Source organism: Liquorilactobacillus satsumensis DSM 16230 = JCM 12392 (assembly GCF_001435195.1).
Classification (GTDB): Bacteria; Bacillota; Bacilli; order Lactobacillales; family Lactobacillaceae; genus Liquorilactobacillus; species Liquorilactobacillus satsumensis.
Genome location: NZ_AZFQ01000055.1, coordinates 62126 through 108035 on the forward strand (window position 1 = coordinate 62126; position 45910 = coordinate 108035).

41 protein-coding genes and 2 tRNA genes are annotated in these 45910 nt (G+C 39.9%); 15 read left to right on the forward strand and 28 right to left on the reverse strand.

The genetic code is table 11. The annotated features are described in order from the left end of the window. Positions 1-146: 146 nt before the first annotated feature. From FD50_RS12760 to FD50_RS11790, 3 genes are all read right to left on the reverse strand, one after another. Positions 147-284: a hypothetical protein gene (locus tag FD50_RS12760; RefSeq protein ID WP_156653551.1), complete on the reverse strand. Its 138-nt coding sequence runs from the start codon at positions 282-284 to the stop codon at positions 147-149. Positions 285-304: 20 nt separating this feature from the next. Then, on the reverse strand, positions 305-973 hold the full coding sequence (locus tag FD50_RS11785) for a metal-dependent transcriptional regulator (RefSeq protein ID WP_056961955.1): 669 nt from the start codon (positions 971-973) through the stop codon (positions 305-307). Positions 974-1379: 406 nt separating this feature from the next. Further along, complete coding sequence (locus tag FD50_RS11790) at positions 1380-2321, reverse strand: hypothetical protein (protein ID WP_056961957.1); 942 nt, start codon at positions 2319-2321, stop codon at positions 1380-1382. Positions 2322-2790: 469 nt separating this feature from the next. Between FD50_RS11790 and FD50_RS11795 the strand changes: the two genes are divergently transcribed. From FD50_RS11795 to FD50_RS11815, 5 genes are all read left to right on the forward strand, one after another. Next, positions 2791-4026: an L-lactate MFS transporter gene (locus FD50_RS11795; protein WP_056961959.1), complete on the forward strand. Its 1236-nt coding sequence runs from the start codon at positions 2791-2793 to the stop codon at positions 4024-4026. A 609-nt stretch (positions 4027-4635) separates the two neighbouring features. Beyond that, on the forward strand, positions 4636-5757 hold the full coding sequence (locus tag FD50_RS11800) for a helix-turn-helix domain-containing protein (protein WP_056961961.1): 1122 nt from the start codon (positions 4636-4638) through the stop codon (positions 5755-5757). Continuing rightward, on the forward strand, positions 5750-5962 hold the full coding sequence (locus FD50_RS11805; protein WP_054757356.1) for a PLDc N-terminal domain-containing protein: 213 nt from the start codon (positions 5750-5752) through the stop codon (positions 5960-5962). Before FD50_RS11800 ends, FD50_RS11805 begins: the two co-directional genes overlap by 8 nt. Continuing rightward, entirely contained in the window at positions 5962-6888 is a 927-nt protein-coding gene (locus FD50_RS11810; protein ID WP_056961963.1) for an ABC transporter ATP-binding protein, read from the forward strand. The genes FD50_RS11805 and FD50_RS11810 overlap by 1 nt, the downstream gene beginning before the upstream one ends. After that, a complete protein-coding gene (locus tag FD50_RS11815) occupies positions 6863-7630 on the forward strand; it encodes an ABC transporter permease (RefSeq protein ID WP_056961965.1) in 768 nt (255 codons plus the stop codon). The genes FD50_RS11810 and FD50_RS11815 overlap by 26 nt, the downstream gene beginning before the upstream one ends. Before the next feature lie 90 nt (positions 7631-7720). On the opposite strand, the gene FD50_RS11820 is transcribed toward FD50_RS11815, so the two are convergent. Beyond that, positions 7721-8773: a baeRF6 domain-containing protein gene (locus FD50_RS11820; RefSeq protein ID WP_056961966.1), complete on the reverse strand. Its 1053-nt coding sequence runs from the start codon at positions 8771-8773 to the stop codon at positions 7721-7723. 461 nt (positions 8774-9234) lie between these two features. Between FD50_RS11820 and FD50_RS11825 the strand changes: the two genes are divergently transcribed. Then, on the forward strand, positions 9235-10242 hold the full coding sequence (locus FD50_RS11825; protein WP_056961968.1) for an NAD(P)-dependent oxidoreductase: 1008 nt from the start codon (positions 9235-9237) through the stop codon (positions 10240-10242). Positions 10243-10532: 290 nt separating this feature from the next. Here the strand turns inward: FD50_RS11825 and rlmH are convergent, their stop codons facing one another. The 7 genes from rlmH to yycF all read right to left on the reverse strand — a co-directional run bounded on the left by rlmH (position 10533) and on the right by yycF (position 18581). Further along, positions 10533-11012 (reverse strand): 23S rRNA (pseudouridine(1915)-N(3))-methyltransferase RlmH, encoded by a 480-nt coding sequence (gene rlmH, locus FD50_RS11830; RefSeq protein WP_054757351.1) that lies wholly within the window; start codon positions 11010-11012, stop codon positions 10533-10535. Positions 11013-11471: 459 nt separating this feature from the next. Then, the gene (locus tag FD50_RS11835; RefSeq protein WP_054757350.1) at positions 11472-12803 is read right to left on the reverse strand and encodes a S1C family serine protease; all 1332 of its coding nucleotides are present in this window, start codon (positions 12801-12803) and stop codon (positions 11472-11474) included. Between the two features lie 162 nt (positions 12804-12965). Further along, positions 12966-13784: an MBL fold metallo-hydrolase gene (locus tag FD50_RS11840; protein WP_056961970.1), complete on the reverse strand. Its 819-nt coding sequence runs from the start codon at positions 13782-13784 to the stop codon at positions 12966-12968. Positions 13785-13824: 40 nt separating this feature from the next. Next, positions 13825-14622: a two-component system regulatory protein YycI gene (locus tag FD50_RS11845; RefSeq protein WP_056961972.1), complete on the reverse strand. Its 798-nt coding sequence runs from the start codon at positions 14620-14622 to the stop codon at positions 13825-13827. A 17-nt stretch (positions 14623-14639) separates the two neighbouring features. After that, positions 14640-15986, reverse strand: coding sequence for a YycH family regulatory protein (locus tag FD50_RS11850; RefSeq protein ID WP_056961974.1), 1347 nt, complete (start codon positions 15984-15986; stop codon positions 14640-14642). Continuing rightward, positions 15976-17835: a cell wall metabolism sensor histidine kinase WalK gene (gene walK, locus FD50_RS11855; RefSeq protein WP_056961976.1), complete on the reverse strand. Its 1860-nt coding sequence runs from the start codon at positions 17833-17835 to the stop codon at positions 15976-15978. The genes FD50_RS11850 and walK overlap by 11 nt, the downstream gene beginning before the upstream one ends. 35 nt (positions 17836-17870) lie before the next feature. Then, positions 17871-18581 carry a response regulator YycF gene (gene yycF, locus FD50_RS11860; protein WP_056961978.1) on the reverse strand — a complete coding sequence of 237 codons (711 nt, stop codon included), beginning with the start codon at positions 18579-18581 and terminating at the stop codon, positions 17871-17873. 236 nt (positions 18582-18817) lie between these two features. Here yycF and FD50_RS11865 point away from each other — a divergent pair, with 236 nt between their 5' ends. From FD50_RS11865 to FD50_RS11875, 3 genes are all read left to right on the forward strand, one after another. Then, complete coding sequence (locus FD50_RS11865; RefSeq protein ID WP_056961979.1) at positions 18818-19660, forward strand: pyridoxamine kinase; 843 nt, start codon at positions 18818-18820, stop codon at positions 19658-19660. 15 nt (positions 19661-19675) lie between these two features. Further along, positions 19676-20233, forward strand: a complete 558-nt coding sequence (locus tag FD50_RS11870) for an ECF transporter S component (protein ID WP_056961982.1) — start codon at positions 19676-19678, stop codon at positions 20231-20233. A 92-nt stretch (positions 20234-20325) separates the two neighbouring features. Further along, positions 20326-20398, forward strand: a tRNA-Lys gene (locus tag FD50_RS11875). Between the two features lie 618 nt (positions 20399-21016). Here the strand turns inward: FD50_RS11875 and FD50_RS11885 are convergent. Beyond that, positions 21017-21466 carry a hypothetical protein gene (locus tag FD50_RS11885; protein ID WP_056961986.1) on the reverse strand — a complete coding sequence of 150 codons (450 nt, stop codon included), beginning with the start codon at positions 21464-21466 and terminating at the stop codon, positions 21017-21019. Positions 21467-21780: 314 nt separating this feature from the next. Here FD50_RS11885 and FD50_RS11890 point away from each other — a divergent pair, with 314 nt between their 5' ends. Continuing rightward, a complete protein-coding gene (locus FD50_RS11890) occupies positions 21781-22620 on the forward strand; it encodes an aldo/keto reductase (RefSeq protein WP_056961988.1) in 840 nt (279 codons plus the stop codon). A gap of 163 nt (positions 22621-22783) precedes the next feature. After that, positions 22784-22855 (forward strand) — tRNA-Asn (locus FD50_RS11895). Positions 22856-23122: 267 nt separating this feature from the next. Here FD50_RS11895 and FD50_RS11900 read toward each other — a convergent pair. Then, the gene (locus tag FD50_RS11900; RefSeq protein WP_056961989.1) at positions 23123-24682 is read right to left on the reverse strand and encodes a bifunctional metallophosphatase/5'-nucleotidase; all 1560 of its coding nucleotides are present in this window, start codon (positions 24680-24682) and stop codon (positions 23123-23125) included. 300 nt (positions 24683-24982) lie between these two features. Between FD50_RS11900 and FD50_RS11905 the strand changes: the two genes are divergently transcribed. After that, complete coding sequence (locus FD50_RS11905) at positions 24983-25480, forward strand: acyl-CoA thioesterase (RefSeq protein WP_056961991.1); 498 nt, start codon at positions 24983-24985, stop codon at positions 25478-25480. Positions 25481-25503: 23 nt separating this feature from the next. Here FD50_RS11905 and FD50_RS12765 read toward each other — a convergent pair whose 3' ends face one another. The 15 genes from FD50_RS12765 to dnaA all read right to left on the reverse strand — a co-directional run bounded on the left by FD50_RS12765 (position 25504) and on the right by dnaA (position 43774). Further along, the gene (locus FD50_RS12765) at positions 25504-25644 is read right to left on the reverse strand and encodes a hypothetical protein (RefSeq protein WP_156653552.1); all 141 of its coding nucleotides are present in this window, start codon (positions 25642-25644) and stop codon (positions 25504-25506) included. A gap of 733 nt (positions 25645-26377) precedes the next feature. After that, positions 26378-27670, reverse strand: a complete 1293-nt coding sequence (locus FD50_RS11910) for an adenylosuccinate synthase (RefSeq protein ID WP_056961993.1) — start codon at positions 27668-27670, stop codon at positions 26378-26380. A 345-nt stretch (positions 27671-28015) separates the two neighbouring features. Next, positions 28016-29410 (reverse strand): replicative DNA helicase, encoded by a 1395-nt coding sequence (gene dnaB / locus FD50_RS11915; RefSeq protein WP_056961995.1) that lies wholly within the window; start codon positions 29408-29410, stop codon positions 28016-28018. A gap of 51 nt (positions 29411-29461) precedes the next feature. Beyond that, positions 29462-29911 carry a 50S ribosomal protein L9 gene (gene rplI, locus FD50_RS11920; RefSeq protein WP_054757341.1) on the reverse strand — a complete coding sequence of 150 codons (450 nt, stop codon included), beginning with the start codon at positions 29909-29911 and terminating at the stop codon, positions 29462-29464. A gap of 24 nt (positions 29912-29935) precedes the next feature. Further along, on the reverse strand, positions 29936-31942 hold the full coding sequence (locus tag FD50_RS11925) for a DHH family phosphoesterase (RefSeq protein WP_056961997.1): 2007 nt from the start codon (positions 31940-31942) through the stop codon (positions 29936-29938). Between the two features lie 507 nt (positions 31943-32449). Further along, entirely contained in the window at positions 32450-33214 is a 765-nt protein-coding gene (gene pnuC / locus FD50_RS11930) for a nicotinamide riboside transporter PnuC (RefSeq protein ID WP_056961999.1), read from the reverse strand. A 298-nt stretch (positions 33215-33512) separates the two neighbouring features. Beyond that, a complete protein-coding gene (rpsR, locus tag FD50_RS11935; RefSeq protein WP_056962000.1) occupies positions 33513-33749 on the reverse strand; it encodes a 30S ribosomal protein S18 in 237 nt (78 codons plus the stop codon). 32 nt (positions 33750-33781) lie between these two features. Continuing rightward, positions 33782-34321, reverse strand: coding sequence for a single-stranded DNA-binding protein (gene ssb, locus FD50_RS11940; RefSeq protein ID WP_054757338.1), 540 nt, complete (start codon positions 34319-34321; stop codon positions 33782-33784). A gap of 23 nt (positions 34322-34344) precedes the next feature. Then, a complete protein-coding gene (gene rpsF, locus FD50_RS11945) occupies positions 34345-34632 on the reverse strand; it encodes a 30S ribosomal protein S6 (protein ID WP_054757337.1) in 288 nt (95 codons plus the stop codon). Positions 34633-34818: 186 nt separating this feature from the next. After that, positions 34819-37293 carry a DNA gyrase subunit A gene (gene gyrA / locus FD50_RS11950; RefSeq protein WP_056962002.1) on the reverse strand — a complete coding sequence of 825 codons (2475 nt, stop codon included), beginning with the start codon at positions 37291-37293 and terminating at the stop codon, positions 34819-34821. A 52-nt stretch (positions 37294-37345) separates the two neighbouring features. Next, positions 37346-39295: a DNA topoisomerase (ATP-hydrolyzing) subunit B gene (gene gyrB / locus FD50_RS11955; protein ID WP_056962003.1), complete on the reverse strand. Its 1950-nt coding sequence runs from the start codon at positions 39293-39295 to the stop codon at positions 37346-37348. Continuing rightward, positions 39285-40454 carry a DNA replication/repair protein RecF gene (recF, locus tag FD50_RS11960; protein WP_056962005.1) on the reverse strand — a complete coding sequence of 390 codons (1170 nt, stop codon included), beginning with the start codon at positions 40452-40454 and terminating at the stop codon, positions 39285-39287. Before recF ends, gyrB begins: the two co-directional genes overlap by 11 nt. Continuing rightward, a complete protein-coding gene (gene yaaA / locus FD50_RS11965) occupies positions 40455-40682 on the reverse strand; it encodes a S4 domain-containing protein YaaA (protein WP_056962006.1) in 228 nt (75 codons plus the stop codon). 433 nt (positions 40683-41115) lie between these two features. Then, positions 41116-42255, reverse strand: coding sequence for a DNA polymerase III subunit beta (gene dnaN / locus FD50_RS11970; RefSeq protein ID WP_054757336.1), 1140 nt, complete (start codon positions 42253-42255; stop codon positions 41116-41118). A gap of 163 nt (positions 42256-42418) precedes the next feature. Continuing rightward, the gene (dnaA, locus tag FD50_RS11975; protein ID WP_056962007.1) at positions 42419-43774 is read right to left on the reverse strand and encodes a chromosomal replication initiator protein DnaA; all 1356 of its coding nucleotides are present in this window, start codon (positions 43772-43774) and stop codon (positions 42419-42421) included. Between the two features lie 529 nt (positions 43775-44303). Between dnaA and rpmH the strand changes: the two genes are divergently transcribed. From rpmH to yidC, 3 genes are all read left to right on the forward strand, one after another. Continuing rightward, positions 44304-44438, forward strand: coding sequence for a 50S ribosomal protein L34 (rpmH, locus tag FD50_RS12595; RefSeq protein ID WP_057895598.1), 135 nt, complete (start codon positions 44304-44306; stop codon positions 44436-44438). A 66-nt stretch (positions 44439-44504) separates the two neighbouring features. After that, complete coding sequence (rnpA, locus tag FD50_RS11980) at positions 44505-44840, forward strand: ribonuclease P protein component (protein WP_054757335.1); 336 nt, start codon at positions 44505-44507, stop codon at positions 44838-44840. A 29-nt stretch (positions 44841-44869) separates the two neighbouring features. Beyond that, positions 44870-45703 carry a membrane protein insertase YidC gene (yidC, locus tag FD50_RS11985; RefSeq protein ID WP_054757334.1) on the forward strand — a complete coding sequence of 278 codons (834 nt, stop codon included), beginning with the start codon at positions 44870-44872 and terminating at the stop codon, positions 45701-45703. Positions 45704-45910: the final 207 nt, after the last annotated feature.

Genomic DNA, 45910 nt, shown 5'->3' on the forward strand with positions numbered 1-45910 from the left:
TTGTGACAAAATTTAACTTTTGTCACAACCCCTTAACTTTACGCTGCTGTACTTAACAAGCTTAACGAAAATTTCAAAATCGATAAATTAATGTTTCTTTGCACGACTGCGTACATATTAATATTAATTTATCCACTTTGCTGCGTTTAAATAGTACTGATATCCTGTTTTAACGCATTTAAAATATTAACAAAAGTTGCTGGCGATAAGGTTGCCTTCTCACCAACAACAACTTTAACATCGTCGATCCGTGTGCAAATAAGTTCTTTTTCCGCGGTTGTCATTTTGCCACCTCCTTTCACATCTAATCAACAACAATTGTATTTTTTACAAGAGAGACATAGATGTACTCTCCAATTTTTTCACTAATTTTCAGCGTTCTTGCATTCCGATCAGTTACTGCGATCGTTTGTTTTTGCGGATTATACTCACCAACCGTTAACGTCTGTTGGAGACTTAATCCTATATTTTGAAAATAGTTAATAGTATTTTCGGATTCAAGGTAGCTGCAAAGTCTGACCGTTTGTCCTGCTTCAAAATTAATTAACGGCTGACTTCCATCATTAACTATCTGATCGACATTTTGGATAGCCCCACCAAAAGGACTCACCTTTGGATAATCCAGATACTGATTCAACTGTTGGACCAGCTGCGCATCATCAAAATCTGCAATTTCCCATGCTTGGTGCGGAATCGTTGTTAACGGCAGCTCAAAGTCATGCACTAACCACGCCTCGCAAAGCCGATAGCGTTGCATCAGCACTAACGCCCGCTGCATCCCCTTAGTACTCAGCATAATCGGGCCATACGGTCTCTGATATGCCAAACCATGCTGCTCCATTTTTTTAACTATTCCATTGACCGATGCTGGTGCAATTTTTAAATAACAAGCCACCTGCTTATTGGTAGTCCTTTTAGTTGACAAGCTGCATTCAAAAATTGCTTTAAGGTAATTATCTATAGCTGTTCTCATAATATGGCCCCTTGTTTTTATGGTATCCCTAAGTTATTATTTTAGACTATAAAACTTTAAGATACAAGTTACGTTGCCGTTAAAATGCGACGGCTTTGAGTAATTTTAAAAAAAGCTTCCCAAAATCAGAAAATGTGCTAACACAAAAAAAGAAAGTGTGCTAACAGGCGTTTAGTTGGCGAAAATTAACAGCATAAGGCGCATAATAATTCCGCGATTGGCTTGTCTGACTTACGGGGGTAAGTGTAACCAACTGTTTTTTGGTACACGTTTCAGCACTAGTTGTTTGGAAACAAGGACGCAAAAAAAGAGTTCGCGACTTTTTGGTCCCGAACTCTTTTTGGTTTATAACATGTAAGTTGTTTCGTGGCTCAGCGTAAGGCGCCCACCACAACCGATGCGTTTGCTAATTTACATTTTTACGGTATGCTTCACCAGTCAACTGCTCGACAGGCTTGAAAGTTTTATGAAAAGCAGTTTCAAGCAACTGCGCATTTTTGTTTTGTTCATAAAACCTTGCTAAAATCAGTTGGAAAAGCGGCAGATAGAAACATACCCCTAGGACACTGAGCAACGGGCCGCCATAGATCATAATTGGTTCCCAGATATAAAAGCCAAAGTACATTACAACTCCCCAGATTGCAATCCACACTACCAAAGGAAGCGCAGCTAACAATAATTGCCCTAACAAACGCAATTTAGCCTTCTTCATAAAACGGCGACTAGCTGTTAATGCATGCCTTTGCGACTGTCCCAGAAATTGCGGTTGCTTTTCTCGGTATAAAAAGAGACTTTGCGAATATTCCAGTCTCTTCCATACAAGCACTCCAAAAGCCACGAGTTGTAACAGATAAGCTACAATTTGAATTCCACCAAATAAAGACTTCAAAATCAGCACTGGCAACAACCATAAGAAAATAAACAGCGAATTATAACAGAACAAGCGTAAAAGTTGGTTCTTATTCATCTGTTTAATTCTGCGCCATGTATCTTGAAAGCTTACTCTGGTCTGCACTCCGCGATTAACATCTTGGATGCTAAATTGAATTGCAACTGCGATATAAAAACTGAAAATTTCTAATACTACTAAGAAAAATAAGCCTAAAATAAATGCAGCAACCCCGATTAACAATGAACCATAGTTTGCACCATAAAGTAAAAGTGTAACTGCCGATGCTAAAGTGGATAAACCAAACTTCAACAAAATGCCATCAAATAGCACTAACACACACATCGTTACTGTGACAACAACATACAATAGTCCCGCAGTCAACCAATTATTTTTTATCTGTGGACCAAGTTCGCCTAGATAGCTCTTGATTGAGCCCTTTAAACTTCCCTTCACCATGAACAACCCCGATTTCGTTAATTCTTGCTCAAAACTTCAAGCAGCATCTTCATCTTAGCACAAAAGACTCTTCAATAACGTGACTGCCCAGAATGTTCAAGAAGTTGTTACATTCGATTCATCAAAAAGTCATCTTTGCGCAATTCACTTAATCCCCTTTGTCACACCTCAACAATTTAACGTTCCACGTGAAACGCTCCTATTCAGTTCACATTCCTCCCCCTTCAAAGAATTTTAACTTCTTTTACTCCTACATTAGTTTTTTAGTTCTGACAACTTTTTAAATTCTAGCTAACAAGCAGAGCTAATTTTGAGATAAAGTTCGTTTTTAACAATAAAAAAACTCTTTTTTAATGTTTTATCGTATGCTACAATCTAAATATGCTAACAATATAAATTAGTTGTGTACAACTTGTACGTGATTGTTCAAACTAAATTGCCAATTTGCTAATAAACGGGGGAAGAAAATTTGAAAACAAATCGTTATCTAGTAGCAGCTGCAGGCATCATATTCCATTTAATGATTGGTTCAGTTTATGCTTGGAGTGTTTTCACTAATCCAATTGCAAAACAAACCGGATGGGCAGAGTCGTCAGTCGCATTTGCTTTTAGTATTGCCATTTTTTTCTTAGGACTGTCAGCGGCCTTTATGGGACGAGCTGTCGAAAAGTTTGGTCCGCGGTTAACCGGTACCCTTGCTAGTTTCCTTTATGGTACTGGAACTATTATGACCGGGCTCGCTATTCATCAAAAATCTTTGTGGCTGCTCTACATTGCTTATGGTGTAATCGGTGGTCTAGGTCTGGGTTCAGGTTATGTCACACCTGTTTCAACTATTATTAAATGGTTCCCTGACAAACGTGGCTTATCAACTGGGTTGGCAATCATGGGGTTTGGTTTTGCAGCTCTGTTAACCGGCCCGATTGCACAACAGCTCATGGTCACAGTTGGACTTGAACAAACATTTTATTTGCTGGGTGCAGCGGATTTCATTGTGATGTTAGTCGCCGCACAATTTATCGTTCGTCCACGAACTACAATCGCAAATCCTGCCGGACACAAGCTCAAAAGCGGTACGCGTTTGACCACTGGACCTGAATTAACCGCCAATCAGGCCTTGAAAACAAAGTCATTTGTCTTTCTCTGGATAATGTTCTTTATTAACATTACATGCGGAATCGGCTTAGTTTCGGCAGCTTCCCCTATGGCACAAAGTATGACTGGAATGTCAGTTCAAACAGCTGCAGTCATGGTCGGTATTATCGGGCTCTTTAATGGCTTTGGCCGCCTAGTCTGGGCCACCCTTTCCGATTACATTGGCAGGCCTGCGACTTTCAGCACCATTTTTATAATCAATGTGGCCATGCTGACACTGTTACTTTCCTTCCAATCACAAATTATTTTTGTAAGCGCACTTTGCTTGTTGCTGTCTTGCTATGGTGCTGGTTTTTCTGTCATCCCAGCTTATCTTGGTGATGTATTTGGAACTAAGGAACTCGGTGCCGTCCATGGTTACGTTCTAACTGCTTGGGCTGCAGCTGGAATTGTTGGTCCCGTGCTCCTTTCCCTCACCCATCAACTGTTCCATAACTACACCTTGACTCTCATCGCTTTCATCGTTATTGATTTACTTGCATTAGTGGTTTCATTTCTAATTCGACGCAATTTTGCTTTAAGTACAAAGCTAGTAGACAGCGAGCTTTAAACTCTAGCACTTGGTTTTACAGGCTGCGGGGTGTACCGGTAACTTAAAAGAAAGTGCGACATAAGTCGGGAAAATTTGAGTGCTACCTCGAAATTACGAACATAGCGAGTACCTTGCTATGAGTAATTCGAAGTTAGACGGAGAATTTTGACTTATGGAACACGTTTATCCGGAATAAAAGAGGGGCTGTGACAAAATTTAACTTTTGTCACAGCCCCTTTTTTCTACGTCTTGTCAATAAAAATATTATTAAATAAACAATTTATGCTAAAGAATAGCGGGTATTGGTTCGGAAACAAGCTTTTTCGTCCCCGAACCAATGCCCTATTCTTGTTATTTTAGTGCCCTTAATTTCCAAACAGCGAGTGCTGAAACGTGCGTCAACTAACCGCCTGTTAGCGCACTTTCTTTTATTGATTGCAAATCCGCTTGCCCACGACTTTGATCCGCTATTCCATTCTTTATGTATTAAAGATAAGCCCTGTCATCACTCCTGCAAACACAGTTTCCTAATAGTTGACTTTTAGTTCGATTAGTTGCCTAAGGCTCCATATACTTTCCTCTTTTTAGGCCGTAAAATTATTAATATACAGAAAGGAGCCCTGTAACATGCAACTTTATATTGGACCAGTTCTAACAGCTCAACGTAAGCAAAAAGGAATTACACAACAACAATTAGCTGATTTTATCGGTGTCTCCAAAGCGGCTGTTTCTAAATGGGAGACTGGACAAACCTACCCAGACATCACATTACTTCCTGCACTAGCCGCATATTTCGATTTGCGCATTGACGACTTGTTGAATTATCAACCACAGTTATCCGCGAAAGAAATTCAAACAATTTATGCCGCACTCAAAACTTCCTTTGAAACCGAAACAGCTGAGGAAGTGCTGCGCAAAATTCACAGCTTTGTTCGGCGTTACTATGCCTGTTACCCTTTTATCCAACAAATGGGATTGCTGCTACTTAATCACTACGATTTACTTCCCGGAAAAGACGAACCGGAAAAGTTGCAGCATTATGTTTCCGAAGCAAAGGACCTTTTTATTCATGTGTTTAAAAATGCTAAGGAGCTGACACTAATCAAGCAAGCTAACGACTTTGCGGGTTATGCGCAGCTGATGTTAGGAAATAATGAAGAAGTCTTCGCTTTATTAGGTAGACGTACCCCAGCTTGTCTTCCCGTAGAGAACCTGATTGCAGCAGCTTTTCAACGCCAAAACAACCTAGAAGCTGCTCAAGCAATCTATCAAAGCTCACTCTTTCAATATTTAACAATCATGGTAGGTCAATTTTGCAACTATCTGCAAGTACTGCTTAACGAGCCGAAACGTTTTGCACAAACCTATCAGCATGCACAAGATATCACCCACAGCTTTCACTTCGAGACACTTCATCCCGTAGCTATGATGAATTTACAGCTGTCCGCTGCAGCCGGATTTGCTCAGCAGCGCGAAACAACCGCGCTATTCGAAGTTCTGACTGAATTTGTGTCTATCTTTACCGCAACTAAATTTCCAGTTAAATTGCATGGGGATCGCTACTTTGATCTGATTGATGATTGGTTGGAACACTTAGACATCGGTTCACAGCTCCCACGCGATCCAGCGCAGGTTCAATCCAGTCTAAAAAATTTCGTACTTCAAGGAACCGTCTTTGCACCTTACAAAGATGACCCACGGATGATTGCACTTTGCCAACAATTAAAGGAGCCAAAAAATTATGAATAATCACTGGCAGCTTTTAATGACTAACTTACCTTTATTCATCCCGCTTGTTTTGTTAGAGGTCGGCTTGATGCTCGCAGCACTTATTCATGCTTTACGCCATTCACATTATCGCTTTGGAAATCGAGTTTTCTGGATTGTTGTAATTCTTTTTATTCAAATCGTTGGTCCCCTTACTTATTTTGTATTTGGCAGAGGTGAAAACTAATGACTGCTCTTTTAACACTCACACATGTACAAAAATCTTTTGGCACACACCATGTCCTGCAAGATTTGAGCTTTAGTATTCCAACTGGTTCAATCTTTGGTTTCGTAGGTGAAAATGGGGCTGGCAAAACAACTACCATGCGTCTACTACTAGGTTTGGAGAAAAGTGAGCATGGCTCGATCCTCCTCGCGGGTCAAGAAGTTACCTTTGGTGGAAATCGGACGAATTCAATCACAGGCTACTTACCAGACGTCCCGGCTTTTTATGACTACATGACTGCTACAGAGTATCTGACACTGTGCGCACGGCTTACACGTATTGCTAACCGCGAACAGCGAATTGCAGAAATGTTGAATCTCGTTGGTCTAAAAACCAAGAAACAGCGAATTCATGGTTTTTCACGTGGTATGAAGCAGCGTCTCGGGATAGCACAAGCTTTACTAAACGAACCCCAGCTCTTAATCTGCGATGAACCGACCAGTGCACTCGATCCCCTAGGACGCAACGAGTTTCTAGAACTTTTGGCAACTCTGCGCGGCAAAGTAACTGTCCTTTTCTCAACCCATATTCTTAGCGATGTAGAAAGGATTTGTGACTACGTGGGCATCCTTCATGCAGGACGCATGCAAAAATGTGCTCCCTTAAGTGATCTGCGCAACCAATATGGTCGATCACGAATCATGTTAACTTTTCCAGATACACCAACCGCGAAGCGCTGTATGCAGGTCCTCGCTCATTTTCCTGCCTATGCAGTTAAAAATACCGTAATGATTGACTATCAGGGAAGCTACACTAATGCTGCACACCAAGTATTACAAACGCTGACAGCATCAGTAACCCCGATAGCTCTGCAACACAAGTGCCCCACACTTGAACAAATCTTCTTGGAGGTGACTGGTAATGCGCATTCTGACAATCATGTTTGAAAAAGAACTTGTCGAAACTTGGCGCACTTATCGCTTTTTGACTCTGATAACATTTTTTTTAATCTTAGCATTGATGAGTCCACTCGTAGCAAAACTTACACCGACGATTATCAAGTTAAGCTTGAATGATACGCTCAATTTACAGCTCCCGCAACCAACTGCGTTTGATTCTTGGAAACAATTTTATAAAGGGATAACTCAGCTTGGAATCTTGGTCACTGCCATCCTTTTTGCCGGAACAATGAGTCAGGAACTGAGTAAAAATACTTTAGTTAATCTTGTAACTAAAGGACTCCCACGTTGGACAATTGTCCTGAGCAAATATTTTAGTCTGCTGTTACAATGGACCGTTGCACTCAGCCTCAGTTTGTTTGTAACTTGGGGATATACTGCCTATTATTTTCCTGCTAAAATAACTCCCACTGCTGTTTTAGCAGGATTCCTCCCACTGCTGCTCTTTGGTATCTTCTTATTGGCATTAATTCTATTTGGTTCAACTTTAGGCCAAAATAACTATGGCGGTTTGCTGATTCCCCTCTTTATTACCGTAATCCTTTATCTAATCAATCTAGTTAAACAACTCCACAACTATAACCCACTTTCTTTGATTGGAGATAATTTAGCAATTCTTCAGGGCACAAAGCCCTTATCTCAGCTCCTGCCGGGCATGTTAGTCGCGATTGCAGCCTCTTTATTTTTACTAGGAGGAACTGTCGTTTTGCTAAATCACCGGAAAATATAAATTAAAAGCCAAGGAATTTGCTTAATCAGCTTTTTCCTTGGCTTTTAGTACAGTTCCACTATTCTATCTTAAATCAGTCACTTTATGCCGTTATTTTGCATATGCGGCTGCACTGACCAACGGCATCTGCGGCTGTTGCGTCACCACAGAAATTGCAGTCTGCTGAATTAGCGCTTGTTTAAGTAACCGGTTAATCTGCGGATAAAGCTCGGGTCCTTTCTTAGCAATTTCAGCCTCTGGTGCAACAAAAAGATAACGAATATCATGTGCATTCAGCATGTTTTGAATATTACCAAGATCCGTATACAAGTTATCCTTGAAGTCCTTGGTGACTGCTGCTACCGAGGTCTTTTTATTATCATTATCAATTCTGTCATTTACACGCTCCGCAATTTCAGCCGTTGAAAGTTTCTGAACTGACTGCTCGACCCGGACAGCTGCAATTGTTAAATTCTCATTCAGTTTTTCAAATAGGTTGATGTTTTGTGGCAATCCCATCAGAATGAACGTGCTTTTGCTTAAGGAAGACGCTTTACCCAAAAACTCAATCAGATAACGATAATAGCGTTCTTGATCAATCTGCTTTTCCTGACTGATCTCGCTATGTCCATGATAAAAGGCTTCTCCACCTCTTGCATGAAAGTTCAATTCACTCTTACTAAGCTCGCTTCCAAGTGCATCCTGCAAGCTCGTAGGATAATCTGGAATTTTTAATACTTGCACCTTCTTATTTTGCAAGCGAAACAGCTGACTGCTGTCACGATTCAATTCAATCAAAGTATAATCGCTATTAGGTGCTTCGCTTAACAACATTAAAAAGTCGATTGTCTCTCCAACGTGCACCGTCGACTCCTCAATGCTAGTACGGTCAACATAATAAACTGCGGCCGCACTGCTTTCAAAAACCACGGTGATCCCAGCATATGGTAATTGCTGTCTCACCAAGTCATTTACCTCAGTGACAAAAGAATCCGCTTCGGTCCCTAACTTGCGCCTAATCTCTTTAAGAAGATTCTTGACCCGTAACTGTTCAGCTTCATCATAAGCTAGTTTACTCAGGTTCAGGTTCAGCGTAATCACTTGCGCAGCAGTCTCAGGTATCGGTAATGCAGCTAACTCGGAAATCGTTGTTTTAATTGCCATCGTAAACACTCCTCCTAGTCTGAATACTTCAACATGTCTACGGTAAGTATAGCAAACATCGCCGTGTAAGCGCTATGAAAGTGGCTTATGGAAAAGTTACCTTGGAACCTCACTGTGTGTTCTTGTTATAAATTCAAGTGAATTAATCAGTTGTGCAATGAATATAACAATGTATATATGCAAAAAAAAGTTGTTTTAAAAAGTTCCTCAGACTTTTAGTGAACCCTTTAATGCATAAAATCTAAATGTTATGGGTTACATGTTAATAGATATTCTTTTTTAACGAGATAATATTCATCATTATTTTTTGAACTTTATAATCTCAAGTGATTCTCAAGTGTCTAACTGGTTAAAAAGTACTTTAGATGATATATTTTCTAACATCAAGTATCTGATTTGTGCTTTTCCTGCTGGGATAGCCTCAAATCGCAAAAAATAAGTATAGTAAGAAGGTAGCCCACATGAAAATTATGATTGCTGATTACGCAGCAGCTATGATGGAAGATCATACTTATGAACTTAAACTCCTAACGCAGACTCATCCTGACTGGATCGTAAAAACTATGGTATATAATCCTGAAAAATTAACTGCCTTTTACACTGAAATGTTGGATGCAGATGCACTGCTAACAGCCTTTATTCCTGTAGATGAAACCTTGCTGGCTAACGCTCCTAACCTAAAATTGATTTCAATAAATGCAATGGGTTTCAATAATATTGATCTCAAAGCCACTGCCGCCCATCAAGTTAGCGTCTGCGCAATCTCTGATTACTGCAGTACAGATGTAGCCGAGTTTACCTTTTCATTATTATTGAGCTTGACCAAGCAGTTGAAAGCTTACGATCATTTACTGACAGTTGAACATTTATGGAAATATAATGCCTTGCCACCACAAAAACGCCTAGCTGAACAGACTTTAGGAATCTGCGGTTTAGGTAAAATTGGGCAAAAAGTTGCCTATCTTGCTAAAGCATTCGGGATGAAAGTAATTGCATATGATCCTTTTTTGCCTCCTGCAGTGGCGGAAAAACTTGAGATTCCGCTAGTAACGGCATCACAAATTTACGCTGCAGCAGATATCATCACTAATCACATGCGTTTAACTGCAGCCAACCGGCACTTTTTTAATACCACGGCGTTTAAACAAATGGGGCAAGGAAAACACCCGCTTTTTATCAATGTGGCCCGTGGTGAAAGTGTTGACGAGCAAGCCTTGTTGACTGCGCTTGAAAAAAAATGGATCAAAGGTGCTGGTCTTGACGTTTTGGCCGTCGAAAACCCTGTGTTGAAAAACCATCCGCTCTTAAAGCGCACAAACGTCAGCGTGACCCCGCATGCTGCTTTCTACTCAGTTAATTCAATTACTGAACTGCAACGAATTTCATGCCAAAATATTGTTAACTTCTTTGCTGGTAATCACACCAAAGTTGATCGTTTTGTCAGCGAACCAGCCAAAGTTACAAAATAGCAGTAAAGTCAGCTTTTAAATTCTTAATTAAAACCAGTACCTCGCTCAGTTAGGGTTCAAAACCCTCGCAGCTTGCTCGTTTCAGTAACCTCAAAAAGAGAGTGTGACATAAGTTGGGAAAATTTGAGTGCTAATTCGAAGTCAGACGGAGAATTTTGACTTAGGGAACACGTTTATTCGGAATAAAAAAGGGGCTGTGACAAAAGTTAAATTTTGTCACAACCCCCTTTTTTAATATTCGAATTAATGGACTCTTGGAAGCAAATATAGATAAACAACAATGCTAGGCATCATTTGTGATACGGACTCCCAGCATTAATCATAAAAGCGCGATAGATCTGCTCCGTCAACACCAACCGCATTAATTGATGCGGTAAGGTGAATCGTCCGAATGACAACTGCGCATCAGCTCTTTTTAATACAGCGGGACTCAATCCCAATGAGCCACCAATGACAAATGTGAGTGCACTATGACCATAAGTTGTTAATTTTTCAAATTCCGCTGCAAATTCTTCTGAGCTGAGCTCTTTACCTTTAATTGCCAGTGCAAAAACGTATTCTCTTTCCTTAATCTTAGCCAGAATGCGTTCGCCTTCGATTTGTTTAACCTGTTGCATTTGTGCTGTACTCAACTTCTCAGGTGCCTTTTCATCGGGAACTTCTACAATTTCAAAATTACAAAATTTGCTTAAGCGTTTTGCGTATTCTGCAATTCCCTGTTTTAAGTATTTCTCCTTAAGTTTACCAACAACAATAATTTTACTGTTCATAACTACCCGCCTTTTCACAAGTTATCCACAAAGTTATCCACTTATCCACAGCTAGCATCTCTATATCTTGGCGCGAACATATTTTCGTCACAACATTTATTAATTGCAAATTTGTCAATAGTTAATCAGTTATCCACAGTTTTACACAGTCTTTACACTCCTTAATTTTAGGTAAAGAATGTTGATACAATAGCATTTATACACTAGATTTCAAGTGCAAAATAAAGTTAGTCACAGACAAAAACACAATCTGTGGATAACTTTGAGAAGATGGAAAAAGCCATTTATCAACAACACTCCCTCTTTTCAACACCCGCTAAGATTGCTATTCACTTTTTTATCCACAAAGCTCTTCAAAACTGTGCCTTATAATTATTGTGCACATAAAAAGAGGTATTTGACAACCGCAATTCACGGACAAATACCTCTGTAACCAAATTATAAATTATGCTTAAAATTCTAGTTTCCAGAATTCGATGAGGTGGTCGTATTTGCATCATCTGCTTCCAATGACAGTTTAATACTTGCTGTCTTAAGTTCACCATCATGGTAATACTTGATTTCCACAGTATCACCGACCTTATGCTCATAAAGCGCCTCGCGCAGTGATGAGAGCCCTTTGACCGTCTTGCCACCTAGGGACGTGATCACATCATATTTCTGCAACCCCGCCTGTTTAGCTGGTGAATTCGACGAAACCTTAAGGACTACAACGCCATTATCAACACTAGTTGGTAACTTCAGCACTGATTTTCTGTCACTTGTAGAAACATAGCTTAAATCAACTAACGAAATTCCAAGCGCAGGACGCTTAATTTTGCCATTTTTAACAAGCTGATTGATGATGTTTACCACTTCATTACTTGGGATTGCAAAGCCCATCCCTTCAACACTTGTCGACGATGATGAACTAGTCGAACTTGAACTGGTAGATGCAAGCTTCATCGAGTTAATCCCGATCACTTGACCATCAAGATTGATCAACGGGCCGCCTGAATTACCAGGATTAATGGCAGCATCAGTCTGAATAACGGTAGTCTGTCCCGTACTTGCACCTGAGCTATCGGTTGTTTCAATTGTCCGTTTTTTAGCTGAAATAATTCCTTGCGTCAATGAGGTTGCATAAGTTGATCCTAGCGGTGAACCAATTGCAAGGGCTGTCTGCCCAACTTGAATATTATTTGAGTTACCAAATGATGCTACCTGTGTAACATTTGCTGCATTAATTTTCAAAACTGCTAAATCAGTTACAGAATCATGTCCAACAACTTTAGCAGTCAATTTCTTCCCACTGTTCAAGAGGACTTCGACCTTATTTGCTCCTGAAATAACATGATTATTTGTAACTACAAAGGCCGTATTACCATCCTTTTTATAAATCACACCTGAGCCTTCGCTTTCAGAAGACGAGCTACTTGAATCTGAACCTGAGCCAAAAAGACCACTCAGTGAGTTAGAAGAACTACTTGAAGAGTACGCTTCAACTGAAACCACCGCATTTTGAATCTTATTGAATGCTTTGGTAGATTGTGTACTTACGTTTACTTTTATATTACTAACACTCGTTGTCCCGCGTGAATTTGCGGTGCTCACCGCATTTTCTTGATAATGCTGGTACACGCCATAGCCGCCAAAGGCAATTCCGCCTCCTAGTAGGCCCCCAACGAGTGCTACTACAAAAATTTTACCCATTTTAGGGTGTTGATTGTCATTATTTTTTGGAGAATTAGGCTCTTTAAATTCCCCTTCAAAAGTTTTTTGTCCTTCGTTATTTCCTTCGTTATTATCCATGAGTTATGCGCTATTCAAAAAATAACGCTGACCCCCCTCCCAGAGATTTTTTCATAGCTCTTCCATGGTTACATTCTAACGACAATATTTGAAAAAAGCATGAATTAAATCCTACATTTGTTAAAAAAGTCTTTTTTTTTGAACTTCGCTCTTCACTGCTCCTTAAATTACAGCTAGCGGAGTTGCCCGTGCAGGATCTGTATCTAAAACCGCAAAATCATGCCCAACGCCTAGATCATGCTGTTCCAGTGTTGAAGAAACGGTCACATGCGCAAGTTCCTTCATATTATTGTCTTGACTAAGGTGACCAAGATAGATTTTCTTTGTCTGATTACCCAAAACATCAATTAACGTTGCCGCCCCATCATCGTTTGAGAGATGCCCTTGATCACTAAGAATTCGCTGTTTTAGTGACCACGGATACGCCCCCATCCGCAACATTTCAGTATCATGATTGCATTCAATCAGATAACCATTAGCACCTTTAATGATCCCTTCTAATCTACTAGAAACATAGCCTGTATCGGTTAAGATCACAAAGGAATGCCCGTGATGATGAAGCTCATAAAATTGCGGCTCAGCAGCATCATGCGATACGCCAAAGCTTTCAATATCAAGATCGCCAAACGACTTTGTTTTCCCCATTTCAAAGAGATGCTTTTGGGCTAATGGAATCTTACCAATTTTATGTGCCATTGCATTCCAAGTACCTTCATTAGCGTACACATCCAAGTGGTATTTGCGTGCCAGCACGCCAACTCCCTTGCAATGATCGCTGTGTTCATGTGTAACTAAAAGACTGTCCACATCACTAAGATCGCGACCAATTGAACTCATCAACCCTGCGATTTTTTTTCCGCTCAATCCTGCATCAACCAACACCTTACGTTCGGGCGTCTCAATGTATGTAACATTCCCGCTGCTACTACTTGCGAGAACACTGACTTTCATCGTATCTGTCTGTTTTTCAGAACTCTCCATTGCTCACCCTTCTATCACCTAAAATTCATAAATATCTGTTTTAATCATCCATGGTAGCTCCAGTAAAGGCATTTATGCGCCGATATTGAATATTGCCGGTTGAATTGCTCTTAACAGCAATCATCCACGTTGGAATGTAAACATGGCTGTTATTCACAGAAAGCAAGCGTGTATATCCCAAACGGACCCATTGAACACTACTGTTACTTACTAATTTATTATATTGATATAACCAGATCAACGCCCGTTTTTGACTAATAATCGGTCGCTTCTCATGCAAGGTCTCAACGTTTTCGAGCAAACCTTGCGTATATCCTGTAACATAGCCGTTTCTTGTTGTAAATCTAATTTGACCATCGGCCGTGTAGACTGGATACCCCTTTACAACCTGCGTATAAACAACCATGTTTTTGGTTGACAAACCACGGTCATACACATATTGCTGCCCTGCAATTATCTTAGTACTATCTTTAACAACAGCGTTCAGCGTTTCTTGCGGTTTGCTATCATCTTTTAATTTTATACTATTTTCAAAAGCAGCGGTTAATTTATGATCATCGTAGGACCATGACTGTCCTTGCAAAGTTGATGTCTTTTCTTTGAGCGTGTCCTTTTGCGGACTGGAAATATAAAAGCCTTCACTCTTTTTATCTGAAAGACTGCCATATGAAATCTGATCATTGCGGATGCTTTTGAGCACAGAGGTCGTGGAATCTTCAGTTGTTGAATTCGTTGTTGAAACAACAATGTCATCTTTTTGCATATATGAAACAAATAAAAAGATATCAAGCGCGATAAACGCGAGGAAAAAAATTAATTCGATCCTTTTAAAGTTCATACTTACACCACTCTTTCTTAATTTCCGCTAGCAGTCTTCTTTAACAATTCTGTATAACTTTGCCAATGGCCATTATAATTAACAAAATACGTCGGAACAAGGTCTACTACCAGTTTGGAAGACGTGTTTTGCTCCCATTGATAAGCTACTTTGATACTCTTGATTTGATTGCTGGAATAACCGGCATTCTCAAGTTCTTGATAGACAGTTTCGGTTGCAGGTAAAGTCTCTTTAGCACCGCCAGATGGAACTGGGACTTGCAAACCGTTCAACGAGAACACATACTTCTTTCCACCTGAATTTAACGGTTGAATCTTATATGTGGCGTAACTGTCTTCATTAATAATTGGAAAACCTGCAATGTAGCTGCGATAGGTAACTGTGTTGTCACTTTCACTATATTCAGCGTAACGCACATCATCTAACTGCACTCCTAGGGCATTGAGTTGTGTAAAACTCTGCTTCAAAAGATCATAGAATCCGAGTTGTTGCTCACGCACCTTCTCGTTCCCATTGTAATTGACATCAGCATAATTCTCATAGACAACTTCTCCTGTCTGATCATTGACCTCCATGCGATTATCTGTTCCATCAGAGTAGATTGTTTTATTCTTTTGAACTTTGGTAGTAATCGATGATTGTCCATTTGAGTTCAGCAATTGACTAAGGAATGGACTGATGTTGGATTTATTCACTAAATAGCTATACCGCGGCAGGCTAAAAGAACTGGTGTAGAAGGTTGTCAGATTATCACTTTCAAGTGAAAAGTAACTGATGCTCAGCTTTTGAACCCCATTCGTATTTAAAATCTGCTTAATCTTGGTATAGGAATCTTTCTTAACCGTCAGCTTATAAGCTTGGCGATTCTGATCACTGACAAGGTAAACTGCCCCTCCTTGAAGTGGGATCAAAATCCGATTGAATTTGTATTCCTGCAGCCCCTTAAGCTTTTGTGAAAAAACCTGATTAAACAATGCCGTTGTAATCGAACTGGTGTAACTTAAGAGCACCGAATCATTTTGCTGTAAAAACTCTTGATATTCAGTATCAGTCTTGTAGGTCTTAAGGGAGCCGTCTTTTAGACTCAATTTGCCTAATTGCTTCGAAAGATCCCCTGTAACATCATTCTTATCGCTAAATAAAACATAACTCTGTCCATTTTGATTTAAAGTTGTCTGCAGCGGTAAAAATACATCACTGAGCTTCTTTTTATTAACATTTTCTGAACTTTCTCCGGTACTGGTCGTTGTTTTAGAGTCACGTTGAAAAACCGCAGGATTAATCCAAATTAATGCCGAAAGAAGAACACTGATTAGAATTGTGATAATCAAGCCAGAATGTAACAGAAAATTTCTAATTTTCATCCCACAAATCCCCCTCATATTCTTCGTAAGGTAACGAAATATAGAACGTTGAGCCCTTTCCTTCGACACTATCAACCCAGATCTTACCACCGTGCATCTCAATAACCTCTTTAGAAATGGCTAAGCCTAGACCTGTTCCGCCCTGAGCTCGCGAACGTGCCTTATCTACTCGGAAGAAACGGTCAAAAATATGTGCAACATCTTTTTTAGGAATTCCCAGACCTTGATCAGAGATACTTAGGATTACGTGATTGTGTGTCTCAAGTAAGCGGCAGGTTATAACCCCGCCATCTGGAGAATATTTAATCGCGTTATTCATGATATTATCCACGACCTGCATAAACTTGTCTGTGTCAATCTCCACCCAGAGTTCACGCCGGGTAAAATCACGTTTAATAGTATAGTGCTTGGCATTACGCGCATCGTCATCATCTGTTTTCAGCATCATATCAAAACGATCAAGAATATAGTTGTAAAGTTCGTTCAAGTTAACCAGCTCAAGTTCAAGCTTAGACGTCCCAGAATCCATGCGTGACAAACTTAAGAGATCATTAATCATTCTGATCATCCGTTCAGTCTCATCTTGTGTCACTTTGATAAAATGCGGTGCCACTTTAGCATCTTTCCATGCGCCATCACTGAGCGCTTCAATATAACTGCGCATACTTGTCAAAGGTGTCCGCAATTCATGTGAGACATTCGACACAAATTCACGCCGTTCACGATCTATCCGCTGCTGTTCAGTTACATCATGCAGCACACATACCAACCCACTGATGAAACCAGATTCTCTTTGAATTAATGAAAAATAAGCATTTAAAATCTGTTCATGCTCATCATCAGAAAGATCAATCACGATTTCATCCTGATTTTCAAGCAAATCTCGCAGTGTATATCTTCCACGAATGTTAAGAATATCCAGTACAGATTGTCCATCTGCGACATCCGGATCAATATTCAAATCTTCAGAAGCTGTTTCATTCATAATAATTACGTTTCCACGGCGATCAGTCGCAATCACGCCGTCTGACATATGTGAAAGAACACTATCCAAACGTCTTTGTTCAGCCTCTGAGGATTCTTGGGCTTCTTCGACTCGGACTGAAAGGTTGTTAACCGCCTGTGCTAATTGTCCCAATTCATCTGTCCCGTAGACTTTAACTTGACCAGAATAGTCACCTTGAGCAATTCGACTAGTTTGTTTTTTCATATCATCAATTGGACGAGTAATTGCTCTTGAGATTAAGATTGCCAGCATTAGTCCAAAGACAGTTGCAATCAAAGCCGCCGTGACAAAAATCACCGTAACCTTATGAATCGAGTCATAGACCGATTCCAAGCTAGCACGCAAATAAACTGCACCCACTAGCGTATTGGTATTTCCACTGGCACTAAAAAGCGGTGTAATAGAAACATAATAGGGCTTGTTATCTGAACGGTCATACGTTGACTTGGCATATGAGCGCTCATTGTACAAGACCTGTTTGATATCACTGTTAGTTGTTTTTTGCCCGACAATTCCTTGGTTGTTAACATCACTATCTCCGCGAATTGTCCCTTTGGTATCAACCACTTGGACTTCAGTCACATTCGAGCTGTCAATATCTTCCAAAATATCACGAATATTTGAATTTGCCTTCTTGGTGTTGCTACGCGCAAGATTGTCAATTAATGAATTATCAATATAACTTGAGAGTTCCACCTGCTGTTTGAAAGTCTTGACGTTATCTTTTTTTAATTGTTGCACAAAATAGGCCCCTACGATTTGAAATGTTATTAACAATAACAAAGCAAACACAAGTGCAATCTTAAAATGAATTGATTGAAAAAAATGCAGTTTTTTATTCATTATTACTCCAAAAAGAACTAAGACTTTCTAAATTTCTATTCTGCTTCTGGATTACGCAGATAGTAACCCACACCGCGTCGTGTAATCAGCCAAATCGGACGGCTAGGATTATCTTCGACTTTTTCACGCAGGCGACGCACCGTCACATCCACCGTCCGCACATCACCAAAGTAATCATAACCCCAGACAGTTTGCAAAAGATGTTCACGTGTCATTACCTGCCCGATATGTTTTGCCAAATAGTACAGCAATTCAAACTCACGGTGTGTCAACTCAATCTTTTCGTCGCGCTTAGATACCATATACGCTTCAGGATGGATTGTAAGATCACCAATTGTGATTTCACTATTTTTTTCCTCCTCTGATTGAACTGCCGCTGCTGCGCTCGTTTGTCGCCGTAAATTTGCTTTGACACGGGCCACCAACTCACGGTTTGAAAACGGCTTTGTTACATAGTCATCGGCACCTAATTCCAGTCCAAGAACTTTGTCAATTTCCGCATCCTTAGCTGTCACCATGATAATCGGCATATCATACTTTTTACGCACTTCACGGGCAACTTCCAAGCCATCAATCTTAGGCAGCATAATATCAAGCAGGATCAGGTCCGGCACAACCTCTTCAACTTGATCCAAAGCTTCTTGACCATCATAGGCCGTGTAAACGTCAAAGCCTTCTTTAGTTAAATTGAATTTAACAATATCCGAAATTGGTTTTTCATCATCAACTACTAAAATCTTCTTCATTATGAAACTCCTTTCCTAAAGCACACACTGACGCATATCTGTTAGCTTTAGAATTATTAGTGTTTCCTGGATTTTTAAGATCTATCAGTCTCTTATTGAAAAAATCAACACAGTAAACCTCTTCTATTATAACCTATCCCATTCTGGTTGCCAAACCAGGTTTTATAACCACTCATGCCACTCGTGGTTCGTGCTATAATATGTTCACATTAAAATTATATAAAGGAGTTTAGGCCATGACAGCATCTATCTTGATTTCTCAGGATCTCTCCTGCGCCGGTCAAGTCTCAATGACCGTCGCGCTTCCGCTTCTGGGTGCACTGGGGTTCAGGCCGACCATCCTTCCCACTGCACTGCTTTCAACACATACAGGCGGCTTAGGCGCAAATACTTACCTTGATCTTAGTTCAGAAATGACTAAAATCATTGCCCATTGGGAAACATTACCCCTTTCTTTTTCTGCCATCTATTTAGGATACTTGGGAAACAAAGCTGTAGATGTTTTGCTAAAAGAACGTCTCCGCATTGGTACAGCGAAAAGCCTGTGGCTAATTGATCCCGTGATGGGCGATCACGGTCGGCTCTACCGTGGCTTCACCGCCGCTTACGTTACAAAAATGCGCAAACTAGCTGCACATGCATCTCTTTTGACGCCAAATGTAACTGAAGCCCAGCTTTTGCTAGGTCAAACATGCACCTCAGGAACTATTTCCAATGCGCAGGCACATAGCATCGTGGGTGCGCTTAAGCAAAAATTCACTGCCTCAGCAATTTTGCTTACGGGTGTCCAATTAAACAATGGTCAAATCGGAGTTTTTGGCTCTGACGCTATTTCCCGGGAAATATGGGAACTCCAACGCAAAAAACTCCCTGGCAGTTATTTTGGCACCGGGGATCTTTTTGCAAGTATTCTTTTGGCGACGCTGCTTAAGAAAAAAAAGCTTAAAACAGCTGCAACCAGTGCAATGGACTTCGTTAGCGCTTGCATTGAAAACGCACAGACAGAAAAAAACCGTGATTCGCGCTTTGGTCTTGATTATTCTCAACAATTGTCTGTATTATTAAAACAACTTACTTAAAGGAGGGAGAACATTATGCGAAAAGAACAAAATTCACTCAAAATGATTGTTTTAACCGGTCTCTTTGCAGCTATCATTTATCTTGGAATTTTTATTTTACGAATTCCGATTCCAGCCCTCGTTGGCAGACCATTTATTCATTTTGGAAATACACTCGCCGCTTTAGCTGTCCTTTTTCTCGGATTGCGCAATGGGGTTTTAGCTGGAGCAATTGGTCTTGGGGGCTTTGATATTCTTAATGGCTACGCTTTAACCTCTTGGTTGACAATTTTAGAGGTCATTATCGTTGGAATTGTGCTTAACGCTGTTTTTAAAGCATTTGGTTATCAAGACACCAAAAGAAATATTATTTTACTAGGAATTACAGCCGGTGCGACTAAAATTTTGACCTCATACTGTACCGCAATTATTGAAGCCCTGATGGTTGGAACATCTTTTAAAACAGCGATTGTCGCATCTTTCCTAAGTCTGCCGGCTACTGTGATTAATTCAATCTCAACCGCGATTTGTGTCCCGTTACTGTATTTCACTTTCAGAACTGTAATTTCAGCTACAACCCACGGATCGCGTTGACGCCGATTCCTGCCAGCCAAAAATACTTTTTAAATTTTCTATTGCATAATAGTATTAGTCATGGTAATATATTTCTTGTTGATGAGTTATTTGGGTGGCTAGCTCAGCTGGCAGAGCAACGGACTCTTAATCCGTGGGTCCAGGGTTCGATCCCCTGGCCACCCATCAGAGGTTTACTAAACCAGTAATCATTAGGTATCAAAATGCCGTGATTATTGGTTTTTTTGTATTTAAAAAAATTTGCATTGTATAGAATGTCAGTAATAATCAAAAAAGTTAGCCAAAAAAGAACTTGCGCGGGGCAGTGGCTGTTACTCAATCGAGTAGCAGTTTTTTTTAGTTAAAAAAAGCACTCCCCTTAAAAATCAACATCAATAAAATATAGAAATAGTTAATTGAACCCAACATGCACAATAATTGCACCGCAAATAAAAATATTTTAATAAAAAGAGTGGTGGATGTACCTGGCAGATATTTTCTATCTACATAGTTTGATTTACTGATATAGCTAACACCTATTAATAATACGGGCAAGAAAAAAATTGCAAACTTCCCCTTTCCCCAAAGATCCACAGAATTTAACCCAATGTGCAGCGGAATCACATCAGGCAAGTAAAAGTATATAACACATGCTAAGAAAAACTCCAAAACATAAATTACTATAAAACAGTAGAACGAGCGCTCATAAAGTTTTGAAAACCATCTCATCGTACTTCTGCTCCAATCAAATTATCTTAAAGTCTCACTTATTTCGGCTAACCAAGTCAGCTAATCTTTTAATCTTCACACCTCCGTTAGTGTAACTGGATGTTTAATATATTTGAGAAAAAGCATCAAGTTAGTTGGCGATAATACCACGCTCTCATTTGCCTGCTGTAGTTTGAGCACCACAAGTCCACTGCTCAAGACTCTGGAATCCATTATTACTTTAACCGCTGCCTGCGAATCTTCTACCAAGACTAGCGGAGTGAGTGCTTTAATCCTCCCGTTAAAAATTTCTGCACGTTGCTTGGCAGTCGCAAGGATCAGTTCCTTATCCAAGTACAACCAGTCCTTCTTTACCGTTGTTCGCAAAATATATTGCTGCGTTGCTTTCTTAAAAAAAAGTTCACTGTACAGTGTTTGCCCCAACACCTCAGCGCCTCCAGCAACGAGTTCGGCTTGTTTGGCATACTCCAGTTTAATTTTTCTAAAAATAGCCAGTACGCGCCGATCATTAATCATTTCCATCATCCTCACCGTCCCTTTTCATTTTATTTTGTAATGACAATTAGATGACCCAATCTTCGTTGCCTAAATCTGCCTACCTGTAACCCCATTAACTTTTATGTCGTTGGAACACCGGATAATCAGCACCGCTTACGGCTTTCCTCCTATTTTTATTATAGCTCTTTGCCTATCACTGAGCTAAAATGAGCTCTAGAAAAAACATGCATTAGTGGTCTACTACCCTTAGTACATTGACCAAATAAGCAATTCACTTCACATTTATTAACCAAAGTAATAAGGTGAGCCTGTAACTAATTATTTTGAGGAGGATTGATTTGATGAACGTTCCTGTTAAAACTCTGAATGACGGTCATTATATTCCAACTGTTGGGCTAGGTACCTATCAAATTCGTGGCGGTGCTGGTATTGATCAAGTTCTTGCTGCAATTCAAGATGGCTACCGTCTGCTAGATACATCTACCAATTATGATAGTGAAGGCATTGTTGGTGAAGCTATCAGAAGATCTGGGATTCCGCGTGCTGAATTCTTTGTAACTAGCAAACTCCCCGGTAAGTACCACCATTACGATGATGCGCTCATGATGCTGCAAGAGTCTCTTTGTCGCATGGGGCTTTCCTATTTTGATCTTTATTTAATTCATTGGCCCCTTCCTAAACGTGGTCTGTATGTTGAAGCTTGGAAAGCACTAATTACGGCCCAAAAGCTTGGACTGTGCCGCTCAATTGGCGTTTCTAATTTTGAGCCTGCACACCTTGATAAATTAATTTCAGAAACAGGTGTAACCCCAGCTGTAAACCAGATCGAGGTTCATCCGTACTGGGTTCAAGAAGAAAGGCTGGCTGAGGATAAGAAACGTGGAATTCTCACAGAAGCATGGAGTCCACTTGGACGAGGAAGTGCAGCACTCCAAGAGCCCCTACTTAAAGAATTGGCCCAAAAGTATCACAAAGGTGTTGGTCAAATTATTTTACGCTGGCATACACAACGTGGCATTGTTCCACTTCCAAAATCAAGCAAGCTTATCCATCAAAGAGAAAATCTCGCTCTTTTTGACTTCACTTTAACAGCAGCTGAAATTGCACAGATTAATACCTTGAATCGCGCAGATGGCAGAGTTGACGACCAAGATCCAAATGAATACGAAGAATTTGATTAATATAAATATTTATATTTTTTAGCTTTAAATAACCACCTAAGTTACCTTTGATTTATGCTCATTTTTCCACCATTGAATTTTTGCATTTTTCACAAAAAAATGTTTACAAGGATGATTATATATGATATAACTATATTTGTCTTGAAAAACATTGTAGTGTAATTGCTCAGTAGTTCAGTGGTAGAATAATTGACTGTTAATCAAGAGGTCGTAGGTTCGAATCCTACCTGAGCAGTAATTCAGAGGATTAAGCAAAACATTCGTTTTGACTTAGTCCTCTATTTTTTTATAATCTATTTTTCATCAAGTGTATCTTCAGTTTTGTCCAGTTGATACTCCTTTAATAAATTTATAGCTGTAAAAAAAGGTTCTGTTTCACGTGAAACAGAACCTTTTTAAAGTTAATCACTATTCAGTCAGTTCTTTTCGCGCTAACTGACTCAGTTTAAAGGTGGTACTGCACCTGCTAGCTAGTTCTGCTGACTAGCAGAGCATCAGTCCCCTACCTACCAGTCATGATGACTTGATAAATATTATGCTTTATTTTTCTAGGAGTCAACAATCCTTCATTCTTTTGCAGATAGTCTGTAATCATTTCCGGCATGGAGCGTGTGCACACAAACACTATCTGTTTGGGAGTATACATCCGAAATGCACCTCCCAAGGCGCGATATTGGCTGACTACCAGTCGAAATTGTTGTGTTGCTTGAACCGGCTTTCCCTGATACTTTAATTTTATTAACCGCTCCCCGACAGGCTGCGCAACATCAATCACGTAGTCAATTCCAGCATAAAGATCGTAATTATAATGCGGAATTAGTGGCCCATACGCTCCTTGGCGCACTCCAATTTTTCCTGCTTGAATATCCCAATAAGCTGCATTTTGTTCTAAGGCAGCTCGTAACTGTGCTCCCGTAATCTGTAAAACGGCTAATTTATTTTCAAAGGGATAATTGCGTTTCACATCTCTAATGGTGACCTGCTCTGAAAATCCTGTAACTGCATCACTGTAAAGTGCAACTGCTGAAATCTCAGCCCCAGTAGCCTCTAACTGAACTTGATTAAGCAAGTCTACAAAAGGATGCCCCTCTAACCGTGCCTGTGCCGGATTCTTAAGCTGAAAACCAGCTCCCAATCGAGCGAGCGGCTGCACTAACCATTTTTGTGTCCTTTGTTCGAAACACTCTAAAAGAGCACTGATCTCCTTATCAGGCTGCTCATGTGCAACCGGCAGCAGTGTAGCGTGACTTTGCTGAATCGTTTTGGATTTGCACGCTACTTCTAACTCAATCATACCTACGTACTCACCATTTTGCCCGGGTTGAATCGTTGGTACTCCATTAACATGTGTCGCAATTCTACGGTGCTGATGCCCAGTAATCAGAGCAGCTACTCCTGGAATTTTGCTTAACGCAAATGCCTCGTCAGCTCCATCTATTGGTTCCCCTGCAACTTCTGTCACTAATTCACCGTATCCTCCATGATAGGAAACTAGTACTAAATCCGCTTGCTTTTGCAAAAATGGTACATATTTTTTAGCTGTTGCAACTGCTGATTCAAAGTGTAAACCAGTAATATTTTGAGCCGGTTCCCAATGTGGAACAAATTGAGTCGTTAATCCTAAAATAGCAATTTTAACCCCCTTTTTCTCTACAATCGTATAGGCTCTGCCAAAATATGGTTGCCCCTCTTCATCAAGAATATTGGCACATAACAACGGATACTTTCTCACCTGTAATGCCTTTTCTAAGGAAAAACGGCCATAGTCGAATTCATGATTCCCCAAGACACCCGCGTCATAATGCAATAAATTAACTGCTTCAATCAGCGGTGCAACGCTTTTTTCGCATTTTTCCAAGTAGGATGTTAAGGGAGAACCCTGGAGAAGATCACCATTTTCAATCGTGATCACGATTGTATCTTTAGTCGCCTGCTTGTGAATGCGCTTAATCAAAGAAGCAGCCTTAGCAAGTCCGAGACTCTTTTGATCATGTTTTGTACAATAAAGGGTTGGAAAGACGTGACCATGAATGTCGCTTGTCACCAATATTTTTATGTGCATATATTTTCCCTCAATCAAAGGTTTTATCCCACTATATACCAAAAAGTCAGGTTTTTCATCTTAAAAATCATAAACGCTCTTCTTCCACAAATGTTCTTACTCTGCTTAAATTTCCCTCACTTATCTTACCATAAAAAAATCCGGTATCCGCTGATAGTTTGTTTAGCCTTGTTCCACGTGAAACATGGTCTTATATTATTTATAAGTCGCCAAAACTAAATAAAAATATTATGATATAGGTAGTCCACAATTAAAAGGAGGCCTCACGAGGAGCGCTGAACAAGCGCCCTCTTAAACAATATGAATTGTGCACAAACCCTTGCAGTTACTAGCCATCGAGTAATCACGAATGATCTTAATGAGCATGAGACCGTTTACGGCGGAAAATTGCTTGAAATGTTAGATGGCACGGCTTCAATCTCTGCTTCACGTTTTTGTAAGACGCAAACAGTGACAGCGGCCGTAGATCAATTTAAGTTTATCGCACCTTTCAAACTCAATGATTCATTTTGTATTGAATCTTTTGTTAGCGGCAGCGGCAAACGTTCCCTTGAAGTCTTTGCAAAAATCATTGGTGAACATTTAACAACCGGGCAACGTTTTTTAGGTGCAACAACTTTTCTAACCTTTGTTGTTCTAAAAAAGGAGATTAAATTACCACCGCTTGTGCCACAAACACCTGAGGAAATAAGTGTTTGCCAAGCTTATTCTGTCAGACAAGCATTACGCAAACAGCAGCTACAGCAAGCCAAAAGCTTCAATCAGCAGCTTGAACTGCAGCCACGTTGGTTAAATTAAAAAAGCAGGCTTCATTAAGAAAATTAATGAATTTCCTGCTTCTTAACAATTTCGATTAAGAAGGCGATTGCCTCCTCGTACGAACATGATCTTTGCTTCATGACCGCCTTAACTGCTATCTCGGTCTCGTTTGAATCGGCCATCGTCAACACTTCCCTTTTCATTCTTGTTTACAGCACCCGTTCCTATTAATGTACTATCCTATTCTATACCGTTCTTAATAAAAAAACGAGGATTAACCCCCTCTTTTTTTTTTGCAAATGCACGAATCCTTTTATACTTAAAGTTTCTGACTGTAAATTTTTTTAGCCCATCTTTCTAAAAACTGCCGTCCTTTAACCTCGATATCTGGTCACATTTTGCGATCTGCAGTCTGTCTAAAAAGTGCCAAGATCAACTTGCATAATTTGTTCTGCAGCCTGTTACGGCGTCTTAACGCGCCTTTTCGAGCATATTCCGCTTAACCACAGTTATCCAAGCGTATTTTTACAACTTAGATTCAAACGCACTATGTTCATGCGTGTATTCGCGAAGACGCTCCTCAGCAATTATGTTTTTGTTTTTTATTTAAATTTATTATATTTTAAATTTTGAGTATTGTCTGTTTAAAAACCGGTTCACGTAATTTAGATTTAGCTACAGGAAAAAGCTGAGCTGGAACACATTTATCCATAATAGTAAATAAGGGGCTGTGACAAAATTTAACTTTTGTCACAGCCCCTCTTTTATTCCGTATAAACGTGTTCCATAAGTCAAAATTCTCCATCTAACTTCGAATTACTCATAGCAAAATACTCGCTATGTTCGTAATTTCGAGTTAGCACTCAAAATTTTCCCGACTTATGTCACACTCTCCTACAAGCTGTTATTTTAGTGCTCAACTAAATTTAAAAAAGATTAAATGCGCGCCCAAATATTATCTAACACATTTGTTTGTTCACGATCCGGTCCAACAGAAAAAGTCGAAATCTTAACGCCCACTAATTCTTGGATTCGGTGAATATAGTTACGGACATTCAACGGTAAATCTTCAAGCCGTTTACAATGTGTAATGTCTTCTGTCCACCCTGGAAATGTCTCATACACTGGTTTACACTTGCTAAGCTGCTTTAAACTTGCAGGATAATGATAAATCAATTCGCCGTCAAGCTCATAAGCTGTACAAATTTTAACTTCATCCAATCCGGTTAAGACATCAACGCAATTTAAACTAAGATTTGTTAGGCCCGACACCCGTTTTGCATGCCGCATTACGACACTATCGAACCATCCGATCCGCCGTGGTCGCTTAGTAACTGTTCCGTACTCATGTCCTGCCTCACGAATAAATGACCCTGTTTCATCCTTTAATTCTGTTGGGAAAGGTCCGTCACCAACACGTGAAGTGTAAGCTTTGCAAACTCCAACAACTTTATCAATCTTTGAAGGTCCAACCCCGCTACCGATGGTGACCCCGCCTGCAACTGGATTAGACGATGTTACAAATGGATAAGTCCCCTGATCAATATCAAGCATTACTCCCTGAGCACCTTCGAATAGAACACGTTTGCCACTATCAAGAGCATCATTAAGTACAACAGAGGTATCAGTTACATAGTCTTTAAATTGCTGGCCATATTCGTAATAGGCTTCAAAAATATCCTCGAATTTAAGTGGTTCATGTTCATAAAAACGTGTGAATTCACGATTTTTTTCCTCAAGATTGCGGCGCAGCTTCTCCTCAAAAATCTCTTTATCAAGCAAATCTGCAACTCTGATTCCGACACGCGCTGCTTTATCCATGTAAGCCGGTCCGATTCCTTTGTTAGTCGTCCCGATTTTCTGATCCTTTTTAGACTTTTCCTGCAAGCCATCTAACAAGATATGATACGGCAAAATCACATGTGCACGATCTGAAACGCGCAAGTTATCAGTCGAAACTCCACGACCGTTTAAGTACTTTAATTCTTCCACCAGCGACTTAGGATTCAAGACGACACCGTTACCGATTACGCTAACTTTGTCTTGGTAAAAAATCCCCGAAGGTATCAAACGCAACTTGAAAGTTTCTCCGTTAAACACGATTGTATGCCCAGCATTATCACCGCCTTGATAACGTGCAATTACTTCGGCATTTCGACTAAGAAAATCTGTTATTTTTCCCTTTCCTTCGTCGCCCCATTGACTCCCAACTACTACTACTGATGACATGAACACTCACCTCATAAAAAAAATTTGGATAAAAATTGTAATTTCACTAACCTCGATAATTGTATCAGTCGCCCACCCATCTTTCAAGTAAATCCCGAATATTTATCATGAAAATAATATTTTATCAAAAAAATAACGAACTTTAATTTTTTAAAAAGGGATTTCTTTTTATTAAGGTGAACAACTTCAAGAACTGTGTAAAAAGTGCTTGGTTTGGAGAATTGGAGCTGAATTACAAAATAACCTAAGCTTGGTTATACGCAAGACAGGCTTAGCCTACAAACAAAAAGATTCGCTGTTAAAACTGAAATTGGTCAGCTTTTGCATCGAATCTAAACCTTATTACTATTTTTTTTGACTTTCTGGAACATAGGCGACTGAAGAAAACTTATTATATGATTTAACAAATAATAACTTTACGGTTCCACGTGGTCCAGAACGGTTCTTTTCAATAATTACTTCGACTTCTCCAACATCCTGTGTCTCATCATCTTGCTGGGTACTCTCATCATCCTGATCACCCTCAGAGCGTTCATAATAATCGTCACGATAAAGAAAAGCTACAATATCAGCATCCTGTTCAATTGAACCGGATTCACGAATATCAGAGAGCACAGGTCGCTTGTCTTGTCTTTGCTCAACTCCACGTGAAAGCTGTGAAAGTGCAATAATCGGGACGGACAGTTCTTTTGCAAGTTTTTTGAGCTGTCGCGAGATTTCGGAAACTTCCTGTTGGCGGCTTTCCTTATTAGAACCTTCAATCAACTGCAAATAATCCACCACGACTAGGCCAAGATTTCCTTGCTCTTTAGCTAAACGACGACATTTTGCGCGAATTTCAGCCATCTTTATTCCTGGTGTATCATCAATGAAGACCGCTGCTTGAGAAAGTGAACCCATAGCAACAATTAAGTTCTTCCATTCCTCATCATTCAGCTGCCCTGTGCGCAGATGATTAGCATTAATGCTTCCTTCAGCACAGAGCATTCTATTAACTAACGACTCGGCACTCATCTCAAGTGAAAAGATTGCCACTGTTTTGTCAGTTTTGGTACCCACATTTTGTGCGATATTCAAGGCAAAGGCTGTTTTCCCAACAGCCGGCCGTGCAGCTAGAATAATTAAGTTATCCGGTTGCAAGCCAGCTGTCATTTTATCCAGCTCATGATATCCGGTTGCAAGCCCGGTAATATCCTCATTTTGCTGATACAACCTATCAATATCTTCAATGGCACTATTCAAAACATCCTTAATCGGTTTAAAGCCGCTCCGATTTCGCCGCTCTGAGACGTCCATAATCTGACGTTCAGCGTCATCTAAAAGTGTGGTTACATCGTCATCTTGAGTATACGTCTGTGTAACAATATTGGTAGCTGTCGCAATCAGACGGCGCATAAGTGCTTTTTCTTCAACAATTTTGGCATAGTAAACCACGTTAGCGGCCGTTGGAACTGCTGCAGCCAACTCAGCGATGTAGCCAACCCCGCCAACATCATCTACTTGTTGGTTAGCCTTTAAGTAATTATTGACAGTCACAACATCGATAATTTCATCTTGATTATTCAATTCGATCATGGCCTGAAAAATAATTTGGTGTGCACGGCGGTAAAAATCATCCGGCTGCAAGTAGACCATTGCTTCCACTAAAGCATCTGAACGTAAAAAAATGGCCCCAAGGACAGCCTGTTCAGCTTCAATGTTTTGCGGTGGCAAACGATCAGTCAAAACATCATTACTCATAATTACTTCACCTTTCAGCTAACTTGAAACAGCTTGCCAATTTCGGCAAATTTATTTTTCAGCAACATGAACTCTAATTTTTGCAGTCACTTGATTATGCAATTTAACAGGAATATTAGTATAGCCTAACGACTTGATCGGAACTGTGAGTTCCATCTTTCTTTTATCAATTTTTAAGCCATATTGTTTTTCGAAAGCTTGGGCCACCTGCTTGCTGGTAATAGACCCAAATAACCTGCTATCCGCACCTGCTTTTGCTTTGATCTCAACGACCATTTTGCCAGATTCTAGCTTTTCTTTCAGCTCCTTAGCAGCTGCCAATTCTTCAGCATCCTTCTTCTTTTCTGCCAGTTGCTGGCCCTTGAGCTGACTGATAGCCTGTGCAGTTGCTGCCTTAGCCTTATTAGCCTTTATTAAAAAGTTAGCATAGCCATCTGCAATTTCTTTAACTTCACCACGTCTGCCCTTGCCTCTTACATCTTGTAAAAAAATAACTTTCATTTTATTACTGCCTCCTCAATATTACTATTCTTCATGCTGTTGGATTACATCTAAAAGTTGAGCGCGTGCTTCCTCAATCGTTACCTCCGAAAGTTGGGTTGCAGCATTTGATAAATGTCCACCGCCGCCTAATTGCTCCATTACAACCTGAACATTTGCTTCGCCGTTACTTCTAGCCGAGATTCCAATCCTACCATCGGCTCTTCTGGTAACAACAAACGAAGCATCCACTCCACTGACATTCAACAGTGAATCAGCTGCCTGAGCAGCAGTCACTGGATCGTAGACTTTGTCTTTTTCACCCACACAAAGTGCGACGCGATTGCCGACAAATTCAACACGATCAATTAAATGATTGCGCTGCAAGAAGTTATTTACATTTTCCTTCATGAAATGCTGCACCAGCACAGAGTCAGCCCCGACAGAGCGCAAATAACTAGCAGCATCAAACGTACGCGTCCCTGTCCGTAGTGTAAATGATTTAGTGTCAATAATAATCCCTGTTAACATTGCAGTTGCTTCGATTTTATTAATCGGTTCGCTCTCACGTGATTGATACTCAAACATCTCAGTAATTAATTCACAAGTTGAAGATGCATATGGTTCAATATACACTAAAATTGGATTTTCAGGGAATTCTTCACCCCGACGATGATGATCAATTACCATTACACGATTTGAAAGCTGCTGGTAAAGCTCTTCACTGGCTGAAATTGACGGTTTTGAATGATCAACCATAATCAGCAGACTTTGTTCAGTTGCCTTTTCTTCGGCTTCTTCCGGAGTTAAAACCGTCCCTTTTATTTCAGGATATTGCCCTAACTCATCCATTAAACGAGCAACATCTGAATGCAGCTTTTCCTGATCCAAAACAATCCAGCATTTTTTTTGATTCATTGCAGCAATTCTGCGAATCCCAAGGCATGCGCCCACAGAATCCATATCAGGTTGTTTATGACCCATCACAAAAATCTGATCAGTTTGATTCATCAACTCCTGTAAGGCCTGTGAGATCATTCGGGCACGAACCCGTGTCCGTTTTTCCATTGGGTTAGTTTTTCCGCCATAAAAGCGTGCTTCACCATCAGGGGTCTTAACGACGACCTGATCGCCTCCACGCCCCAATGCCAGATCTAAGTTACTTTGTGCAATCTTGGCTAGCAGGGCAAGATCATCATCACCATAGGAAATTCCGATACTTAATGTTAATGGCAAATTCTGTTTAGAAGTTCGTTCACGAATTCGATCCAAGATCTTAAATTTATTATCTTCCAGGCGTTTTAAAACACTTGAATATGCCAAAATAAAGAAATGATCATCATCAATTCGCTTAAGGTACATTTGATATTTTTTAGCCCAATTTGAAAGCTCGTTCGTCACATAATTACTCAAATTGGAAACAGCCTTATCGTTTAACGACTGCGTAATTTCATCATAGTTATCTAAAAAGACTTGACCAATTACAACGTTTGTATCTAAATCATGTTGTTGAATTTCGGCATAATGGGTAATGTCCATTAAGTAAATAGCATGAATATCCTTTTGAATCAGCAATTGTAATTTATATTGTCCCCATGAAACCTCAATCGGCTTTTTATTCTCTCGATTTTCTGCAACAAGCTTGGCCAGTTCCGCATCAATTTCAGCAAGAGGTTTCCCTAAGACCTCATTATTACCAAAATACTGCTGCAAATATGGATTTACCCATTCGACTTCATTACGCTCATTCAGAAAAAGAATTCCAATCGGCATCTTGATCAACGCCTCTTGTTCGCCGCGTTTGATCCGATACGATAAATCCGAAATATACTCGTTAGTATCTTCTGTAATCGCCTTAAGTGTAAAGGAAGCGACTACAACTGTTAGCACCACCATTACGAGAATAATTAATCCAAGAATCGGATTAACTAAAAAAGCCATAACAGCGCACACTAGTGACATTGCCAGCAAGAAAAAAGCGATCAACCTGATTTTACTATTCTTCATAAAGGCTGGTAAATGCCATAAATCTTTCGAAAATAACTGTTTCACTGTCTTTCTCCTCACATTCTTGCAAAGATCGCTCTCAGGATCTTCTCCTTCAGAAAAAGGTGCCCCCACCTATAACCAAAATTTTTCATATGTACTTTAGTGAAATCTTGTTTGCATACTATTTTAACACAAACAATTCATTGATACACATTTGATAAGACTGATCGCTAAAATCGTATTTTTGCAAAAGTGCGACACCCAGCGTTCAGCCGCCGTGAGCTAAGTCCTGAATTACAAAGTCACCTGGGTTTGGTTACGCGTAATTTAGGCTTAGGCACAGGTGGTTGCAGGGTGGAGCACGTTAAAAAAAGTGCCAGCCAGCTCAGCAAGCCTTCGAGCACTAACACCAAATTGCAAAATAGGCGGGTTATGATTATGCGCAATTTGAGGTTAGACACAAAAATACCCCCCAAACCCTAGCTAATAAAACCAGAGTTTGAAAGGCACTTCGTTATTACCATCTTTTTTGTTTTGAAATCATTTTACAGCCAAGACATCATGACATTTTTAAATCTGGTGACTGGTTCTAAACCATCCGCGAGTGCTGAAAAATGCATACATATCATTCAAGAAAAACACGCTATAGCTGAAAATCAATGCAAAATTACCATCACCTTGCAACATGGTCTGAATCCATAATGCAATGGTAAAGACTGAACTGATTGTCCAAACAAAATACTGTTCTCGTTTACGATTAAGTTCAAGCAACGAGCCTGTAATTGCCATCGCAAGATTCAAACTATCAAGAAAAACACGTGGATCACTTGTTAAACTAAAAATGTAATAAATAACTCCCCAAGCAAGCACAAAGAAAATTATGTAATAAAGCCATTCACGTAAATTTTCAAATTTTTCTGCTTGAATATTATCATTCCACTTAGGATCTAAGATGCAAAAGAAATCCAGAAAAAGTAAATATCCGATCTGTTCCCATGCAGTCGCGAAATTTCCAGCCATAAAACCTACGGATGCAATACAAATTGCGCTGAATGCTCCAGCCCATCCCTGTATTCCTGAGCGGTTTGAAATTCCAATCACACAAGCAACTGAAAGATTCCCACCAATAAAGGACAGTCCTGATTGCAATGGTGCCGCATTAAATGATTGTACTAATGAAATTACCTGAAGAACAAAGTTAAAGATCAGCAAACCATAACTGAATCTCCCCCAACCACGGCACTGGTTAAACAACCAACTAAAATAATTCTTTCTAAAAACATTTTTTGAATATTTTGGCAAATTTGTCAAAACATCCACATAACGATCAAACATCCAGACATCTCCTTAATACTATCTTGCATTATCCGAATTAACATCGCTTATCAGTAATCACGTTACCTAATAAAAACTTAGTTTTCAAAATTACGCGACAAGCTGACGCTTCCTTCTCTTTTGATTATATGCGCTTAAAACTTAAATAGTAGTCTTGACTTGCAGCAATATATGTAGTATTAGATCGCTAAATTCAATACTATATATAGTATATAGAGTGTTGTAAGATAAATGCATAAACGTTACATTTAACTGAAAATGCACAAAAAAAAAGACCGTGATGGTCTTTTTTTTAAGACTACTCTTCTGTAACAAATGGAAGAAGTCCCATAATGCGTGCACGTTTAACTGCAATTGTCAAACGACGCTGATTCTTAGCGCTTGTTCCTGTTACTCGACGAGGTAAAACCTTTCCTCGTTCAGAGATAAAGCGTTTCAACAGATCTGTATCTTTATAATCGATATATTCAATGTGGTTAGCCGCAATAAAGTCTACTTTACGACGACGACGACCACCTCTACGTTGTTGTGCCATGTTGATGTTCCCTCCTTCTGTTACCTAAAAATCTAGAATGGCAGATCGTCATCAGAGATATCAATCTGTTTTCCATTATCCGCGAATGGATCGTTATTATTATTACCAGATTTAGGTGCATTGTTTTCAGTAGAATTTTTATTCACTGAATTTCCAAACGGATTGTTTTCTGAATTATTAGTTGCTGGATTCCGAGAAGAATCTGAACCTTGCGTGTCATTGCCATGTTGTTGTTGATAACGCTCAGATTGCGAACGTGACTCAAGCAACGAAAAATTGTCAACAATGACTTCTGTCACATAGACCCTATTGCCCTGTTGGTTTTCATAAGAACGTGTCTGGATACGCCCATCCACTCCAACTAGTGAACCTTTATGCGTGAAGTTTGCAAAATTTTCTGCAGACTTGCGCCAAATTACACAATTGATAAAATCAGCTTCACGTTCACCTTGCTGATTGGTAAACTGACGGTTGACAGCGACAGTAAATGTCGCAACTGCAACACCACTGGAGGTATAACGCAAATCGGGATCACGTGTTAATCGACCTACAAGAATAGCTCTATTGATCAATGTTCAGTTCCTCCTTCATGTGATTAAGCTTCGCGCTTAACGATCATATGACGTAAAATTCCATCATTAATTTTAGCAAGACGGTCAAATTCATCGATTGCTTTTGCGTCATCAGCTTTAATATTTACAATATGGTAAGTACCTTCTGTAAAACCACCGATTTCGTATGCAAAACGACGTTTAGACCAGTCTTTTGAATCTACGACTTCAGCACCGTTGTCTTTCAAAATACCATCAAAGCGTTCTACCAAAGAATTCTTTGCGGCTTCATCAATTGCTGGGCTGATAATATAAGTAACTTCGTAAGTCATGACTGTTTACACCTCCTTATGGACTATTGGCTCTTAACCTTGTTAAGAGCAAGGAAAGTAATCTAAATCTATTTCGAGTTAGATACTAACGAAGAAGAATTATATCATTTATGGCACTGTAATGCAAGGCAATCCCGAAAAGCCCTCTGCTTTTAATTACGTGATTTTGCTCAAATTAGCCGAAAATTATTCTTCTGTTTGTTCTTCGTCTGTTTCCTCACTGCTTGTTTCATCCGGCACAACCTTAGCCATTGTTGAAACTAGTGCTTCATCATCAACTCTAATCAAATGAACACCTAAAGTTGCACGCCCCGTAACTGAGACTGTCTGAATATTGAAACGAATCATTACACCCTTATTTGTAATCAGCATAATATCTTCGTCACCCTTGACTGTAGTTAACCCTGTCAGCGGTCCATTCTTAGTCGTAACGTTTGAGGTCTTGATTCCCTTGCCACCACGGCCCTTAATTGGATAATCTTTTGCAGGTGTTTGTTTGCCGTAACCATTTTCACTAACTACAAACACATGACTGTCTGGGTAAAGCACATCTACGCCAATGACATAGTCAGCTGGACGCAACCTGATTCCACGCACACCCGTAGCAGCCCTTCCCATTGAACGGACGTCTGTTTCCTTGAAACTCACAGCATAACCGAGATGAGTCCCTATAATAATATTTTGCGTGCCATCCGTAATGAGCACATTGATTAATTCATCATTATCTTTGAGCGAAACCGCCTTGAGTCCATTGCTACGAATATTGGCAAATTCTGCAACAGCCGTTCTCTTAGTAATTCCCTTTTTAGTAGTGAAGAAGAGATAGTACTCCTGTTCTTTCATTTCCCGCGAAATATTGATGACTGCTTGGATTTTTTCACCAGAAGCAATCCCCAGCAAGTTGATCACTGGAATTCCTTTAGCGGTCCGACCATATTCCGGAATTTCATACCCCTTCATGCGGTATACTTTCCCCATATTAGTGAAAAACAGCAGTTCATCATGCGTCGAAGTTGTCACTAAGTGTTCAATAAAGTCATCGGCATGAACGCCCATTCCTTGAATACCACGGCCTCCACGTCTTTGAGTTTTAAAATCGCTTGTCGGCAGACGCTTAATATACCCATTATGCGTAAGTGTCACAGCAACTTCTTCTTCCTCAATCAGATCTTCATCCTCAATACTAAGAACTTCACCAACCATTAATTCAGTTCTACGTTCGTCTCCATATTTTTCTTGGATTTCCAGCAATTCTTCATAAATAATCTTGTCAATCCGCTCAGAATGTGCCAAAATATCGCGATAATCAGCAATTGCTGCAACCAATTTTTGGTACTCGTCTTCAATTTTTTCACGTTCCAAACCAGTTAAACGAACAAGGCGCATATCCAAAATTGCTTGGGCTTGTCGATCGGACAGTTGGTAGCCCTCAATTAAGCGTTTCTTTGCAATCTCGCCACTTTTAGAACTACGAATAATATTAATAATTGCATCAATATGGTCAAGCGCGATCCGCAAACCTTCTAAGATGTGAGCTCGTGCCTGTGCCTTTTTTAATTCAAATTCTGTTCTGCGGCGAATCACGCTTTCTTGGTGCTCCAAATAATATGTCAAAATGTCTTTAAGACTCAAAATTTTGGGGGTTCCCTTTACAATTGCAAGCATATTGAACCCAAAGGTTGTTTGCATTAAAGTTAATTTGTATAAATTATTTAAAATAACTGAAGCGCTCATATCGCGTCTGACATCGATTGAAACTCGCATTCCTTCACGATCAGATTCATCTCGAATATCAGTAATTCCTTCGATTTTTTTCTCACGGGCAAGCTCGGCAATTCTTTCTATCAATTTAGCCTTATTCACCATATAAGGGAGTTCATGAATAATAATTTGTTCTCGGCCATTTGCTTGTTGTTCGATTTCCACTTTAGCCCTAATTGTCACGGTCCCTCTGCCGGTTTCATAAGCTTTGCGAATTCCAGACTTGCCGAGCACAATTCCGCCAGTTGGGAAATCTGGACCTTTAATCGCCTCCATCAAATCGGCTGTCGTGGCATCCGGATTATCCATCAAAATATGCAATCCTGAAATCACTTCTGCCAAGTTGTGCGGCGGGATATTAGTAGTCATTCCGACAGCTATTCCAGTTGCTCCATTGACAAGGAGATTGGGAAACCGCGAAGGCAAGACAACTGGCTCTCTTTCTGAACCATCGTAATTTTCTTTAAAGTCAATCGTATCTTTATTAATATCACGAAGCATCTCGGTTGCAATTTTACTCATTCTCGCTTCCGTGTAACGCATCGCAGCAGCTCCATCGCCATCAACTGAGCCAAAGTTTCCATGACCATCAACCAGCATGTACCGATAACTGAAATTCTGTGCCATCCGGACCATTGACTCATAAATTGCTGAGTCACCATGGGGGTGATATTTCCCCATAACGTCTCCCACAATTCTTGCTGATTTTTTATACGGCTTGTCAGGAGTGACGCCTAATTCATTCATACCGTATAAAATACGCCGATGAACTGGTTTTAATCCATCACGAACATCTGGAAGTGCACGCGCCACAATTACGCTCATCGCGTACTCCATAAAAGATGTGCGCATTACTCCCGACAAATCAGTCTGCTTAACTCGATTCGGTAGCTCTACCAATGTCTCTGCCTCCTAAATTCTTGCAATCATGTATTATTTCCCGGGAAATAGCTTAAACGTCCAAGTTCTCAACGTAAGTTGCATTTTCTTCGATAAATTCGCGCCGTGGCTCAACCTTATCGCCCATTAACATCTCAAAAACATTATTTGCTTCTTCAGCATCAGAAAGTTCCACTTGCAACAAGCGACGATTTTCAGGATTCATTGTCGTTTCCCACAACTGCTCAGCATCCATCTCACCTAACCCTTTATAACGTTGAACAACTGGCTTAGGACTTGGTGGCAGTTGACCTAATGTCTGCTCTAACTCACTTTCAGTATCAATATACTTAATCATTTTACCTTGCCTTACCTGGTACAAGGGCGGTTGTGCAATATAAACATACCCCGCGTCAATCATTGGACGCATAAAGCGATAGAACAGTGTTAGCAACAGTGTCCTAATATGGGCGCCATCAACATCGGCATCTGTCATTATGATCAATTTATGATAATTTGCCTTAGTCACATCAAATTCCTGCCCGAATCCCGTTCCAAGTGCCGTGAACAGGGAGCGAATTTCCTCATTGGCCAGCACACGATCAAGAGACGCTTTTTCAACATTCAGGATTTTCCCACGAATTGGCAAAATTGCCTGTGTTAATCTTGATCTTCCTTGCTTAGCTGAACCACCAGCAGAATCTCCTTCGACAATAAATAATTCCGAAATTGCCGGATCTTTGCTGGTATTATCTGCTAATTTTCCTGGAAGATTACTAATCTCTAAACCGTTTTTCTTACGCGTAACTTCACGCGCACGCTTAGCAGCGACTCGTGCTTTAGAAGCCAGCATCCCTTTTTCAACAATTTTACGCGCCACCGTCGGGTTCTCAAGCATAAATTTATTAAAATGTTCCGCAAATAAGCGATCAGTAACTGTTCTTGCATCCGAATTTCCTAATTTAGTTTTTGTCTGACCCTCGAACTGTGGATTAGGATGTTTAATACTTACAACTGCAGTCATCCCTTCGCGTACATCTTCTCCAGACAAATTATCTTCATTTTCCTTTATCATGTTGCTCTTATGCGCATAATCATTGATGACACGCGTCAAAGCTGTTTTAAAACCAGCTTCATGGGTCCCGCCTTCATAAGTGTGAATATTGTTCGTAAAGGTCAGCAGGTTGGAATGAAAATCATTCGTATATTGCAAGGCCACTTCAACAATAATTCCTTTTTGCTCTCCCTCAAGATAAATAGGTTCATCAAAAAGGACTTCTTTGCCTTTATTCAAAAATTCCACGTAATGCCTAATGCCACCAACATAATGAAATTCTTTATAAGTTGGTTCCGCTGGACGCTCATCCTTAATCGTAATTTTCAAACCTTTATTTAAAAAGGCAAGTTCGCGAATTCGCGTAGTCAAAATTTTAATATCATAAACTGTTGTTTCAGTAAAAATGTCAGGATCTGGAACAAAATGTACGCGCGTGCCATGTTCATGTTCACCACAATTACCGCTGATATGCATCTCATGCTCAACTTTGCCACGCTTAAAATCCATTGCGTAGAGCTTGCCATTATGTTTAACCTGGACACTTAAGCTTGTAGAAAGAGCATTAACAACAGAGGCCCCAACACCATGAAGTCCACCAGAGACTTTGTAGCCGCCACCGCCAAATTTGCCACCGGCATGCAGGATTGTAAAGACAGTCTCAAGTGCGGGTCTGCCAGTTTTAGGCTGAATTCCGACCGGAATACCGCGACCATTATCTTTGACAGTAATGCTGTTGTCTTTTTCAACAACCACATTAATTTCATCAGCAAAGCCTGCAAGTGCCTCATCAATCCCATTATCAATGATTTCCCATACAAGATGGTGTAGTCCCTGAGAGCTTGTTGATCCAATATACATCCCAGGCCTTTTTCTAACGGCTTCGAGGCCTTCAAGGACTTGAATCTGACTGGCATCATATTCTTTAGCACGTGCTTCTTTAGCTTCCTGCATTTCTTTATCTGTCAACCTGTTTCCCTCCTGATTGTTTAGCTGCTGCAGTTGTTTCACTGTGATCCGCAAAAACTTCTCCTTGTGCGATTCTAAATACCTTTGGATCTCTAATTAATTTACGCGTTATCTCACTAATACTGGGAGTCGTCAAGAACGTCTGCACCCGATCTTGAATGGTCCGCAATAAATGCGTCTGCCGTTTCCCATCCAACTCAGAAAGAACATCATCGAGCAGTAGGATTGGATACTCGCCCGTTTCTTTCTTCATCAAATCAATTTCAGCCAACTTAAGCGCCAGTGCGGTTGTACGCTGCTGTCCTTGGGAACCATAAACATGTACATTTTTTTGATTTATTAAAAAACGCACATCATCACGATGCGGACCATAGAGCGTTGTTCCCTGCATGATTTCTTTTTCACGATTATTTTCATACAATTGCTTTAATGCTGTATACAAACTCTCTACACTTTTTGCTGTTGTCTGCGCTACACTAGTTTCATATTCAAAGCGTAATTGTTCTTTAGTTTGCGTAATTTGGTCCTGCAATTGCTGGGCATATTTCTCCAACTCTTTTAAGAAAGTAATTCTTTTAGCGATAATCTCAGCCCCAAAAGCTGCCAGTTGATCAGAAAAGACCCCTAGCAAAACAAGATCCTTAGTTTGATGCAGTTGCAGTTGTTTTAAATATTGATTACGCTGCTTCAAAACTGTACGATACTGCGTCAAATTATAAAGATAACGTGCATCAATCTGCCCGAATTCCATATCAATAAAACGTCTTCTGACAGCAGGGGCGCCCTTAACAAGTGCAAGATCTTCCGGAGCAAATAAAATAACGTTCATTTGTCCGATATATTGCGATAACTTGGCCTGTTCCAAAAAATTAAGCTTGGCTTTTTTACCTTTGCGGCTAAGGATCAATTCCAAATGAATTTTTCCGGGTTGCTTTACTAATGTTCCACGTAAAGCAGCTGTGTCTTCTTTAAATTTGACTAATTCGCGTTCGTTACCTGTCCGATGACTCCGCGTCGTTGCTAAGACATAAATTGCTTCTAGTAAATTAGTCTTACCTTGTGCATTTTCACCAATCAAGATGTTGATCTGCGGTGAAAATTTTAATTTTGTCGCTGTATAATTGCGAAACTGCTTAAGTTCTAGATCTTCTAAATACATTTACCTTGCCTTTTGTGCGCGCATTACAAAGGTTCCCACTGTGGGAATCTCAACTTTGTCACCAGAATAGAGCTTGCGACCGCGTCGTTCGTCAAGTTGCTCATTAACTAGAACCTTGTTTTCTTGCAAAAACCATTTTGCTTGTCCCCCAGAAGAGATTACATCTGCAATTTTCAGCAACTGTCCGAGAGTTATATATGGTGTTTTTAGCAAAATTTCTTTACTCAACAGGCACCGCCCACTTTCTTAATTATACTTTAATTATACCCTTTTTAAATTCAAATGACAATCGTAGATAGCCCTCAGAGCTTATATAAGCGTTTTTAATATCCCTTAATGGAATTAGACTATCTACTAGGCAAAAACGCTCATTTTGAACAATACAAGGTTTAATGCGAGTTAATTTGTACAAGCTGCTTTGAACGAATTCTAAAAACAAAACATTTTGAGTATCAAAAGACATCCCTTGATAACTCTACTCAGCTTAGCAGGCTTTCTAGGCTGTTTAAGCAAAATAAACCAAAGGAAACAGAGCAAAACTTAAATTTTTACTCAGTCCCTTTGGTTTATTTTGTAGTCTGTACATAAATATACTTTACTAGCAGTTTTTACCCAACATTTTTCCGTTAAGCTAATGCTTAATTTTTTAAGAAATAAAACACTAGAATGTCCGTACAGGTGTGATTAACTGCACGAAATGTTCGTGGTCTTCACTTGGAACCAATGTAAATGGACGCAGTGGCAGCGTAAATGCCACCGTTACAGTGGTTTGGCCAAATGAACGTAATGCATCTTTCATATAATCCGGATTAAAGGATATTTCGATATCATTTCCTGTTAAATTCTGAAAATGCAGTTCTTCTTCCACATTGCCGACTTCCGGTGAATTCCCATAAATCGTAGCTTTTTGAACTGCTGTTTCCAGCACTAATTTAACAACATTATTTTGTCCTTCATGCGACAGCAAAGAGGCACGCTCGATCGCAGCTAAAAAGTCCGCAGCGTTAAATTCGATTGAAGTCTCTGCAGTTTTAGGGATCAAGCGTTCCGTATCAGGATAATTGCCTTCCAAAAGTCGTGAATAAAAAGTTGTTTTACCTAAATCAAATAAGACCTGATTTTCTGAAATGCGTAGACTGATCTTGTCAGCCTCTTCTGGAATCATTTTGGCTAACTCGTTTAAAGATCTGCCAGGAATGATGATGTCATAATTTGCATTTTGTGCAGCTGGCAGAGCAATTTTTCTTTGACTCAGGCGATGACTATCTGTAGCGACCGCTAATAATTCACCTTCTTTAATTACCAGATGGATTCCAGTTAAGATCGGGCGACTTTCTTGTGTAGAAACTGCAATTACTGTTTGCCCAATCAATTGTTTTAACAGATCACCTTTGAATTCTAATTTTTCTTCCGCATCAATTTCAGGAAGCCGTGGATAATTATCAGCATCTAATCCCTTAATCGTGAAAGAAGCTGAACCAGAAGTGATTTCTGTTTGGTAATTTTCTGTAACTTCAAAAGTCATCGTTTTTTCTGGAAGTTTTTTAACAATTTCACTAAAAATACGTGCAGCTAAGACAATTTGTCCTGGTTGTTCGATTTGTAATTCTGCATTATCATCATCTGCTGCAATAAAAGTTTCGATTGAAATGTCGGCATCACTACCAGTTAAGGTTAAGCCGCGTGCTTCTAACTTGAGTTTTAATCCTGTCAAAATTGGAATAGTTGTTTTAGTCGAAATCGCCCTTTGAACATCTGATAAACTTTTTAGGAATGCTGTCCGGTTCACCGTAAATTTCATAAGTTGCCTCCTGGTATATATAATTAAGAATAATTAAGTAAAGTAATAGTAGTAGGTCCTGTTGATATTGTGGAAAACTAAAAATAAACCCAAAAATAATAAATATCCACATGTGGATATCCTGTGTATAACTACGCTTTTTACGCACAGCTTTCCACAGGCTCTATTTTTTCAACTTTCCCTTCAAGTCACCGACTTCACGTTGTAGCTCACTATTATTGTCAAGTTCTGCTGAAATTTTTTCATGCGCGTGAATTACAGTTGTATGGTCTTTACCGCCGAATTCATGTCCGATTTTTGGTAAAGATGCGTCAGTCAGTTCACGTGCAAGGTACATTGCAACTTGGCGTGGAAGCACAATGCTTTTAACCCGCTTTTTCCCTTTAAGATCACTGATTGAAATATGATAATACTTTGCAACTTTGTCTTGGATTACTGAAATTGAAATTTCGTTGGACTTGCCATTTAATTTCAAATTTTTCAAAGCATCCGCTGCCAGACTGGTTGTAATGGGCATATGGGTCATGGATGAATAGGCTTGAACCCGCACTAAAGCACCTTCCAGTTCACGAATGTTAGAGTCGATTTGGCCCGCAATGTAGCTTAGCGTATCGTCAGGGATTGCTGAATGATCGGCATTAGCTTTATTGCGTAAGATCGCAATCCGTGTTTCTAAATCAGGGGGGGTAATATCAACTGATAAACCCCATTTGAAACGTGAAACAAGCCGTTTCTGAAGCTTAGGAATTTCATTAGGCAAACGATCAGATGAAAGCACAATTTGTTTTTTGTCGTCATAAAGCGCGTTAAAAGTGTGGAAAAATTCTTCTTGCGTACCTTCTTTATCGGCAAAAAATTGAATATCATCGACTAACAAAAGGTCGACACTCCGGTATTCTTTACGGAATTCTTCTTGTCTTTTTGTCTGAATCGAGTTGATAAAATCATTTGCAAAAGCCTCGCTGGTTACATATTTGACCTTTGCATCAGGCCGATTTGTTAACATTTGATGACCAATGGCGTGCATCAAATGCGTTTTACCAAGACCAACGCCACCGAAGAAGAACAACGGGTTATAGAGTGCACCAGGTTCTTCCGCCACAACTAAAGCTGCCGCATGTGCCATTTGGTTGCCTTTACCAATCACAAATGTTTCAAAGGTATATTTGTCATTTAACTTTGTTTCCCGCATAAATGTTGGCCGTGAATCAACCGCGTTTTGACCTGTAGGTTGAGAAGTGGCATAACGCGGCTTTTGCAACGGATTAGGCTCTTCCGGTAATTTTGCAATAATAGTGATTTTTTGACCAATTGAGGTTTCAATCATCGTCGCAGCCTGATTGCTTAAGTTTGCTTTCCAGTAGTCTTTATGTAATGCGGTCGGAACCTCAATTACCAATGTATTCCCAGAAAAAGCAACGGGTTTTACGGCTTTAAGCCAAGTGTTGTAGCTAATAGTTGAAAGCTTATTTTTAAATTCATCGCAGATATATTGCCATAAAGTTTCAAGATCAGGCACAAAGAGACCTCCTTTCTATAAAATGTCGCTTTACATATTCTAGCATTTTTAAAAAAAGTTTTCCACAGGTACGTGTAAAACATAAAAACAGTTTGCACAGGACTGTTAATCGTTTTTGCACAGGATGTGAAGAACTAAAAACTATGAAATTCTGCGTAGTTTTTCCACAAGCACCATGTCAACTGTTAAGCCTAATATAAAAGGATTTCAAAGACTTATGCACAGTTGAATGTAGAGCTGTGTATAAGTTGTTGACAGGGTGTGAATCTGTGTAAAGTTCTGTCGAACGTTTTGTGCACAGGGAAAAGTGTAGTTTGAGAAATCCACAGGAGAAAGCGATTTCTAATTATATCTGTGGATAAGTTTTCGGTGGTTTTTGCGGCCTGATTTTTGAAAACAGCTTTTAATACAGTTTTTTTTGTGATAACATAACTGAGTAAAACTCAACTTGACAAGAGATCTTTATTTTAATAAAATGTTAGTTATGATTGTCGAGTCCTATTACTCGATCAAGGAGGTGTAGAATCTAATGAAGAGAACATATCAACCTAAGAAACGTCATCGCCAAAGAGTGCACGGTTTCCGTAAACGTATGAGTACCAGCAACGGTCGCGCTGTTTTAGCACGTAGACGTCAAAAAGGTAGAAAAGTATTGTCTGCATAGGCCACTGACCGTCAGTGGTCTTTTCTTTTTAATACAGGAGTTTTGCAGGACACTGGGAGATGTATTATGCGAAAATCATACCGTGTCAAAAAAGAAGCTGAATTTCAGAAGGTCTTCACCCAAGGCAAGTCGTATGCAAATCGACAATTTGTTGTTTACGTGTTAAGAAAATCTGATCAGCTTCATTTTCGAGTGGGAATATCAGTAGGAAAAAAAATAGGAAATGCTGTGGCGCGTAATTGGGTTAAACGTCGAATTCGGCAAAGCCTGACAGAACTCAAGCCCAAATTGCGGCAGGAAGTTGATTTCATTGTAATCGCTCGTCCTGCAATTTCGGGTGCGTCTATGGCCGAGACTAAAAAAAATTTAATGCATGTTTTGCGGTTAGCTCACATGTTATAAATTCGGCTTTTTAAAGTGAGGGAAATGCAGTGAAAAAAGGGAAAAGAATCCTCACGCTGCTCAGTGTGATGGGACTAGTATTTATCTTATCCGGTTGCAGTACTTCAACTGTCACAGAGAACAGTTCTGGAATCTGGGATCATTACATTATTTGGAACTTCATTCAAGCGATTCAATTTTTGAGTAGACTATTTGGGAATAGCTACGGCTGGGGGATCATTATTTTTACGATCATCATCCGCGTTATTTTATTACCATTGATGTTCTACCAAACAAAGAGTATGCGCAAAACGGCTGAATTGCAGCCTAAGTTGAAGGCTTTACAAAAGAAGTATTCAACCAAAGATGCAGAAACACAGGCTAAATTGCGTGAAGAACAACAGAAGCTCTATGCACAGGCGGGTGTAAATCCTGTTGCTGGGTGCCTACCGTTGGTTGTACAGATGCCAATTTTGATTGCGCTGTATCAAGCGATTTTACGGTCGCAAGCGCTGAAGACGGGTTCGTTCTTATGGATGCAGCTTGGTGAACGCGATGCTCTCTTTGTTTTACCAATTTTAGCTGCTATCTTTACTTTCGCTACCTCTAAGTTGAGTGTCATGTCGCAGCCGGAACAAAATGGCATGACGGCAGCAATGACCTATGGGATGCCGATTTTCATTCTGTTTACAGCGATTTCTTTACCATCAGCATTGTCGCTGTACTGGGTCGTTGGAAATGCCTTTTCAGTTCTTCAAACGCTTTTACTGAACAATCCTTTTAAAATAAATAAGGAACGTGAAGAAAAAGAACAGGCGCAACGTTCGCGCAAGAAAGCTCTTGAAAAAGCGAAGCGCAGGGCCTATAAGGGTAAAAGAAAATAGAAAATATTCCTAGTTGAGGAATTAAGTCTGGTGGCAATAAGTAGATTATGTCGTTGGAATCGCGGAGTTGATTAAGATCAGCTCCTTTTTTTGACTTTAAAATATTAGATTAAGGTGCTCAGCTTGTTTTTTAACACAGATTTGCAATCAAAAAGGGGGCTGTGACAAAAGTTAAATTTTGTCACAGCCCCTCTTTTATTCCGGATA

What these genes read in the sequence shown, in the direction of transcription:
- FD50_RS12760 (WP_156653551.1), bottom strand. Translation starts at nt 284, where the DNA reads ATGACAACCGCGGAAAAAGAACTTATTTGCACACGGATCGACGATGTT.
- FD50_RS11785 (WP_056961955.1), bottom strand. Translation starts at nt 973, where the DNA reads ATGAGAACAGCTATAGATAATTACCTTAAAGCAATTTTTGAATGCAGC.
- FD50_RS11790 (WP_056961957.1), bottom strand. Translation starts at nt 2,321, where the DNA reads ATGGTGAAGGGAAGTTTAAAGGGCTCAATCAAGAGCTATCTAGGCGAA.
- FD50_RS11800 (WP_056961961.1), top strand. Translation starts at nt 4,636, where the DNA reads ATGCAACTTTATATTGGACCAGTTCTAACAGCTCAACGTAAGCAAAAA.
- FD50_RS11805 (WP_054757356.1), top strand. Translation starts at nt 5,750, where the DNA reads ATGAATAATCACTGGCAGCTTTTAATGACTAACTTACCTTTATTCATC.
- FD50_RS11810 (WP_056961963.1), top strand. Translation starts at nt 5,962, where the DNA reads ATGACTGCTCTTTTAACACTCACACATGTACAAAAATCTTTTGGCACA.
- FD50_RS11815 (WP_056961965.1), top strand. Translation starts at nt 6,863, where the DNA reads ATGCGCATTCTGACAATCATGTTTGAAAAAGAACTTGTCGAAACTTGG.
- FD50_RS11820 (WP_056961966.1), bottom strand. Translation starts at nt 8,773, where the DNA reads ATGGCAATTAAAACAACGATTTCCGAGTTAGCTGCATTACCGATACCT.
- FD50_RS11825 (WP_056961968.1), top strand. Translation starts at nt 9,235, where the DNA reads ATGAAAATTATGATTGCTGATTACGCAGCAGCTATGATGGAAGATCAT.
- rlmH (WP_054757351.1), bottom strand. Translation starts at nt 11,012, where the DNA reads ATGAACAGTAAAATTATTGTTGTTGGTAAACTTAAGGAGAAATACTTA.
- FD50_RS11835 (WP_054757350.1), bottom strand. Translation starts at nt 12,803, where the DNA reads ATGGATAATAACGAAGGAAATAACGAAGGACAAAAAACTTTTGAAGGG.
- FD50_RS11840 (WP_056961970.1), bottom strand. Translation starts at nt 13,784, where the DNA reads ATGGAGAGTTCTGAAAAACAGACAGATACGATGAAAGTCAGTGTTCTC.
- FD50_RS11845 (WP_056961972.1), bottom strand. Translation starts at nt 14,622, where the DNA reads ATGAACTTTAAAAGGATCGAATTAATTTTTTTCCTCGCGTTTATCGCG.
- FD50_RS11850 (WP_056961974.1), bottom strand. Translation starts at nt 15,986, where the DNA reads ATGAAAATTAGAAATTTTCTGTTACATTCTGGCTTGATTATCACAATT.
- walK (WP_056961976.1), bottom strand. Translation starts at nt 17,835, where the DNA reads ATGAATAAAAAACTGCATTTTTTTCAATCAATTCATTTTAAGATTGCA.
- yycF (WP_056961978.1), bottom strand. Translation starts at nt 18,581, where the DNA reads ATGAAGAAGATTTTAGTAGTTGATGATGAAAAACCAATTTCGGATATT.
- FD50_RS11865 (WP_056961979.1), top strand. Translation starts at nt 18,818, where the DNA reads ATGACAGCATCTATCTTGATTTCTCAGGATCTCTCCTGCGCCGGTCAA.
- FD50_RS11870 (WP_056961982.1), top strand. Translation starts at nt 19,676, where the DNA reads ATGCGAAAAGAACAAAATTCACTCAAAATGATTGTTTTAACCGGTCTC.
- FD50_RS11885 (WP_056961986.1), bottom strand. Translation starts at nt 21,466, where the DNA reads ATGATGGAAATGATTAATGATCGGCGCGTACTGGCTATTTTTAGAAAA.
- FD50_RS11890 (WP_056961988.1), top strand. Translation starts at nt 21,781, where the DNA reads ATGAACGTTCCTGTTAAAACTCTGAATGACGGTCATTATATTCCAACT.
- FD50_RS11900 (WP_056961989.1), bottom strand. Translation starts at nt 24,682, where the DNA reads ATGCACATAAAAATATTGGTGACAAGCGACATTCATGGTCACGTCTTT.
- FD50_RS11905 (WP_056961991.1), top strand. Translation starts at nt 24,983, where the DNA reads ATGAATTGTGCACAAACCCTTGCAGTTACTAGCCATCGAGTAATCACG.
- FD50_RS12765 (WP_156653552.1), bottom strand. Translation starts at nt 25,644, where the DNA reads ATGAAAAGGGAAGTGTTGACGATGGCCGATTCAAACGAGACCGAGATA.
- FD50_RS11910 (WP_056961993.1), bottom strand. Translation starts at nt 27,670, where the DNA reads ATGTCATCAGTAGTAGTAGTTGGGAGTCAATGGGGCGACGAAGGAAAG.
- dnaB (WP_056961995.1), bottom strand. Translation starts at nt 29,410, where the DNA reads ATGAGTAATGATGTTTTGACTGATCGTTTGCCACCGCAAAACATTGAA.
- rplI (WP_054757341.1), bottom strand. Translation starts at nt 29,911, where the DNA reads ATGAAAGTTATTTTTTTACAAGATGTAAGAGGCAAGGGCAGACGTGGT.
- pnuC (WP_056961999.1), bottom strand. Translation starts at nt 33,214, where the DNA reads ATGTTTGATCGTTATGTGGATGTTTTGACAAATTTGCCAAAATATTCA.
- rpsR (WP_056962000.1), bottom strand. Translation starts at nt 33,749, where the DNA reads ATGGCACAACAACGTAGAGGTGGTCGTCGTCGTCGTAAAGTAGACTTT.
- rpsF (WP_054757337.1), bottom strand. Translation starts at nt 34,632, where the DNA reads ATGACTTACGAAGTTACTTATATTATCAGCCCAGCAATTGATGAAGCC.
- recF (WP_056962005.1), bottom strand. Translation starts at nt 40,454, where the DNA reads ATGTATTTAGAAGATCTAGAACTTAAGCAGTTTCGCAATTATACAGCG.
- dnaN (WP_054757336.1), bottom strand. Translation starts at nt 42,255, where the DNA reads ATGAAATTTACGGTGAACCGGACAGCATTCCTAAAAAGTTTATCAGAT.
- rpmH (WP_057895598.1), top strand. Translation starts at nt 44,304, where the DNA reads ATGAAGAGAACATATCAACCTAAGAAACGTCATCGCCAAAGAGTGCAC.
- rnpA (WP_054757335.1), top strand. Translation starts at nt 44,505, where the DNA reads ATGCGAAAATCATACCGTGTCAAAAAAGAAGCTGAATTTCAGAAGGTC.